The following is a 47,690-nucleotide window of genomic DNA, read 5'->3' as shown; positions in this document are numbered from 1 at the left end:
AAACATCAAAAAAATGGCCTTGCTCCTCTCGAAGAGAGGAAAAGGCTTTGTGATCCGCCTAATTTACCAAATCTAATTTCCTTTATCTGTTTATTTCCCATAAACATGCAACCCCTGGCGCTTTTCTTGCGAAAAGAGCCAGGGGGTTTGTCATCAATCTCAGACCGGGAATTTACTCCCGGTCTTATTCTTGATTGTGGTCTTCTTCCTTTGTGTTGATCATGTGGCGGGCGGCGATCACCAGCCGTCCCCACATTTTCTCCCGCGCCGGTCCGGTGATGCCCACCTCGTAGGGCCTCACCATGCAGGAGAGACAGGCCCGGGAGGGGCTGATCGGAACGGGGAGGTGGCGGGTAAGGCAAAGGGATTTGTTTTCCGTAGGAATTATGTATGAAATGATCATCCTAACGTTTGAAATATATTAAATCATCTGTTGCATTATAATAACCCGTATGTTAGTATAATTATAACACTATTGTTTTAATATTTCTTCCTAAATTTCACTGTGAAAGGAGGAACAACGATGAAAATGAAATGGAGAAAAACCTTGGCGTTTGTTTCCTGTGTTCTTGTGATCGCCTTGATTGGCGCGACGGTTTTGCCTGATTATGCACAGGCGTATGCTGCCAAACAAACGCTGAAGAAAAGAGAATTGACCGAATTAAGGACAGAGAATTCAAAAACATACTACGATCCGGACAAAAAGAAGTACATTATGGAGGAATACCTTGAGCCAATTCACTACAAAAAAAATGGCGTATGGGTGGAAATCGACAATACGGTTCGTTCAGCAAAAGCAAAAGAAACCTTAGACGCTGACCTGCCCTATATCAATGGAGGAAACAAGTATCGAGTCGGTTTTGCCAAAACCAGCAGAGCAAAGAAGCTGGTCCGTTTCCAATTGGGGCGGGCTCGTGTCGATTTCGGTCTGGTGGATGGAGAGGATGTTCGCGCGGTTATCAAGGATAACAAGGTGGTCTATCCCGGCGTCCATCCCGATACGGACCTGGTTTATTACACGGACCATTCCGGAATCAAGGAAGAGTGGATGCTGAAAAAGTACAATGGACAAACGCGGTTCTCCATGACTTTGAACACGCAAAATGTGGAGGCGAAACCGCAAAAGGATGGGTCAATTCGCTTTGTGGACAAGCAGGGGAAGGAACTGTTTGTCATGCCCCGTCCGTTCATGGAGGATGCCGCCCTTCATTCGACGAATCAGGTGAGATTTGAACTTCGAGAAGAGGGCAACCGTACCTACCTGGATCTGATCCTGGATGAGGAATGGTTGAAAGATCCGGAGCGTGTCTATCCGGTCAGGGTGGATCCTTCACTGGTGGTTCAGGGAACCTATGACACCTTTGACAGTTTTGTCAGTGAATCACAGCCGAAGGCCAATTTCGGAGGTTATATTTATCTCATCACCGGAACCCATCCGGACTACGGCAAAACCCGCTCCTACATAAAGTTCAGTCTGAAGCCGCTGTTGAGTGGGGCCAAGATCACTTCGGCCAAATTGACCCTGAACCAATACCTTACCACCACGGCCACCCGGCAGGTGAACGTGTATCCGGTTACGTCCGATTGGGATTCAAAAACCATTACGTGGAACAATCAGCCAACCACCGGTTCGATGCTTTCCAGCACATCGGTTTCCGGACCGGGGGCGTACGACTTCGATCTCACCTCGTTGGTCCGGAAATGGTACAGCGGAACAACGAAAAATCACGGTGTCATGCTCCGCCTCAACACCGAGACGGAAGACCGCAAATCCTATCGTTCCAGTGACTATGCCGTCGATCCCTCCCACAAACCCAAACTGACCATCGAATACACCATCGAACCCATTGGCGTGGAGAGTTTCTGGACCTCCACCGTGGCCGATGTGAACACGTACAACGGGAACTTCTTCCTTCAAGAAACAGACGTCAATATTCCCGGACGGGGCATCCCGGTATCGGTGGAGCGGGCCTACAACAGCCGATCCACCAGCAACGGCATTTTCGGTTACGGATGGACATCCAATCTGGAACAGAACCTGGTGGATAGCGGGGACGGTCCCATCTTATACACGGATGAGGACGGAACGCCGCACACCTTTACCCCCAACGGGGACGGAACGTACGAAGCTCCTGGTGGCGTCTATTTGGAGCTGGAGAAAAAGTCCGACGGAACGTATGTGTTGACGGACAAAGAGCAAACTCAATTCCGTTTCAACACGTCCGGTCGACTGACCAGCATTGTTGACGCAAACGGAAATACCACAACAATCAGTTATACCGGCTCCAATCCCACGCGCATCACCGACGCTTCCGGACGCACCGTCATTCTGACGTACGATTCCAACAACCTGGTGACAAAAGTGACCGATCCCGCCAACCGGACGGTGGAATACGATTATGACGCGGCGGGCAATCTCACGAAGGTGACCCGGAAGGATGCCGCGGGAACGGTGATGGCCTCGGTTTCCTACGAGTACGACGCCAACCACAACATGACGGCGATCACCGATCCCAACGGAAACCGCCGGACGGTGACGTACGACGCCCAGGACCGAGTAGCGTCCATCTCCTATCCGATCACGGTGAACGGAAAGGTTCAGACGGCCACCACCACCTTTGCCTATGATACAACCAACAAGCTGACCACCGTGACCGACCCCAAGGGAACCAAGACCCTCTACACACACAATGCTTACGGAAACGTGGTCCAGATTACCGAGGATCCAACCGGCTTCAACTACAAACATACTTTCCAATATGACGACAAAAACCAACTGATCAGTCAGAAGGATGCCAACGCCAACGCGTCGGGAAGCTCGGCAACGTACAATTACACGTACGACGAAAACGGCAATCTCATCAGTGTCACCAACCCGTTGAATGAGACGTCAACCACTCAATACGATGAAAATAACAACCCGATCAAAGAAACCGACCCGGAAGGAAACACGACGGAAAACGAGTTCGACGACCAGGGCAACCAAACCTCCACCACCGACCCCGCGGAAAAGTCGTCGGCCATGAAACATGACGCCTACGGGAATGTCATCGAAGAGACGACACCCATGAGCCCGGGGAACAACCTGGCATTCAACGGAAACGCCGAGATCGACAATAACAGCAACAACTGGCCGGACAACTGGTACCAATGGACCGAAAGTGGAAGCCAGCCGGTGACTTGGGCCGACGGCGGACTGACGGTGGAGGGGATCACCCTTGGCAATAAAAGCATGAAAGTCACCAATCCCGGGGAAGACACCATCATTGGTATCAACAAAAACATTCCCTATGACCCGAACAAAACCTATTTCGCCAGCGGGTACGTGAAAGTGGATAACGCGAAGGGGATTGCCGGGATCCAGGCGACGGGATATGATGCCAACGGCAATATCACCAAACGGATCAAGTCCAAAGAGATCAGTGGGACCCAAGGACCGATTCGGTTGCATGCCGTAGTGGAACCGGGGGCATTTCCTTCCAACACCACAAGTTTTCGCATCCGCGCTTATGTGTTCGATAAGAACGGTCAAACCGACGGAACCTATTGGTTCGACGGCCTGCAGGTGGAAGAGGAGTTCTACGGTGGGTTCAACTTGGTGGAAAACAGCAGCTTCGAGCGGGACGATAATTCGGATAAGGTTCCCGACCACTGGAAGATGTCTTCCACCAAGGAGTCGGTCGACGGGGTGACCACCGACGAGAAACACACCGGCAACCGATCCGTCAAGTGGGTGGGACGGTCCGACCGATGGAAGTCCTACTTTCAGGACATTCCGGTGAGCGGCAATGCGGGAGCCGTCTTCACCGTCTCCAGTTTCTCCAAGGTGCAGGACCCGAATCCCAACGGGGGAATCTACGGATACATCATCCGAACCTACCAGGGATCGACGCTTCAGGAGACCTTCACTTTCCACTTCAGTAAAAAGAAGTCCCACGATTGGGAGCACAAGGCGGCGGAAATCCGGACGACCAAACCCTTCGACCGGATCCGGGTCTTCTTGGATTACAGCGAACAGACGGGAACCGCCTGGTTCGACACGGTCAAGGTAATCCCGGGATCGATCACGACGAGGCACCAATACGATGCCAACGGAAACTACCGGACGAAGACCACTGATCCCGCGGGCCGGGTCGTCGAAAACACCTATGACACCGTCGGCAACGTAACCAGCGAGAAAAAGGCGACGGACACCACCTCCTTCGCCTACGACGGGTTGGATCGCCTCACCCAGGTGACCGACGCGAAGAACGGTGTCACCAAGTACGAGTACGATGCCAACGGCAACAAGACGAAGGTGATCAACGCCAAAAACAAGGCGACCGTCTACACCTACAACGAACTGAACCAAGTGAAAAGCGTCACCGACCCGTTGAACAAAACCACCCGATTCGATTACGATATCAATGGGAACCAGACGAAGGTGACCTATCCCAACGGAAACACGGTGGAAACCGGCTACAACGCCGTCAACCGCGAGACCTCCGTCTCCCACAATGGCACCAAACGGTATTCCTTCGAATACGATCCCAATGGGAACGTGACGAAGGAGACGGACCACGCGAACAATGAAGTCACCACCTATGCCTACGACGCCGACAACAAGCTGAAAACCGTCAGCGAACCGAACAGCAACCGGACGGATTACACCTACGACAAAAACGGCAACGTCACCGAGCGGAAGGTCACGGCAGGCACCGCGACGGTCACCCACGGCTTCACCTACAACCGGCTCGACCAGCTGGTCCGGATTACGGAAAACGGCGCGAACCGTGCCTGGTTCACCTATGACGAAGGGGACCGGATCGCCGGCCGGAAGAACGGCGACGGCAGCGTCAGCCTCTTCCGTTACAACGGAGCCGGGGATCTGATCGAGCAGGTGAATCTGGACAAGAACGGAGTGATCTTGGACAGCTTCACGTACGCATACGACGCCAAGGGGAACATCACGTCGGTCACCTCTTCAGCGGGAACAACGACCTACGCCTACGACGCCTTGGAGCAACTGGTCAAGGAAACCCGGCCCGACGGAACGGTGATCGAGTACACCTACGATGCCGTCGGCAACCGGCTGACGAAGAAAGTGACGAAAGATGGAAACTCCACCACCACGACCTACACCTACGACGACGCGGACCAGTTGACAGAAGTCAACGGGACGAGTTACACGTACGACGCCAACGGTAACCTGACGAATGACGGAAACCGGACCTACGTCTACGATGCCGAGAACCGGCTGATTGCGGTCAAGGACAGCGGCGGCAACACCATCGCCTCCTTCACCTACCGGGCCGACGGCATGCGGAAGACGATGACGACGGCCGCGGGGACGATCACGTTCCATTATGACGAGAACAACAACGTGGTGTACGAGACGGATGAGAGCAACCAGATCGTCGCCAGCTACACCTACGGCCCGAACAACGAACCCGTCAGCATGGCCCGGGGCGGGAAGACGTACTACTACCAGACCAACTACCGCGGAGATGTGTTGGCGCTGACCGACTCCTCGGGGAACGTGGTGGCCACGTATGAGTACGACGCCTTCGGGAGGCTGCTGAAGGAGACGGGAACGGTCGAGAACCCTTACCGTTACGCGGGGTACCGGTATGACAAGGAGACGGGGTTGTACTACCTGCAGAGCCGGTACTATAACCCGGAGACGGGACGGTTCTTGACGAGGGATGTGTTTGAGGGAGTAAACGATGAACCACTTACAATAAACAAATATATTTACACTGTTAACAATCCTGTCTTGAATGTAGACCCAGACGGATTCCATGGCTACAAACGTTGGAAAACTAAGAAATACGAGTACTATCAGAGGTCCTATAAGTATGGTTGGTTTCAGTGGTTATCAGCACATATATTAAATTTCTATATATCACAGGTTCTTTCAAGATTGGTAAAACCGTTAAGAGGAATTTGCAAAAAGTGTGCTGATGCTGCATCATATGTTTTGGCAAGATTTATAGCCAGAGTACCTCCTAGAAATTCGAGAATAACGGTAACTTACAGAAGAAAATTGGGCACTTCAAAATGGTATGTAAGGTATAGAGTGGTGAGGCCAAACGGAAGGGTATTTGATGATACAGGTTACAGAAGAATAAGGTAGGTATGGATAATTCCTTGGTACCCCTTCTGTGGGTAATGGAAGGGGTACCTGATATTTCATAGGGAGGATAATGACATGAAAACCGCAATAAAATTTTCTAAAATCTTATTATCTTTCATTCTAATTTTTTCTTTTCTACTTATTCTGTTCCGCGATAGCAAAGATATTGTAAAGTCATTATTTTTGATAGCTATAATATTAGTTATAGAAATTATTAGTTCAAAAAAAATTCTTGTTCATTTGCTAGGAAAAAGGGAGATAACGTATATATATATATCTATTATAGGAGATATTGTTTCGATACTGATATGCTTTTATATCATCAAAGACATTTTTGATGTTGATTCAGCTCTTATTTTTTCATTGTTAATTTCTCCAGTATGGCTATATCCTAAGATTAAATTCTTGATAAAATTGAAAAGGCAATAGAGCGAATTCATTTAGGTTTTCTACATAAGGATTGGAACGGTTCGAGCTAAAATTTATGGAACGAACTACTTGCTGCGAAAAATGGGACTCTCCTTGAGTTAATCAGATCCTCTGGCTAAATGATCCGAAAACAGGGTGTGTTGATGTTGCAAGATAAACAGTTATATTTCAGATGATCATATTAGTGCTCTTACCTTTGCAGACGACTTTGACTTCCCGGGCGTGGGGCAATTGACGGACTCCCACGATCCGGGCACCCATCGCGCACAGTTGGTCTCTGGCCCGTGCGGCTTCTTTCTGAACACGGGGGAGTATGTCCTTCATCATCTTGGCTAAAGCGTTGCCCATCTTCAGATCTATGGCCGGCAATTCTGAGAGTCCAATATTAACACCTTCTCCAGCACATTGAGAAGCACCACACACCACACGACCTCGTGTAGCTCGGGGAAACGATCTGTGACTTCCTTCTGATGCCGGGTGTAGGCATGGATCCCGAATACCGTGGACAAGATCAGCCGGAAGCCGTCCATCTTGGGCTCGGCCAAGTACGCCGGATCGTCAAAGGGCTTTTCGGCTTTGTGCGCTAGCATGGGTGCAATGAACATCATGTTTCACCAATTGCATGATAGCGAAAACTATTTCAGGATGATATGGAATATCGAGGGAATATGGACAAAAACAAAGAGACCGGGAGGGGTTCCCGGTCTTACTCCTGATTACGGGCTTCTTCCTGTGTGTTGATCATGTGGTGGGCGGTGATTACCAATCGCCCCCACATTTCCTCCCGTTCCGGTCCGGTGATTCCCACCTCGTCCATGGCTTCCGCCATGCAGGAGAGCCAGGCCTGGGCCCGGGAGGGGGTGATCGGAAAGGGGAGGTGGCGGGCCCGAAGCATGGGATGACCGTGTTTTTGGCTGTACAGGGGCGGGCCGCCGAGAAATTGGGTGAGAAAGAGGCGCTGCTTCTCCATGACCGGGGTGATGTCCTCGGGGAACAGCGGAGCGAGCAGCGGATGAGCCTGCACCCGCGGGTAGAAGGCGGCCACCAGGCGGGCGATCGTGTCGGCGCCGCCGATCCGTTCGTACAGGCTTTTGGGCTCCGTCATGCGCCCGTCACCCCTTCCCGCTTCATCTCCCGGAAGGCCCGCTCCACCGCTTCAACGGTCCGGTCGATGTCCTCGTCGGAGTGGGCGGTGGTCAAAAACCAGGCCTCGTATTTCGAAGCGGGGAGATACACCCCGTTTTCCAGCATCAGATGGAAGAAGCGGGCGAAGGCTTCGCCGTCCGCCGCTTTGGCCCCGTCGTAATCCGTCACCGGCCGGTCGGTGAAGTAGACGGTGAAGGCGCCTCCCTTTCGGTTGATCTGTACGGGGATTTGGTGCCGGGAAGCGAGATCGGCGATGGCACCGGCCAGCCGCGCTCCCGCCTGCTCCAGCCGGTCGTAGGTACCCGGCCGGGCAAGGGTTTCCAGGCAGGCGATTCCCGCGGCGACGGAGAGGGGGTTTCCGGCCATCGTTCCGGCCTGGTACATGGGGCCGACCGGCGCCACCAGCTCCATGATCTCCCGGCGACCGCCGTAGGCCCCGATGGGCAGGCCGCCGCCGATGATTTTGCCCAGGGCGGTCAGGTCGGGTTCCACCCCGTACAGCGTCTGGACGCCGCCGTAATGGAAGCGGAAGGCGGTGATCACCTCGTCATAAATCACCAGCGCGCCGGCGGCGTGGGCCAGGCGATTCACCCCTTCGAGGAAGCCGGGGGCGGGGGGGACGATTCCGAAGTTGCCGACCAGGGGTTCCACCAGGACGGCCGCGGTCTGATCTCCCCACTGGTCCAAGGCTTCTTCCAGCGTGTCCAGCCGGTTGAAGGGAACGGTGATCACCTCCCGGGCGATGCTTTGCGGAACGCCCGCGCTGTCGGGCATGCCCAGGGTGGACGGGCCCGAGCCGGCGGCGACCAGGACCAGATCGGAATGGCCGTGGTAGCAGCCGGCGAACTTGATGATCTTGTCCCGTCCGGTGTACGCCCGGGCCAGGCGGATGGTGGACATGACCGCCTCGGTTCCGCTGTTGACCAGCCGCAGCAGTTCGCAGGAAGGAATGGCTTCCCGGAGCATCCGGCAAAAGCGAATCTCCTTTTCCGTCGGGGTGCCGTAGAGGGTGCCCTCCGCGGCGGTTTTGACAATGGCTTCCGTGACGGCCGGATGGGCGTGGCCGAGGATGATCGGACCGAAGGCACCGAGATAGTCGATGTATCGGTTGCCGTCTTCATCCCAGAAATAGGCGCCCCGGGCCCGCTTCATGAAGACCGGGGCGCCGCCTCCCACGGCCCGGAAGGAGCGGGAAGGGCTGTTGACTCCTCCGACGATGACGTCCAGGGCTTGCTCGTATAGTGCTTCAGAACGCTCCCGTTCCAAGTGAAGGCCTCCTTTGGCATTCGTTCTCGTCCTATTGTAACACGACTTTCACGGGAAGGGAGCGGGAGCGGATCAGCCTTCGGCTTGAGGCACGGGCCCTTCCACTTTGGTCTCCCTTTCATCGCTGCGGTTGGACTGCCTGAGGGGAATCTCCCGCAGGAAAAAGGTGAGGATGAAGGCCAGCAACACGACGAGCGCTCCGGTGAGGAATACGTGTTCGATCGCCAGGCTGAAGCTTTCTTTTATCAGCTTGAGCAGGGATTCAAACAGCGGGACGGCCTCCCCCGGCAGAGCGCTCCGGATGCGCTCGAGACGCTCGGGATCCATCAAAATCTGGGGATCCTTGAAGGCGCTCCACAAATTGGCGCTGCCTCCCGCATCCGGAACCGGCGACGCGTCCGCCACCAGCCGTTTCGTTTCGATTTCCATTCGGTGGGTGAAGATCGTTCCCATGACCGAAACGCCGATGGTCCCCCCCATTTGACGGAACAGCTGGTTGGAGGCGGTGGCCACGCCGAGTCGGGAGTGTTCCACGGCATTTTGGACCGTCAGGGTGAAGATCGGGAAGGAGATGCCCAACCCGGCTCCCACGAGGATGATGTTGATGACCGTGGTGTACAAATGGGTGTCGACATCCATTCGGGACATCGAGAAAAGGCCGGCGGCCATGACCGCGAGGCCGAACAGACCCAGTTTCTTGTAGCGGCCGGTCCGGCTGATGATCTGCCCGCTGACGGTGCTGGCGATGACCATGCTGAGGGTCATCGGCATCATGACGAAGCCCGAGGAGGTGGCGGAGACGCCCTGCACTCCCTGGACGTAGAAGGGTGTGTACATGATGGTTCCGAACATGCCCATACCCGTCAGAAACCCGACGATGTTGGAAAGGGTGAAAATCGAGTTTCGGAACAGATCCAGGGGCAACACGGGACTTGAAGCCCGGACTTCAATCCACAAAAAAACGGCCAGGGCGATCAGTGTGAATCCGAACAGCCCGAGGATTTCATAGGAAAGCCATTCGTAGCGGTTGCCGGCCCAGGAGAAGGCCAACAGCATCGGAACGATCGTCAAGGTCAGAAACAGGGAGCCCAGATAGTCCACCTTTTCCCGTCTCCGTTCGGTGGCGGAGGGGAACAGGCGCATGATCAGCACCAGGGCGACCAGGCCGAAGGGGAGAAAGACCCAAAACACCCAGTGCCAGTCCCAATGATCGACGATATATCCGCCCAGGGTCGGACCGAAGACGCTGGCCAACCCGAAGGAGGCGCTCATCAACCCCTGCCAGCGACCCCGCTCCCGCGGGGGGAACAGATCTCCGACGGAGGTGAAGGCCGTCGACATGATCATCCCTCCGCCGAAGCCCTGGAGCCCGCGGTAAAGGATCAGCTGGATGATGGTGTCGGCGGTTCCGCACAAGAAGGAGCCGGTGATGAAGAGGATGAGCCCGGCAAGCACAAAGGGCTTTCGCCCGTAGAGGTCCGACAGCCTCCCCACCAGGATCGCGGTGACGCTGGAGGTCAGCATGAAGATGGTAAACACCCAGTTGAACAGGTCCATTCCGCCCAGATCGGCAACGATCCGGGGAAGTGCCGTTCCGACGATGGTTTGGTTTAAGGAGACGAACAACAGGGATACCATGATGGCGATCAAGATGGTGATTTTTTTTCTTCTACTCAAGTGTTCCATCCGATCCCCTCCATTTTTTGAGTTCAAATCAGTTGTTTCAACAGATCGATCAGGGTGTGAATTGATTCCGTCGGCAGGGAGGAAAGCTTATTCCGGTAATATTGCTCCTTCTTCCGCTGTAATTCTTCCATCCTTTTCCGCGCCGAATCCGTGATGTGCAATTCGACGGCCCGCCGGTCCTGCTCGGACCGCCTCCGGACGACCCACCCCTTGGTTTCCAGTCGATCGGTCACATTGGTGACATGGCTCATGGAAACGCCCAGATCCTGGGCCAGATCGGAAATCCGCCGGGATCCGTCCCGGTGCAGGATCCTGAGCAGATGATATTCGGCCAACGTCATCTGATCGCCGATCAGGGCGTTGAGTTCCCCGCGGAAGGACTGGAAAACCGCGCGAAGGGTGGACTCCAGTTCCTGAATTGCGGCCAGACGGCTGTCCATTATTTCCTCCCCCGAAATATTAACTAACTTAATTATCAATGATGTAAATTATATGGGGATGGCGAAAAAGTGTCAAACGGGATTTTCTGTAAACATGCGGCAAAAGACGCGGAAAAGCGCCAAAAGTGAAATTGTAGCGGGGGGGTATCTGTGTTATGCTGATGACAGCGAATTTTGTCATCGGGAAATGGTGTTCAGCTTGACGAGGAGGCGGAGGAAGTGTCGTCGTTTTTTACGGTGGGTGAGCGGTATCGGGACCGTTATGTGATCGAAAGCGTCGAAGCCTTTCTGGACGGGGAACTGGCAGTTGCCCGCACGGATGAAAACGAGCGGTACTATCTGCAGTTGACCAAACTCAAGAGGGGGACCCAGTCCCGGGTGATCCAGCAGTACCGTTCCCTCAATCATCCGATGGTTCTCCCCTTTGCCGAGGTGTACACCGAAGAGCGTTCCATCGTATTTATCCGTCCGTACACGGAGCTTACGCCCTTGGACGAGATCCTGAGGATGCGGCCTTGGGACGAGGAGGAGACCATCCGTCTGACCAGGGATCTGCTCCAGCTGGAGAAGATGTTGAACGGCCGCCCTCTTCCCATGTACCTTCTTCTGGATCCGCGGAACATGGGCCTCACCGGAGACGGAGAGCTGAAGGTCTTTTTTTGCGGCGTGAGGAATTATACGGCCCTGGAGCCGGCGATCGACTGGGGAACCTGGATGTACATGTGCATGACCGGGCAGCTCCTCGAGGAATCCCTGACCAAGCTGCCCTCCGATCGCCCGTTCTCGGGGCCCGTTGTCCGGCTGGTTGAGCGGAGTCTGAAAAAGGCTTCCGCCGACCAGGTCCTTTCCCAGATCGAAGCGTACGAAAAAAAGAAGAACTCTCCCGGATTGTTGAGCCGCTTGTTCGGAGGGGACAATCGCCGCCCCCGAGAAGAGAAGCGGGAGGAGAGCCTGCGCCTCCCGCCGAGAAAATCTGTCCGCCCGGATGTTTCGGAAGGAAAGGGAAAACCCGTTTTGGGGGAAAGAATAAAGACGAAGAAACCTTCCGGATTCTCCGAGGCGCCGTCGGTGGCTTCCGAGGTGCGCAAGGGGACGGCTCCCTCGGACAACCGTTTGCTTTCTCCGGGGGATAATAGGACGTTTTCCCCGGCCAAGCGTCCGGAGCGGTTGGAAGAGCCGAAGGTATCGCCCCTCAATAAAGGACAGGAGACCGCGGAGAGAATCGGCCCGGATCAAACCGTTTCTCCGCACGCGGAAACGAAGGAGGAGGCAGTGCCTCGGCCGGAGCCGGAGGTTCCGAAAGCGGAAGTCGCCCCTCCCTCCGCAGAGATCGACCGGAAGGATGGATCTTTGCCGGATGAGGCGGCGGAAGCGCCGGCGGAAGCAGCTCCGCGGGATTTAGACGTGCAAGCGCCTGAGCCGGAAGAGGCGCCGGAACAAGAGGAAGAAACCCCGAGCATGCCGGAACGATCTCCGATCCGGGAGGAGGAGTCTTCAAGGGCGGCGGCTCCTCAACCGCCGGAGGTTTTCCAGCCTTCGGAGGCATCCCGGCCTCAGGCAGCGGAGGTTCCTCTCCCGCCGGACCGGTCGCAGCGCGTAGCGCCGTCTGACGATCGGGAGCGGCAGAAACAGGAGAAGGAACAGATGGATCATCTGATCCGGGAACGCTTGATCCGCGAGCGAAGGGAACATGACCGCCTGGCCCGCCAATTCCGGGAATACGCCGAGATGATTCAAAGCGGAGGAGGGAATCCGTAGACGAACGGGGTGACGAAATGAAAAAATACAGGTTGCACCGGGATTCCCTGGGGGAGGTGCTGGTTCCCGCCGACAAGTATTACGGTGCGCAAACCCAGCGGGCCGTTGAGAATTTTCCCATCAGCGGATTGAGGCTGCCCCGCCGTTTCATCCGTGCCCAGGGCATCATCAAGGCGGCAGCGGCCCGGGCGAACCGCGAGTGCGGGGAACTGCCCCCCGACCTGGCCGATGCGATCATCGCTGCGGCGGAAGAAGTGATCCAGGGGAAATGGGATGACCATTTCGTCGTTGATGTGTATCAGGCGGGGGCCGGGACATCTCAAAACATGAACGCCAACGAAGTGATCGCCGGACGGGCCGCCGAGCTTCTCGGAGGGGAGCCCGGGGACATGTCCCTGGTTCATCCCAACGACCATGTCAACCGGGGTCAGTCGACCAACGATACGATTCATGTGGCGATCAACATCGCCGCCGCCGAAGGGTTGGTCCATGAATGCATTCCGGCCGCCGGCGCCCTGGCCGGTGCCTTGTGGAAAAAGGCGGAGTCATTTCACTCCGTCATCAAGTCGGGGCGGACCCACCTGCAGGATGCCGTGCCGATGCGGCTGGGCCAGGAGTTCGAGGGATATGCGGCCTCCCTGGAGGAGTCGGTGGAAGACCTGAAGAAGGTGTTGCCCGATCTTTACCGGATCGGTCTCGGCGGCAATGCCGTGGGAACCGGAATCAACACCCACCCCGATTACGCCCGCCTCGCCATCGAAGACATCGCAAGGCGGACCGGACTGCCCTTCGTCCCGGCGCGGAATCGGTTCGCCTTCATGCAGAACACCGGGGCGGCCTTTAAAACCAGCGCGGCGTTGAAGGGATTGGCCATCCGCCTGAGCAAGCTGGCCAGCGACCTGCGTCTCCTCTCCTCGGGCCCGCGGACCGGCTTGGCGGAGATCCGGCTGCCGGCAGTGCAGCCGGGTTCTTCGATCATGCCCGGAAAGGTGAACCCGGTGATGGCCGAGATGATGAACATGGTGTGCTGTCAAGTGATCGGAAACGACGCGGCCATCACCTCCGCCGGGGAGATGGCTCAATTGGAGATCAACGTGATGATGCCGGTGATCGCCCACAACCTGCTTCAATCGATTCATATCCTGACCACCGGCATGAACGCGTTCCGGGAGCGCCTGGTGGAAGGGATTGAAGCGGATTCGGATCGATGCCGGGAATGGATGGAGCAATCCCTCGCCCTCGCCACCGCCCTCAATCCGGTGATCGGTTACGACCGGGCGGCGGAGGTGGCCAAGAAGGCGCACCGGGAGGGGAAAACGATCCGGCAGGTGGTCGTGGAGGAAGGGCTGCTGCCGGAAGAGGAAGCCGACCGGGTGCTGGATGTCCGGCGGATGGTTCCCTGATTACATTTTTCAAGCAGCGACGGAGTAGGGAACGGGAGTGATACTGTGCGACTGAAAAACAAGGTGGCGATCGTGACGGGCACCAGCCGCGGAATCGGCAGGGCCGTGGCTCTCGCCTTCGCCCGGGAAGGGGTGGACCTGCTGCTGGTGGGTCGGTCGGAGGCGGATCTGAACCGGGTGGCGGAGGAGGTGCGCTCCGAGGGTCGAAAATGCCTGGTTGCCGTCGCCGACGTTTCCAAGGAAGACGATGTAAAGCGGGCGGTGGATGCGGCCCGGGAGGAATTCGGCAAGATCGACATTCTGGTCAACAATGCCGGCATCGGCCTGTTTAAACCGATTCTGGAAACGACGCCGGAGGAGTGGAGGAGAATTCTGGACACCAACCTGACCGGGGCGTTTCTCTTCACCCGCGCGGTGCTGGAGGATATGGTCGCCCGGGGTCAGGGGCACATCATCAACATTTCCTCCGACGTCGGCACCCGAACCATTCCGAAGGCTTCCGCTTATTGCGCCAGCAAATTCGGCCTGGAGGGCTTTACGGGCGTCCTCGCCAAGGAGGTGCGCAAACTGGGGATCCGCGTCGGAGTGGTTCGTCCGGGAATGACCGATACGTGCTTCAACGACACGGAACAGGGAGCCCCGGAAAAGGAGGGGTGGCTCCAGGCGGAGGACGTGGCCGAAGCGGTCCTTTACATGGTTCTGGCGCCCCGCCATGCCGTGGTGGACGAAGTTATGATCCATCCGGTGATTCAGGAATATTAATAGCTTCACCGCTTTTTTCCGCCGGGCTATCATCCCGGATGGAGATGGGGTGTCCTTCCTTTTCGGGAGGACTCCCCTTTTTCTTTTTCTTTTCCTGGACCTTTTCAAGGATCCGCTCGATGCTTTCTCCGTCCCCGGTAGCGGACAGCCCCACGTTCAGGGTCCCGCTCAAGGTCTCGATGGACAGCTCCTGGATTTTGTATTCGATGCGTTCGATGGTGATCGGTTGGAGGGAGGCCAGCTTTTTTTTCAAGGCTTCATTCTCTTTTCGCAGGATGGCGATTTCCCGCTCCAGGTGTCGGAGCCGGTCCCAAAGGTATGGGTACAAGGAGGACACCTCCCGGAATTCCTCTCTAAAATATATGGAACGTCTCCGTCCGGAAGCACCGCGAGCGGATGGTGACGGAAGGAGTGCCGGCTGAATACAATACGGGTGGGCACGTGCCCGGTCGCGCTGAAGGGGGGGAAGACGATGGAATCCGGCTCCCAATGGAAGAAATGGGCTCAATTGGCCAGCTGGTTTTTGGGGGAGGATTTCTGGTCCGACATGGAGGAGGAAGCACCCGAATACGTTCCGAAGGCGGACGTGTACCATACCCAAAGCGAAGTGATCGTATTGGTGGATTTGCCGGGGGTGGAGGATATAAATCAACTGCAGCTGAGGACCGACGGCCAACATCTTATGATCAGGGGGAAGATCCCTTCCCGCTACGATCAGCTGGATGTGTCCGTGTCGGAACGGCCCAAGGGAGAGTTTCAGCGCTCCATTCCCCTGGGAGCATGGGTGACAAGGCGCCAGGCGAGCGCCCGGTACCGGCGGGGGGTTTTGGAGGTCCGGCTTCCCAAGGTGCCCGAGCCGAAAACGGCAAAAATCCGGGTGAGGGACGGCTAATCCGGGCACATCCCCCCATCGGTTCACATAGCATAGCATGAGACCAAGCGGGGGGTTTCAGGGATGGGCACCGTGAACAACATTTTCAATGTCAAAATCAACAACGTGACCAGCACCGGATCGGTCAACTTCGGAAACACGATTCACATCGGACATGAAGCAAACAGCAAGGCGGTGGGTGGGGCCTACCAGTACGGTGATTTGGGCAAGATGCTGAGCGCCAGCACCAACAAGTCGATAGATCCGGACATTATCGACCAACCCTGACTTCCGGGGGGAGATTCATGATTCAGATCGACATCGGCGCCGTCAAAATCATCACGGTATCCGGATCGGTCAATTTCGGCAACACGTTGCACGCGGTAAATCCTCCTTCCGGCCGCGACGGAAGTCCGGAGGGCGGGAAGGCGAAGACGGGGCGTGTAAAAAAGCGGAGTTCCCGCAGGAGGAGAGGTTGCGCCGATTTTCCTCCGCCGATGCCGTATCCCCCTGGGATGTGGCTTCCCTCTTACCCGTTTTTCGGATGGATGTGGCTTCCTTTTTTCGGCCGGTGACCGCCTCCGGAGGAGGAAGTGTGATTCGGACGGAGAAGAATTGGAGGAGAGAAGGGGAAGAGGGGTGTGGAGGTTGAGACCTGTGGCAGCCGGCTTACTGCTCTTTTTGCTCCTCGCCGGGTGTTCCGAGGAAAATCGCCGGTTGGATCCGCTGATCCTCAAGGGGTCAGCGGATGTGTTGCACATTCCCGCAGAGGATGAATATGCGGAGTTGGCCGATTTCATGAGAGCGGCGCTGCGGGAGACCGACCTCCGCGAATGCACGCTAAAGCGCATAGATGCGGAGAAAAGGGAGAGGAAGGTCGTTAAAGAGGTCCCTCCCCGCCGGGGAAAGGATCCTGTGGCATGGCCGCTCTCCTTCTGCGAGGAGGGCGAAAAAAGCGCCTATACGGGTTATATTTCTCCCGCCGCCAAGAAGAAGGCCGATCAGTGGTTCCGAAAGCACCTTGATACATATCCGGATGGAACAAAAATCGAATTTTACGATGTTGACGACGCAAGCTGGGTCGGAAGAATGGGATCCGGGGACGGCCCCGGTGCTGTGGTCGTTACGGTCGGAGAGCCCCCCGAATTGAAAAAAAGGGTTGTGGAGAAAGCCGCGGAGAAAAAACAGCCCTGATGCTCTTTCGTCAGGAAATGGCAAAAGAATCCGGGCGTTCACTCCGATTCTCTTTTCCGAAACGCCCTCACACGCATGCGCCTCAGGTGTTTTCCGGAGGAGCCCGTGGTACAATAGTAGCGACGATGGGATGGAAGCATTCTCCTGTTTCAAGGAAGCCGAACTTTCGCGTTTCTTCGGCGAAGGGATCGCCCCGGCAGGGATCTTTTCGCCAGACACCGGAAGATATCGAGGATGCAAAACCACTGGAGGTGTATGAACATGCTTAATGAAGGGGATATGGCACCCGATTTCACTTTGCCCGCCAGCAATGGTGAACAGGTCTCCCTGTCGGATTTTCGGGGGAAAAAGAATGTGGTTCTCTATTTTTATCCGAAGGACAACACACCGGGCTGCACCGCGGAGGCCTGCGATTTCCGCGACATGTCCGGGGAATTCTCCGAGCTGGACACGGTGATTCTCGGCGTCAGCCTGGATGATCTAAATTCCCACGAAAAATTCATCCGCAAATACGACCTGCCCTTTTTGCTCCTCGCCGACACCGAGGCGGAGGTGTCGAAGAAATACGGAGTGTACAAGGAGAAGAACATGTTTGGCAAAAAGAAGTGGGGAATTGAGCGCTCCACCTTCATCATCGACAAGGAGGGGCGTCTGGCCAAGATTTACCGCAAGGTCAAAGTGGACGGCCACGTGAAGGAAGCGCTGGAGTTTGTGAAGGAGCATCTCTCCTGATCCGAACGGGAGGGGGAGCCTTTGAACGAAGTCAGCGCCTATTCCCTTCCGGAGCATTATGATTGGATCTCCACCGGCCTGGACGGGGACATCGCCTATTATGTGGGACTGGCCCAAAAAAGCGGAGGACCGGTGCTGGAGCTGGGATGCGGGACGGGTCGATGCAGTTTGGCCATCGCCCGGACCGGCATCGAGGTGACGGGTCTGGACCTTTCCCCGGAGATGTTGCATCGGGCCCGGAAAAAAGCGGCCGAGATGGGGGTTTCAGACCGGATTCGCTGGGTGGAAGGAAATATGAGCCACTTCGATCTGGGGGAGCGTTTCCGGCTGATCATCATCCCTTATCGCTCCTTTCTTCACCTGATGACGGTGAGGGAACAACTGGCCGCTTTGGCTGCGATTCGCCGGCATCTGGAGGAGGACGGGCTGTTCGCCTTCAACATCTTCGTTCCGAAGGTATCCGATTTGGCCGACCAGGACCGGCGGATGGCGTACCGGGGCTCCTTTCCCGTGCCGGGGACCGATCACTTGGTGGAAGTTCACGACTGGACGGAGTTTGATCACTTCCTTCAGCGTGCCCGCGTGATCCGCTACCTGGAGCGTTTTGACGGAGAGGGCCGGTCCTTGGAACGCCTGCGCACCGTCTTCTGGTTTCGGTACGTTTATCCGACGGAGCTTTTTCATCTCCTGCGGGTGGCCGGCTTTCAGGTGGTAAACCGCTACGGCGATTTCAAGGGCCGTCCCTTCGATCGCCAAAGCAGCGAATTGGTCGTGGAGGCCAAAAAGATTTAGTCCTGGTCAGGGAGAAAGAGCTTCAAACCCGTGAATCCAAAGGACGGAGCGGCGGGGAAATGACGCGAAAGCGTTTGAAACGTCAGCTTACGGCATTGTCCCCTCGCCGGCCTTCGCTCCACAGCCCGTCTACGGGCTTTTTTCGTGGGAGGTTGGGGATTCGCATCATGGTTGCCTTGTCGAAACGAACGAAGCGCCCCCAATTCCTCCCGCACACAGGACATCGTTCCCGATTTCCTCCTGTGGCCTTGATCCGGCACAAATTGAACAAAAAGGCGGGACGGGACCGCGATTTTTGGTACAATGGACCTGAAATGTTTCAAGAAGCAAGCTCCCGGGGGAGGAGGAGGCCCTTGACCCAAAAAAAGAGCGGACGGGTTCCGACCCGGAAGATCATGGATACGTTGGCGGCCATGTACCCGGATGCCCATTGCGAACTTCACTTTCGCAATCCCTTTGAATTGCTGATCGCGACCATCCTGTCCGCCCAATCCACCGACCGACAGGTGAACAAGGTGACGGAGCGGCTGTTTGCCAAGTATCCCGCTCCCGAGGATTTTCTGTCGCTTTCGGAGGAGGAGCTGGCGGAAGAGATCCGCGGGTTGGGTCTGTATCGAAACAAAAGCAAAAATATCCTGCAAACCTGTCGCATTCTCGTGGAACAATACCAGGGAGAAGTGCCGGCGGAGCGGGAGGCCCTGGAGAAATTGCCCGGCGTGGGGCGAAAAACGGCCAACGTGGTGTTGAGCAATGCTTTCGGCGTTCCCGCGCTGGCGGTGGATACGCATGTGCAGCGCGTTTCCAACCGGCTGGGTCTTGCCGACAGCGATAATCCGTTGGAGACCGAGAAGCAACTGACCCGGAGGATTCCGCGAGAGGAATGGTCGATCGCCCACCACCGCCTGATCTGGCACGGGCGGCGCATCTGCAGCGCGCGGAATCCCAAATGCGGGATCTGCGATTTGGCTCCCTACTGCCGGTTCGCCAAAAATCAAGGCTGAGGGGATGTTCCATTGACAAGACAAGCCCCTTCGACGTAGACTAATTATAGATATTATTAAGTGGAAATGAGTGTTTTTAAGGCGGGAAAGCGAGGTGGATGGCTATGGCAATGGCGCCGGATCGCTTGAGAGAAGCGGTGGAAAGGTTGAAGGCGACAGGCGTCCGCATGACGCCCCAGCGTCATGCGATACTGGAATACCTCCTGTCATCGATGAGCCATCCGACCGCCGATGAGATTTACAAGGCGCTCGAGAAGGATTTTCCCAACATGAGCGTGGCTACGATCTACAACAATCTGCGATTGTTTAAAGAGGCCGGTCTGGTGAGGGAATTGACGTACGGCGATGCCTCAAGCCGTTTTGATGCCAATATGAGCGATCATTACCACGTCATTTGCCGCCGGTGTGGAAAAATCACGGACTTCAAATATCCGCCCCTCATCGAGGTGGAGGAAGAGGCGGCCAAAAAGACCGGCTTTCAGGTCGATTCTCATCGGATGGAAGTGTATGGCTTGTGTGCCGACTGCCAATAATGAAAACCAAAGAACGGGCTTGAGAGCCCTTGATCGGTAACACCCATCCTTTCAAATCTTCCCTTGCACGATGTGCAGGGGATTTTTCATGAAAAAACCGGGAATCCGCCGGCTGATGCGGTTCCCGGTTATCCTTTTCCTACTAAAGGAAAACGCTGATGGCGATGATCAAGACGTAGGCCACCGAGACGGCGGTCAATCCGGCCAGCCATTTGAAGACGGGCCTTTCCCGGATGATGGCGTAGATCGCCAGTCCGGTAAAGACGAGGATGGCAACGATGGTCATAAGGTACAGCAGACTGTAAAACATGATCGTTCCCCTCCAATGTTACGGAACCGGAATTTTGCCGAGAAAGGCGAATTTGCGGTTGAGCTTCGCCACCTCTTGAATGGTGGCGCCGGTCATATCGTACAAGTCTTCGATCAGGCCGTATTCGCTCTGGGCTTGCTTTGCCGTCCGGGTGGCGGGGGCCAGCAACTGTTCGTTAATGCGCGAGATGTTCCCCAGCTGGTTCATCACCATGGCCGTGTTTTTGTTCAGCCGGTCCAATCCCAGGACGATCTTCTGCTCGCTCGCCTGCACGTTGGCCAGGCTGTTGTTCATGCGGCTAAGGAGGTTGACGGTGTTGTCCAGTTTGATGTTCATCTCTTCCACAACCGCCGCCGTCTCCCGCAGAGGTTTCAATTGCTCATTGGTTACGACCGTCAGCTGATGGGCCTGGCGGATGTTTTCGTGGACGTCGGCCATCACCCGGTTGGTTTCCTGCTGCGTCGTGATCTGCTGGAAGGTGCCCCAGCCCAACAGCCCAAGAAGCCCGAGATTGATCAAGATCACGATGGAGCGTACGAGCATGGGAACTCTCCTTTCGTCAGGGCAGAAGCGGATCCAGCAGACGTTTCAATAATCCGCCCTCTGATTTTTTCTCTTCCTGTTCTTCCTTCGGGGATTGACCCGCAGGCTTTTCTTGCGGCGTTTCCTCTGAAGACCCGGATTGTTTCTCGGGGAGGGGAAGGATTCTGCCCACGGTATTTTTCAGGGTTTCATCCAATATGTTTTTCACGGTCTCCAGACCGCCCTTGATTCTGGCGAGAAGACGGAAGTTGTGCACGGAGGTATCCAGCTCCGCCAGCAGCATGTCCATGCGGTTGTTCATCTTGGCCGTGGCGTTCGCCACTTCACCGGTGTATTCGGCCACCGTGCCGAGCTGCCCCGCGGTGGCGATCATCTGGTCTTTCACCTGGTTCGCTCTGTCGGCTGTCTGCTCGGTCAACTTGGCCGTCTGTTTCTCCCGCTTGAGGATTTCTTCCATCAGATCGCGGGCGCCGATGTTGCCCGCCAGCTGGTTGTCCAGCTCTTTTTTGATGTTCTCGTTCGTCCGGATCTGCTCGCTGAGCACTTCGTTCTGATGCTTCAGCCCTTCAAGGGCCTCTTCCGCCTTGGTCACTTCCCCTTCCAACTTTTTGGTGTCCTCCAACATCCCGCTGGTTCGATCCACCAGATCGCTGGTCAGGCCGAAGATGTTGTACTGGGCCAGTCCCGGGAGGACGGCGGTGTCACTCCACTTGGCGAGGGTCGGGGTGGCGGCGACAAAAAAGGCAAAGAATCCGACGAGGAGTGCCACTTTCCACTTGGGGCCGCCGAAATTCCAATGGTTGAAGTTCACGGGGCGTCACCTCCTCACCGTGGTCTCCGGAAGGAATTTGGTCTTCTCGTTCATTTGCCGGAGGTTGGCGTTGATTTCCGCCTGAAGGGACTTCATGTTGTTCAGGGTCTGGACCACCTGCTTGTTGGAGGCTTCCAGGGATTGGAGGGTTTGAATGCTGGAGCGGACGGACGTTTCAATCTGCTTCAGATCCTGGTAGGTGAGCCCCGTGTTCTCTCCGATGGCGTTTACCCGCTGGGAGATGGCGGCGACGATTCGGTCCAGCTCCTGAAGCTCCTTGTCCAAACCGGCGGTGTTGCTTTCAACCCGGGTCACCTTTTTGCTCAGGGATTGGCTTTTCTTTTTCAGCTCGGCGATGGCGTCCAGCTGTTCGTTCATTTTTTTGGATTTATCGGCCGAGAGGGCCAGTTGCTTTTCCAATTCCCGGGACAGAGACACCATGTCTTTTTGCATATAGAGCTGCAGCCAGGTGTTCCCGGCGTTGACCGCGAGCAGCACCGTGATCAGCAGAGTGGTGATTTTGAGCATATTCATCGGGTATTCACCCCGGGCAATTTGCTGTTCATATGGCGGGTCGAATTGAGGATGTCCTTCAGGTATTTCTCGTCATCCTTGGCGGTGGCCGCCAGGTTTTTCAACATCTCATCCATCTGTTTCATGTAGGGATCGAGCTCCGCGAGGCTTTGGCTGATGGATTGAATGTCCCGCTTCGAGTTGGAGGAATATTTGAGCATCTGGTCGTTGAGGCGAAGCGTGTCGGCGTTGTAGTCCACCACCTTTGACAGAAGGACCAGCAGTTGATCCGTCTTTCCGATGGCATCGTCCAACCCCTTGTCAGCCCGGTCCATGGTGGAGAGCATCCTGCTCAGCTCTCCGTTTTTGTCGATGATGGAAGACTGGACCTGGTTCAGGGTTTTCACCGATTCCACATTGGATTCCAATCCGGCATGGAGGCGCTTTAAATTTTGCGTCATGGTGATGCCGTTGATCAAAAAGCCGCTCAGGAGAAGAAGGGCGATGATGGACAAGGTTTTTCGAATCATGAAATCTCCCCTTTACGGCAAAGAGTTGGCGGCTTGCTGGCTTTTCGCCGCTGCCGATTTCAGTTTGCTGTTGAGCACCTGATTCTGCTCCAGCGCCTTTTCCAGCTTGGCTTTGGTGTCCAGGGTGATGGCCCTGAGCCGGTTTGCCTGGTCGACCTGGACCTTCGCGGAAGAGGCGATCAGGGCCATCTTGCCGTTGAGAAAGGAGCTGAGATCGTTCAGGTTTTGGCTCAGGTTGACCTGCTGTCCGGTCACCGATTCCAGATCGCCCAGGGTGAAGGACTGATCTTTGAGCCCTTCGTTGACCATTCGCAGTTTTTCGTGGACCTCTGCCGTCTGTCCCGACTTTTTGTCGATGGAGGACAAACCGCCCAGGATGTTTTCATTGACTGCGCCCAACTGCTGGTTGTTTTGCCCGATTCGATCCAGCATGCCGTTGAGATCCACCTGTTTGTGCAGTCCTTCCAGGGCGCTTACTTCCTCCCGATCCGCTGAAAAGGGAAAAGGATTGTCCCCTTCTCCGGACTTGTCGGCGAACAGCATGGGGAGGGAGACCGTCAGGCCGAAGGCGATGATGAAAGCGATGATGGCGGGGAGGTACCGCATCTTCCAACCTCCTTTGGTTCAGAATAGCACATGCACCATGATCCCGGCGAGAATACCGGTGAGAATGCCAATAACTACTTGGCGACTCAAAACCGCCCGTTTCCAGCGGATGCTCCGTTTGGGAGATTCGGACGCTTCGCCTTGGTCCGACGGTTGAAAAAGCGGGACGACGGTGGGGCCTTCCGGCGCTTTCGACGGGTCCGTCTCCTTGCCGGTTGCGGGAATGATCTCTTCCGGCTTCTCATCCGAATAGAGGGCATCGATGACTTCCCCATACTTTTTCTCTGCAACGCCGGTCCGAACCTTCAGCGTCGGGGTCAGCTCCCCCTTTTCGAGGGTGAAGGGCTCCATCAGCACGGAAAACTTCTTGGGCCGCTCAAAGGGGGCGAATTCGGCGGTCAAGCGGTCGATTTCCCCCTGCAGCAGCTGGCGGGACAGCCGCGCCAGCTCCTCCTGGGTCTTGAAGGTCCATCCATTCTTTTGAGCGTGCCGGGTGAGTGTTTCGAAGTCCGGTACGATCAGGGCGCAGACGTAGGGGCGGTTGTTTCCGACGAGAACCGCCTGTTGGATGAACCGGCTGGAGGCCAAGGCGCTTTCCACCGGTTGCGGGGCGACGTTTTTCCCCGTTGACAGGACAATGAGGTTTTTCTTCCGGTCCACGATCCGCAGATACCCGTCTCCGTCGATCTGGGCGATGTCGCCGGTGTGAAGCCAGCCGTTCACCACCGTTCTCACGGTTTCTTCGGGCTGTTTATAGTAACCCATCATGACGCTGGGGCCTTTCACCAGGAGTTCCCCGTCGTCGGTCAGCTTCACTTCCGTGCCGGGGAGCGGACGACCCACCGTGCCCGGTTTGATGTAATGGACCGGATTGCAGGCGATGACCGGAGAACATTCGGTCATGCCGTATCCCTCCAGGACGGGAAGGCCGATGGTGAAAAAGAACCGGCTGACATCCGGATGAAGGGGTGCTCCGCCGGAAATCATCAGCCGCAGGTTCCCCCCGGTTTTCTCGTGGATCTTGGAAAAGACGAGCTGTTTGGCCCGGAGGTATTTTTTCTCGAGCTCTAGGGGAACGGGCCAACCGGAGCCCTGGTTGATGTGGCGGAGCCGATCCTCTCCCACCTTGATGGCCCACCGGAAGAGCCGCTTTTTCAGCGGGGAGCTCTGCTCGATGGATTCCATCACCTGAGCGTACATTTTTTCAAACAGCCGGGGAACGCCGGTGATGAGGGTGGGCCGGATTTCCAACAGGTTTTGGGCCACGGTGTCGGGGCTTTCCGCATAGGCGATGGTTCCGCCGGCGGACATGGGCACGAATTGACCGGCCGTTCGTTCGAAGATGTGGGACAGGGGAAGGAAAGAAAGGGATGTGTCGCGATGGGAGATCGGAACGAAGTGCTGGACATTTTCCACGTTGGCCAGGATGTTTCCGTGGGAGAGCATCACTCCCTTGGGTTCGCCCGTCGTTCCGGAGGTGTACACGATGGTGGCCAGATCGTTCCGGCCCAGGGTCTGCCATCCCCAACGGTCGATGATCGGGCTGGCCTTCCCCTGATCCATCGCCTTTCTGAAGGAGATCACCAGGGGGTGGTCGAAGACGGCTTGTTCGATCAGGATCACCTTTTTGATCCGTTCCGGCCAGTTTTTCACGCGTTCCGCGGTCTCCGGGTTTTGCACGATGGCCACTTCCGCGTCGGCGTTCTGCAGGATCGTGCGGATCTGTTTTCCGGTCAGGGACGGGTAGATCGGAACGGTGACCGCGCCGAGGCTGAGGACGGCGAAATCGCTGATCAGCCAGTGGGGACCGTTTTCGGAGATGATGGCCACCTTGGTGTTTCGCTGTACGCCCATTTGACGAAGGGCGAAGGCGAATTGACGGATGAGGTCCCAGAGTTCGAAGTAGCTAACACTGCGATATCGGCCGTCTTCCTTCCATAAGACGGCTTTTTTGTTGGGATGGCGCTTGACGGTGAAATGCAGCATTTCCAGGAGGTTTTGAGGTTTCTGCTGCATAAAAGCCCCCCTTGCTGAAGTGAGGTGGTTGAGGCGTCCGGGCAGGGGTGTTTGTATAAAAAAGAAAATTGGCTGAATTGACAGAAGTATGAGGGCGGGTCGATAGATATAATATCTGAAAGAATTCGAGAGTGAAGCGGTCGTCGTAAGCTGCCGCAAAAATTGTCATCAGCCGCGGCTTTTCCCGGACGGACGCGCTTTTGCGCGAAGAATGTCACCTCTTGGAGTACGCCTACGTATCATTATACAGTTGAAATTCCCATAAAAGAATGACTTTCGGGAAAATACGTCTTTGGTAATAACATCTTCTCAAACCAAAAATCCCCCTTGATACGGGGGTTTTAGAGAGCCCAATGCGGGCGCACGCTATCTGTTTTTGGAAAGCGCGATCCGCTCACTCGGCGGACGGGGGCTGGGCCGTGTCCTTCGGCGCGTGCTTGGGATCGAGGGAAAGATAGACCTTGCAGTAGGCGCATTGGTCCATTTTACCTAAAATCTTGGTGGTTCTTCCGCACTTGGGACACTCGATTTGGACGGCCTGCATGGATAGGATGCCGGTCCAGAAGTAGATGCCCACGCCGCCGAGGATGACGATCAGTCCCAGGAGGAAAAAGAGGCTGTGCAGGGACGGCCACAGGAAACCGAGATACATGGCGGCGAAGCCCAAAAAGATGAACAACAGGCCGAAGGTGCGGAACTTGTTGATTTTATTGGCGAACAGCATGGCTTTTTGCTCCCTTTCAACGAAAGTGGGGCCGGTTCGACCGCACCCCGGTGTTGAATCTCTTTCAGTATACCATTTTGCAGGCCTTCGGGCCAACCGCCGAGGACGGAGGAGCGAAAGAGGAACTGGAGAGGGAAAACGGGAAATGATTCTGTGGGAGATTTGATCTCCGGCGGGAGATCCCCCGGGCTTCATGAGAAAACGCGAACTGTGAAAAGGGGTGTCGGGATGAGCAGAGCGAGATCCGGAACTTGGGAAGTCATGGTGCAACGGGATGTCCGGGTGCCGATGCGGGACGGCATCACCCTTTCCGCAGACGTGTACCGCCCCCGTTCACAGGAGGAGGTTCCGGCCATCGTGGTCCGGACGCCGTACGGGAAGACCGGCGATGAGATTGACGCTACGGCCCGTTTCTTCGCTTCCCACGGTTACGGCGTGGTGTACATGGATGTTCGCGGTCGGGGCGATTCCGAAGGGGAATTCGTCCCATACCGGAACGAGGGGCGCGACGGGTACGACAGCATCGAGTGGGCGGCGGCCCAACCCTGGTGCAGCGGGGCCGTCGGTACCATGGGCGCGTCTTACCTGGCGCGGGTTCAGTGGTTGGCCGCCTTGCACCATCCACCTCACTTGAAGACGATGATCAGCATCGTGACGCCGTCGGATCCCTTTGTGGAATGGCCGACGGGGGTGCCCACGCCCCACCACCTGTGCTGGCTCTACATGACCAGCGGACGGGTGATGCAGAATGTGGACGTGATCGACTGGGAGCGGATCTATTGGCATCTCCCCCTGGAGACCATGGACGAGCTGACGGGAAAGCATCTTCCCCATTGGCGGGAGGAGATTCGCCATCCGCAGTTGGACGAGTGGTGGAAGGAAATCAGCTATCAAAACCGTTTCCACGAACTGGACTTGCCGGTGCTTCACATTTCCGGCTGGTACGACGACGAGCAGGTGGGCACGCCCCTCAACTACATGGGAATGGTCCGCCATGCCGCCACGGAGCGGGCCCGGCGCAGCCAGAAGCTGATCATGGGTCCCTGGCCGCACCGGATCAATCGCTCCACCCGTCTGGGGGAGATCGATTTCGGGCCGGAGTCCGTCATCGACCTGCTGGGATACCAGCTTCGGTGGTTCGACCATTGGTTGAAGGGGGAAGAAAACGGGATCATGGACGAGCCCCCGGTCCGCATCTTCGTCATGGGGGAGAACCGGTGGCGGGAGGAAGAGGATTGGCCCCTTCCCGACACCCGGTGGACCCGGTATTACCTTCACAGCGGAGGTCGGGCCAACAGCCGCTTCGGCGACGGACGCCTGTCCGTCGATCCCCCGGAGGAGGGAGAGGCACCCTTTGACCGGTATCGGTACGATCCCGCGAATCCCGTCCCCTACATCACCGACATGACCTCCGCCCAGATCGGCGGTCCCGATGATTATTCCGCAGTGGAGCGGAGAGATGACGTGCTGGTATACACCACGCCTCCGCTGGAAGAGGATCTGGAGGTGACCGGACCGGTCCGGATGGAACTGTTTGCCTCCACCAGCGCAAGGGATACGGATTTTATGGCAAAACTGCTGGATGTGTGGCCGAACGGATTCGCCCAACGGCTGACGGACGGCATGGTGCGGGGGCGCTTTCTGAAGGGGATGGACCGGCCGGAGTTGCTCGAGCCGGGGCGCATTTACCGGTTTGAGATCGACTTGTGGAACACATCCCACGTGTTCAAGAAGGGACATCGCATCCGCGTGGAGATCGCCTCCAGCGCCTTTCCCAAGTATGACCGCAATTTGAATACCGGAGCGCCGCTGGGGCGGAGTACCGACATGGAAGTGGCGGAACAGACGGTCTACCACAGCAAACCGCATCCTTCCACCATCCTTCTGCCGGTGATTTCAAGGTAATAAAATTTTTGGATCCCCCCGTATATATATAATCGGATCCAACAACCGGGCGAAGGGCCCGGATCAATCGTGGGAGGGGGAGATCCGATGTTTCGGAAGAGACGCTGGCTGATTGTTTCCTTTCTGACCCTTTTTATTCTGAGCATCTCTTTTGGAGTGTTCGGGTCCGGGGCGGAGGCGAAGGATTCGTTCTTAAACATCGCCCACCGGGGCGCCTCGGGCCATGCTCCGGAAAACACGATGGCGGCCTTTGACAAGGCCGTGGAAATGAAGGCGGATTTCTTCGAGTTGGACGTGCAGATGAGCAAGGACGGACATCTGGTGATCATGCACGACGTCACCGTTGACCGAACCACCGACGGTACGGGGCGGGTCGGGGATCTCACCCTGGAGGAGCTGAAAAAGCTGGATGCGGGAAGCTGGTTCGGGCCGGAGTTTGCCGGCGAAAGGATTCCCACCCTGGGGGAAGTGCTCGATCGGTACCGGGGCAAGATCGGCATCCTGATCGAGATCAAAAGCCCCGAACTTTATCCCGGAATTGAGGAAAAGGTGGCCAATGCCCTGAAAAAGCGGAACATGCACCGGCCCAAAAACGGAAAAGTGATCGTCCAATCCTTCGGGCACGAATCGATGAAGAAATTCCATCGCCTTTTGCCTTCGGTGCCGGTGGGGGTTCTCCTCAGCCAAGCCGACTACCAGGACGGGGTAAGCGATGAGGATCTGGCCGCCTTCGCCCGCTATGCGGATTATGTGAATCCCAGCCAGTCGCTGGTGGATGAGGACCTGGTCCGGCGCGTCCACGATCTGGGCATGAAGATCACCCCGTACACCATTCGGACAAAGGAAGAGGCGGAACGCATGATCGCCCTCGGTGTGGACGGGATCGTTACCGATTTTCCCGAATTGGGCCGTTTGAAGTAGGTAATGTTCCCCGTCCGGAAAAGACCGATATCGATTTTGACATAAGGGTGCTTTGACCCAGGGTTGGAGGGATTGCACATGTCCGCGACGAAGCCGAATCGCCTGTCGTCCCGCTTTCGGATCACCCGAGTGTACATGTTGACCGGAGCCGGGTTCCTCGGCGTCTGCTGGTTTTTCATGATCCTGGCGGCGGAGTCGCTCTCCCGGGGCAGGTGGATCGATTCTTATCTCCTGGCGGCGGTTCATCTGTTTGTGATCGGGTATGCGATGGTCGTGGTGCACGGGGCGATGCTGCAAATCGTGCCCGTCGCCTTTCAGGGCCGTCTGTACTCGATTCGCCTCGGATATGTTCAGTATGCCTTGATCGTGCTCGGCGCCGTCGCCCTCCCCCTGGGGTTTCTTGTCCACATGTGGCGCATCACCGCGGTCGGCGGGCTGCTTTTGATCCTGTCGACCGGTTTTCTATTGTGGAATCTTGGACAAACCCTGCGGACGCTGAAAAAAAAGGCTGAGGCGCTGCTGATCGCGGCCGCCTTTCCCTTTTTCTTTATTAACGTGCTGCTGGGCGTCGCCATGTCCCTCGGCCGGTTTCCCGCCGGAGGGAACACCCTGCCTTTGCACATGATGTCGGGGATCGTCGGCTGGTTTACCACCTTGATCATCCTGATCAGTCCCCGCCTGATGAGCTTTTTTGTCTCTTCCCGGTACAAGGGATTGCGCAAAAGCGGGCCGGGGATTCTGGTGCTTGCCGGAATGGCGGCGGTACTTGCGGGAGAAGCCCTGGAGGCAGGCGCAGGGTCCGCGGCCTCCGAGGGGATATCGGCAGCCGGGTGGATCCTCTACCTGGTCGGCTATGCTTGGGTGCTGGTCGATTTGTATCGCCATTTTCGCCATCGACGCCGTCGGGAAGTGGAGTGGGTGCTGAAATGGATCCTCGGCGGGCTGTACGGTGGATGGCCGGTGATGGCGGCGTGGGCGATAGCCTCCTCCGGCAGTCTCCAGGAGAATTGGGCGGCTTCCGGCCTCCTGCTGTCCCTGTTCGGATTTCTGCAATGGAACATCAGCGCCTACATGGCCAAGATCCTTCCTTTTTTGCGCTGGATGGGGCGTTACGGCCATCATGCGGCGAAGGATCCTTCGGAGCAAGCTCCCGCTTTGCACGAAATGATGCCCCGGAAGATGACGATTGCCGCCTTGACGGGGTCTGCCGCGGCCGCAGTGCTTCTGGCCCTCGGAACCGGTTTGGGTCGGGGGGCCTTGACGGTTTCGGGGGCGGCTATGGGGACGGCCGCGTGGGCTCTTTACGGGCTTGCGCTGACGATCATGTACCGAAGGTGACATATTTCACGCGAAGGAAATCCATCAAGCATGATCGAAAAAGAGAATCAAAGGAAAGCGATGTTTCCCGGGACGGAGCGTGATGCGGAAATCGCTTCCCGACTCCCGGTCCCGGAGACCGGTCAGCATGCCCTGGGCAATCTGACGTCCGAAAGTTCACAGGGGAGGCGCCCGGCGGGCATGTGTGAAGGATGCCCTGCGGCGATTTTACACAGCCATGGGGGAGCGCGGAGATGCACTTGGGTGATCAGAAAATCGTACCGGCGGCGAGGAGCGTCAAGGACTTCGAGCGGATGCTGAAGTCTCCGTACGAATACGTAATCCTGCTGGATTGCCACGCGGCGCAACTCCAGTCTCTGGTATCGATGGCGAAGAAGCGGAACAAGAAGGTGCTATTGCATGTGGATTTGATCAAGGGGTTGAGAAACGACGAGCATGCGGCGGAATTTTTGTGTCAACAAATTCGCCCCGCCGGCCTGATTTCCACCCGCACCCAGGTGGTCCAGGTGGCAAAAAAACGGTCGCTGATGGCGGTTCAGCGGATCTTCCTGCTGGATTCCCATGCCATGGAGACCAGCTACCGGCTGCTGGATTCCTTTCGTCCGGATTACATCGAAGTGTTGCCCGGCATCATTCCCCACATCATTCAGGAGGTTCGGCAGCGGATTGACATCCCCATTCTGGCCGGAGGTTTGATCCGGAGCCGGGAGGAAGTGTGCGCCGCCCTCGAGGCGGGGGCGGTGGCGGTGACCACCTCGCGCCGGGAAATATGGGAACGGATGTGAGGTTTTGCATTTCCGGGTTTATCGTTGGGAGAAAAGGGAACAGGAATAATGAGGCAGCGAGCGTTTCCTTCGTCGAAAACGGGATTCGGGAAAAGTTAATATCCGGGTGAGACGGGAGAAGGCCACAATACTTCGTACGGATGTACGTACGGAGGATTGTGGTTTTTTCCATGAAAGGGGTGGATTTCTTGAAACAGCCGTTTTCCGGTCTGAGGCGGTCGGACCATCTGCGGACGATGGCGGAAGAAAAGCTGGATCTGCTCGTCATCGGAGGGGGGATCACCGGGGCGGGAATCGCCCTGGATGCCCGGACGAGGGGGCTTTCCGTCGGGCTTGTCGAAATGCAGGATTTTGCGGCGGGCACGTCGAGCCGCTCGACCAAGCTGGTTCACGGCGGGCTCCGGTATCTGAAACAGCTGGAAATCGGACTGGTCGCCGAGGTGGGAAAAGAGCGGGCGATCGTCTATGAAAACGGTCCCCATGTGACGACACCGGAATGGATGCTGTTGCCGGTCGTCGAAGGGGGGACCTTCAGCAAGGCGGGCATTTCGCTCGGATTGTTCGTGTACGACCGTTTGGCCGGGGTGAAAAAGGAAGAACGGAGGAGGATGCTGAATCCGACGGACACGCTGGAGCGGGAGCCGCTGTTGAGGAAGGAGGGATTGAAGGGAGCCGGACTCTATGTGGAATATCGGACCGACGATGCCCGGTTGACGCTGGAAGTGCTGAAGGAAGCGGTGGAGCGGGGCGCTCTTGCCTCCAATTACGCCAAGGCGGAAAACCTGCTTTATCGGGACGGAAAAGTGATCGGGGCCGAGGTGATCGACACCTTGACCGGCGATTCCTACCGGATTCACGCCAAGAAAGTGGTCAACGCCACGGGTCCCTGGGTGGACTTTCTGCGCGAAAAAGACGGGTCGAAAACGGGGAAGACCATTCAATGGAGCAAGGGGATCCACATCGTGACCGACCAGAAACATTTCCCACTCCGTCACGCCGTCTATTTCGACGCGCCGGACGGCCGGATGGTGTTCGCCATCCCTCGGGACGGAAAGACCTACATCGGAACGACGGACACCGAATATCGCGGGGATCCGGCCCGTCCGCACATGAGCGGGGAGGATCGCGATTACCTCCTGGAGGCGGTCAACGGGATGTTTCCCTCCGTTCGGCTCACGGCGGATCAGATCGAATCGGGCTGGGCCGGAATCCGTCCCCTCATCCGCGAGGAAGGAAAGCCGACGACGGAAATTTCCCGGAAGGATGAGATCTTTCTTTCCGAGACCGGACTGATCACCATTGCGGGGGGAAAATTGACCGGTTACCGCAAAATGGCGCAGCGGGTGGTTGATCGGGTGTGCGCCGGACTGGCCGAGGAGGGGGCGGGTCCCTTCGGGCCATGCGTGACGGAGCGGATTCCCCTCTCCGGCGGCGATGTCGGCGGGTCCGACCGCTTCCCCGCCTTCGTCGAGGAAAAGGTGCGGGAGGGGACGGAGCTGGGATTGGACGAACAGGAGTCGCAGCGGCTTGTCCGGCGCTATGGGACCAACATCGACAAGGTGTTCGGGCGGATCGCCTCGCAAGGGAAAGAAGCGGAAGCTTACGGATTGCCTCCTTCCCTGTACGCCGTTCTGCTCTACGCCGTGGAAGAGGAAATGGCCGCAACCCCCGCCGATTTCTGGGTTCGCCGCACCGGGGATCTGTTTTTCGACATCCACCGGGTGAAGCGGTGGAAAGATCCCGTGCTGGACTGCATGCGGGATGTGTGCGGCTGGGATGAGGAGACCTGCTCCCGCCGCCGGGCGGATCTGGACCTGTGCATCCGAGAGGCGACGGAGTTTGTGTAAAGAAGGGGAACAAACGAATCGCGGGATTCCCCTCCGCAAGGCAAGAGGGGAATCCCGCCATTTTTCTTCTCATCCCTTGTGGGCCGAGCCGGGTTGGGACAGACCCGGAGGGTTTTTTCCGAAGCGGGCCAGGAGAATGGCGAAACCGGCGACGGTTCCGAGGACGATCACCGTTCCGATGTTCCATCCGAAGCCGTGCAGGATCGTGTAACCCAGCGCGCCGCCGAAGAGGACGTAATACAGGGTGGGCAGGAGCGTCTTGCGGATGATGGCTCCTTCCTTATTGATCAGCCCGACGGTGGCGGAAGCGGCCACCACGTTGTGGACGCAGATCATGTTTCCCGCGGCTCCGCCGATGGCCTGCAGAGCGACGATCCAGGAGGGATCCGCCCCGATCCGCGTTCCCACTCCGAACTGGAACAGGGAGAACATCATGTTGGAGACGGTGTTGCTGCCCGCGATGAAGGCTCCCAGGGCGCCGATGGACGGGGCGAAGATGGGCCAGACGGCCCCCACCGTGTCGGCCACGCCCTTGGCCAGTTCAATGGGCATGCTGTCGTAACCGGCGGCTCCCCCGGAAGAACCGATGAACACTTTCACCATCGGAACCGCAAAGAGAAGGGCGACCGAGGCCAGCCCCGTCGTTTTGAAGGTGCTTGTCCAGGCCCTCCGGAAGGAGGCGTTGTCCATCCGATGGATCAAACCGGTGAGGAGAACCACCGCGATGAAGATGGTTCCCGGGAGATAGAGGGGGCTCACGCTGACGGACATGCCGGACCCGAACAAATTCTCAAGGTCTATGGTTACACCGTTGAGCCACCCTTTGACGGGGAGAGAGTCCATCCGGGTGAGGACCAGAAACAATCCCACCAAGAGATAAGGAGTCCACGCTTTCCAGGAGGGCATGTTGACGGAGAGGGATGCCGGGTCGTTCAGGCGAAGGTTGCCCACCCATTCCCGATCCCATTTTTCTGGAGCGTCGAAATCCCATATGCCGTCTTTCGGATGAAACCATCCCTTCCGTGCCGCCCACACCACCACCGCCAGTCCGATCAATCCGCCGAAGAGGGAGGGGAATTCGGGGCCGAGGGTGACGGCCGTAAGAATATAGGGGATCGTCATCGCCAAGGCTCCGAAAAAGGCAAACCTCCACGCTCTGAGCCCCTCCCGGAATGAGCGGTTTTTACCGAAGAAGCGGGTCAGGATGCTGACCATCAGCAGAGGGATGAAAAATCCTGCAGCGAAGTGCAGAACCGCCACCTTCGCGCCGATGGAGGAGAGGACCGATTCCCAATCGGAACCCACCACCTTCGTCACTTCGCTCAGCTTGCCTTCTCCCAATCCCGAACTGACTCCCACCAGAATCGGCGTTCCCAGGGCGCCGAAGGAGACCGGAGTGCTCTGGATGATCAAGGCGCACACCACCGCCGCCATCGCCGGAAAGCCCAATCCGACCAACAGCGGAGCGGCCACGGCGGCGGGGGTGCCAAAACCGGCGGCCCCCTCGATGAAGGAGCCGAACAGCCAGGCAATGATCACCGCCTGGACCCGCCGGTCCGGGGAGATGTTTGACAGCCCTTTTCGGATTGTGATCAGGGCGCCGCTCTCACTCAACGTGTTCAGCATCAGGATGGCTCCGAAGATGATGTAGAGAAGGGTCAGCGCCGTGATCAAACCGTCGACCGTGGCCGCGAGGACCTGATTGAAGGAAACCTCCCACACCCACAGGGCCAGCCCCACCGTGACGACAAAGGCGAGGGGCATGGCCGTTTTCGCCGGCCACTTGAAAGCCACCAGGAACAAAAAAACCGTCAGCACGGGAAGCAAGGCCAACAAGGAAAGCATGTCCAATCCCCCCAACCGGATGGAGATGTTTGCACCTACGGACCGATCCGACCTTTACCGCCTGGACAAAAACAGCTGTTTTTGCGGGATACATCCTCCCGATTCCATATTTATCAATAGTCGGTCGTGTTTTCAATACTCCTTTTATTCCGAATTAAACGCCTCTTTTGTCGGGGCGGGGCATAAAAAGGACCTTTATGGGACAGACTGCCTGCCGTACGGAACTTTTTGCGCCCCGCGGTTTGCAGGGGGAAAATCTGGGGATGATTTTCCTCTTGACACGGGGAATCTTCCCGATATAGAATAATGAATGTCACGGCTAAGAAATTTCGTGGAGAGGTGTCCGAGCTGGCCGAAGGAGCACGACTGGAAATCGTGTAGACGGGTAAAAACCCGTCTCGAGGGTTCGAATCCCTCCCTCTCCGCCAGTTTATTTGAGCAGACTTCTGAAAGTCTCAGGAGTCTTTTTTTCACCGATCGAACCGGTTTCCGGTTCGTCGGGCGATTGGTTCGGTAGCTCAGTCGGTAGAGCAGAGGACTGAAAATCCTCGTGTCGGCGGTTCGATTCCGCCCCGAACCACCACATGCCGGATTAGCTCAGCTGGTAGAGCACTCGCCTTGTAAGCGAGGTGTCGTGGGTTCGAGTCCTACATCCGGCACCATGCACTTAGGGGCGTAGTTTAATGGTAGAACAGAGGTCTCCAAAACCTCCGGTGCGGGTTCGATTCCTGCCGCCCCTGCCAATTTTCTTTTCAGTGGATCAGCGGTTCAAGTCCCCGTTCCAATTCGTTTAAAGCGGACTTGGCCCTTTCCACCCACACGGTTTCAACGGCATCGTCCTTGTCGGCGGGTTCGGTGAACTGGTTGACAAGCCCGCTGAATACGCCGGTGGTGACGCGATCGTCCGGTCCCGTTTTGAACTCGTGTTTGAGCACGAAGGGTTTGCCCAAACGGACCGTGGCGCTGTCATCTTCGATGTTTCCTTCGACGGCGAAAACGGGGACGCGCAGATAGGCGCGGTGCGCCTGGTCGCTTTCCGGGTCGAGGGGTTTGTCGAAATAACCGTGGTCGTATTCGTACCCCCCTCCCAGGGTAAAGCCCTGCTGTTCAAAGACGGCTTTCAACTCGCCGTAGCCGGCGCGAAGGTTTTCGATGCGCGATTCCAAAGGAATCATCGGCCCATCTCCTTTCAGGTTATGTCCTTATTGTTTCAGAGCGGGGCCGACTCCATACGGAACATGGCGGCATAGCCAAGTGGTAAGGCAGAGGACTGCAAATCCTTTATCCCCGGTTCGAATCCGGGTGCCGCCTCCAACAAATAACAATCAAAACAATGAAATTTCCTGTTGACTTTCTGAGAAGCATGTGATACATTAACTAATGTCGCCGTAAGGCAAAGGATTTCAGCTCACAACGTGCGGACGTGGCGGAATTGGCAGACGCGCTAGATTCAGGATCTAGTGGTCTTACGACCGTGGGGGTTCAAGTCCCTTCGTCCGCACCAGATCTTGTGCCCTTAGCTCAGTTGGATAGAGCGTCTGACTACGAATCAGAAGGTCGGGGGTTCAAATCCTCCAGGGCACGCCACCAACAAGCCGCGTAAAATCGCGGCTTTTTCGTTTTTCTATGCCAGATTTCAATTTGTTTCCGACCCAAATTGCAAACGGATTGCAAACGTGCTTCAAACGTCAGGCTTATTTTTTGCATAAATCCTCTGCTTCGGCAGGGGGTTTTTTCGTTGGAGGGAAAAAAGTGAAGGGCGTTCCTTTTTGCCGCCTTCAAGCGATATTACGTTCAAAGGGCTTGTGAGAAGCGGGGGTGATAACGGCGTGTTGGAGGAACGAGACCGGATCTCGGCGGATCAGGAGGAACGGGAGTTGGTGGAGCGGGCCAAACGCGATCCGGAGGAGTTTGGACGCCTCTACGACTTTTATGTAACCCCCGTGTACCGATATGTTTACGGGCGGGTGGGGGATCGCGCCCATGCGGAGGATGTGACTGCGGATGTATTTCGCCGCGCGTTGGAATCCATCGGTCGCTTTCAGTGGGATGAAAAGCCCTTTTCGGCTTGGTTGTTCGGCATTGCCCGCCGGGCGGTGGCCGATCATTACCGCCGGGCCGGGCGGGAGGTGGCCGGCGGTCCGCTTTTCGTGGATCTTCCGGAAAAGGACATCGGAGAACCCTTTCGCGATCTGGATTTGTGGCGGGCAGTGGACGATTTGCCCGAGGAACAGAGGCAGGCAGTCATTCTCCGGTTTTGCGGAGACCTTTCTTTTCGACAAATCGGTCGTATATTGGGAAAAAGCGAGGATGCGGCCAAAATGATGCTGTATCGGGCGCTCAAAACCTTGCGAAAGGCGGTGAGGGGAGATGACGGAACGGGAGAAGGCTGAACGGCTGGCCCGATGCCTGAAGTGCCCGGAGAGTTGTCCGGATGGGGAGATGGCCGGGCTTGTAGAGGTGGCGAACCAACTGTCCGCGCCGGAAAGGCCGGATCCGGATTTTGTCGCTTCCCTGCGCGCCGAACTGCTTCAAAGTGCCCGGCCTTCGGATGTCGACGGATCCAGAGTTCGGATGAAAGGCAGCGATCGGAGGGAGGGAAAGCTGCGTCGGATTCGAAGGTCCCTCGCATGGATGGCTGCCGTCATCGCCTTGTTGCTGGTCGGGATCGGCACATTTTTTCAACCGGTCCCCGATGTGGATGCCCGGGAAGTGGTCGCCAAAATGAAACAAACAGACCGGTCGATGCGGGTGGACCGTTATCGGGCGACGATGGTCCACTGGGGAGTGGGGGAGGACGGTACCCGCTATCGGTCCGTATCCGAGCGTTGGTATGAGGATCCGGGACGTTTCCGGCAGGAGACCACCTATTCCCTTCCCCGTTCGTTTCGGCGGACGGTCGTGATGGCGGGCGGACGTTTTTGGTCCTCCGATTCCCGGGATACCGTGGTGTGGATCGATTCCGTTTCCCAGACCGCCGTTTCGAACCTGGCGGGCCCCTATATGGGGGCGGAACAATTGGAAGATCTTCTTCGGCTGCCTTCCGATCAGTACGATGTGGAACTCACCGGATCGGACCGGGTGGCCGGCAGGCATTGCTACATGCTGGAACTTTCTGTGCGGGATCGACGCATTGCCGAGGAGATCACCCGCATGCGCCTCTGGGTGGATCGGGAGACCTTCTATGCCCTGAGGATGGAAGCCTTTGATTCCCAAAACCGCCTCCGCTTCGGACAGGAGGTGAGGGAGATCGCGTACAATCCCCCCATGGACTCGGCACTCTTCCAGCCGGATCATCCCGATGCCCCTGCCTTTGAAGCGAAAGAGGAGACTGCTCTGAAAAAGGGTTCGCTCCGGATCCGCTTCGCTTCCACCGGCGTTGAATACCGGAGGGGCGAGAGGGTGTCCTTCCGTCTCACTTTGGAGAATGCCGGGGAGAGTCCGATTCGGTTGGATGACCGAGGATCCCGCTTGTCCGTCGGGAATTTGAAGGAGGAGCAGGGAGTGTGGGAACAGGAGTTGGATGCGTTGTCCGGTTTCATCATCCCGCCGGGAAAGTCCGTCCGAGCAACAGCCACGTGGCGGGTGGATGTTCCCCCGGGGAAATATATGGTCTTTTTGAAGGGACTGACCTTTTCCGTGGACGGCAAACAAAAGTCGCAGGATGTGGGTCTCGGATTGTTCTTTGTTCCTTGAACCGATGGAGGAGGGTTGGTGCATGACCCCTTTTTGGCGAAGGATTGGATGGTTGGTGATGGCCCTTCTGTTTGCCTCCGGCTGTGCTTCCCCTTCCCGGGCGAATGCACCGTCCGCCGGGGAGGATTCAACGGCGGTGCAGAAGGTGATCCTGGCACAACCGGCCGGAGAAGAGGAGTTGAAGCTAAAGCCGGTTGATCCGATGACCCAAAGGGGCGGTCTGGTCATTATCGACGCGGAGCGGATCCGGGTGCTGGACAGATTGGGATCGGGCGCCAACTTTGAACCGGTCGGTTTTTCTTCCGACGGCCGGCACACTTATGTGATGACGGAGAAAACCGTCAAGGTCCTCGATCTGGAAACCCGCCGCTTTCTTTCGGAGAGGGACGGTGTGGAACTGCTGATCATCAAGCAAAGGCGCGAATCGTCTACCGAGGGTCCCCGTTTTCCTTTGACTCGGGCCCGGGAATCGGGAGAGGATTTTCGCATCGACTCCGCGCAATAGGAGTCGCCCGGAGAAAAATGCTCCCTCTATCAATCAGGTCCCCGCTTCGATTCTGAAGCGGGGACCTTCTTACGGGAGTCAAGAGGCGCATCGCCCGTTCAGCCCAGTTTGGCGGCGCCCGCCTCCCGCTTGACTCCATTCGATGGTGCCCTTTCCGCCGGATGATTGGATGTTTCAGCTCCTTTCAAGATCCAAAGCTGAATTCCGATGTCGGGATGACGTTCCAACAGGTGCGGGATGAATGTCTGCGCTTGATCCGGGTTGACGCCGGTACTCCTCTTCGGATCGGTTTTTTGGCTCGGCCCTTTGTTCTCCCGGACGGGGAAGACGAAGGTCACCTTTTCCCTGGGCACAAGCCGGAGGAGCTGATCGATCGATTCCGGGGCAGCTTTGCCCTCGGGCTGTCTTTCGCCGGAGAGATAGGGGTAGATTTTCAATCGGTCGACGGCCTGTCCCCAGCGCTTCCATTCCGCGCGGGTAACGGCCGCGGTGTTGAGGACGTGGAGCCCGAGCCGCTTACCCTTCCCGCGCAGCTTTTCCGCCAGTTCCTCGATGAACGGGGTGAGATGCTCCCGCCCCGACGGGGCGATGGGACCGAGCAGCAAGTCCATCCCGTCGAAGTTCCGTTCGGCCGCCCATTTCACCAGCCGGTCCGCCGTCCGGGACCGCTGCTCTTGGGAAGCGAGGAGGTTTTGCAGGAGATCCGGATCGGCGACGGCGACGGTGGGAACCAGCGGCGCCCCCGACCGGCGGGCAGAGCGGATGGTCCGCACATCCTCTCTCTTTCCCGATTCCGTCACGGTGTTCACCGTTCCGTCAGACAGCAATTGATACCCGAAAAGGGTGACTTCCTCGGGGATCACGTCTCCGGACGGGGATTTTCCCGCCTGTGATGCCATCCAAAAGGGATAGCCGACCGCCACCCGAATATCGGGAACCGGATGTTTCAAGGACTCCTCTCCGGATGCGGAAGAATCGGTCGGGGATGGGGGATTACGGCCTTCTTCCGGTTCTCTGCGAGGAGGGAATCCGCCGGCGGAAGAGCGATTCCCGCCCGGGATGCGATTTTGCGTTTTGCGGTCGAAGGAGCGGGTGTCCGGAGGGCGTTGCCGCGGTTTTTGCACATCGGGTGATTTGTCCGTGTGGCGGGGGAGGCTGGGGGTCTCCGGTGAATCCTCCCAGACCGGCGGCGTGTCTTCCGCATCTTCTCCGTTTGTGGAGCCGGCAAATCCGTCCCTCTTTTCATCGGCGAGGCCGACGGCCGCCGCGTCGGACTTCGGGCCGGAAGGAGGAGGGGTGAAGGCGGCGATGGCGTAGACGGCGGTACCGGTTCCAAGGAGAAGGGATGAAATGAAGACGGTGGTCCACAAGGGAAATCGACGCCTCCTGAGACCGAGGGCCTCCGCCTTCGCCTCCGTCGCCGACCGCCGGACCGGATTTGTGCGCCGGCGGCCCAGATCGTAATGATTTCTCACAAATATCCACCTCCTCTGGAAAGGGTTGTGTGTACAACATCTTAGCGGAGCCGAAGAAAGAAGCAAGAGGAAAATGGACTAAATCTTGTAAGAAGATTGGAGGATTTGTCGAAAAAAGAGAAATCCTCCGAAGGGAGGATTTCAGCCTGATTGACAAGGTATCAGGAGTGAGCGGTTTTTCGCCTCGGCTCCATGCGGCAGGGTCGCCGAGGCGAAAAATCGGCTCCCGACTCCCGGGCTTTGAGGTTTTTGCGGTGTCGAAAGGGACGATGCCCCCGGATTCGGAGCGGACCATCGACTTCAGGGACGGGTCTGCTTCAAAAGGGCCCTCCACAGATCTCTAGCCCGATCCCACAGGGAGGTCTCCTTCTCCATCCTGCCGTAACGGACTCGCTCAAACAGACGGGTGATTTCCCGCATCTCGGAGGTGGGGGCGGAGAAAATCCATTCTCCCCCGGAGATGTACTCCCTCGCTGTTTGGTGGGGTTTTCTCGGTCCCCTTTTCCAGGCGAGCAGGCGCAGGAGATGGCGGAAGGACTGAATCAGCATGGAACGGTTTCCCTTCTCGATCCGAGGGTACCGGTGGAGCCACCACCAAAACAGACGGCGGCGGAAGGTCCAAACCGCCCATCCCGTCAGAAGAAGGAGGCCGGACGTCCACCATGCCCAATGGTTTCCGGCATCGGAGGTTTGCGCATCCTTTTCTTCGGAAGGGGTGGAAGCGGAGGGGTCTCTCGCTTCCGGATTGCGCCGACCGCCCGGGGAGGGAAGGGGCGCCGAGGAGGCGTCCTCCCCGGAATCTTCCTGGGTTTCCTCCCGAACAACGGGGGTTGGGTTGGTGAATCCGGGAGTCGGTTCAAAGGGGATCCACCCGACATCATTGAAGTACACTTCCACCCAGGAGTGGGCATCGGCGTTGCGCACCGTCACATGGTACCGGTCGTCCAATTCCGCTTCGCCGGGGGCAAACCCCTTCACCCACCGCGCCGGAACATCGGCGGCACGGAGCAGGACGACCATGGCGGAGGAGAAATGGTTGCAATATCCCTGTTTCGTATCGAACAGGAACTGATCGACGAAGTCTTCGTTTTCCTTCGGCACCGGAACATCCCGGGTTTCATAGCGGAAGCCGCCGCCGGTCTGGAGAAACTGTTCCACCGCCCGGGCCTTGTCATAGGGATTGTCGGCGTCGGCGGTGATCTTCCGCGCCAATTTTTTCACCCGATCCGGCAGATTGTCGGGCAGTTGCTGATACGTCCGGCGGATCTCTTCCGGATACTCTTCATCGCTTTGCCGCAGTTTTTCCTCATCGATCCGCGGGATCTCCGCCGTCACGCTGTAGCGGCCGGGAGGGTCGTAAGGGAAGAAGAAGCCCCGGTGGTCCCACTCCGCGATGAGCGGCTGCCCCGGATCCGCCCGGCGCAGCCCGCCCGGCGCGAAGAGGACGTGGTATCGGGACTGGTTCCAGGTGATCGTCGCCCGGTTGTCCTCGGTCTCCAAATTTCGGAACAATAAAATGGGATCGGGGGCTTGGACGGTTGGATCGGGATATAAATGGATGGGCACCGGCATCCCTTTCGTTTCCTTTTCCCACCCGTGGCCGGTATAAATGTCCAGGGCCTCCCCCCGCCAGTAATAGGGCCGGTCCGCCGTCGCCCGGAAGGCGATTCGGCGATCCTGGATGAAGGGGCCTCCCAGACGGCTGTCATCGGTGGAATAGCCGATGAACCGGTGATTGGTCTTGTTTCCCGCCCGCTCATCCAGGCTGGTGACCCAGGAAAGCGGATCGGGCCAACTGGCGTCCGCCTTGGGCGCCAGCCATCCGATTCCTACCGCCAGGGCGATCAGAGACCAGGTGGCGGCGTACCACCCTCGAACGGAGGATGGGGTTCGGTCATCCCTGTGAAGTCGGTTCAACCGGAACCAGGCCAGGCAAAAGAGACCGTACAACATGCTTCGGATGACGGCCCCCTTTCCGTCAAAGAGGGTGAAGGAATCCAGGATGGAGAGATAGGCGACGGTCAGCAGAAGGGGGAACAGCATTCGCCTTTTCCACACCATCTGACGGACGAGAAAGGCGGCGGCCGCCCACAGGAGGAGGAAAAAGGCGACGGTGCGGCCGGGAGGTCCGGTGAAGTAGGACCAAAAGGGCGGTTCCTCATGCCACCGCATCGCTTCATCCAGGAGGATGGCCCGCCATTCTCCAGGCTGGGGCAGGGGGCTGAAATAGAACCCGATCAAGAGAACGAGGATGGCCGTCATTTTGACGGGGATGCTGATCTTCTTGGAAACCCGGAACGTATCCAGGGATAAAAAGAGCAGAAAGGCGACGGCAAACCAACCGATTTTTCGCGTGTCGGTCACCTGAGGGAGGGGCCAAAGCCATTCCCAACCCAACAGCGCGGCGAAGACCAGGGCTCCCAGCCGCTTTTCCCAATCCCATTCTTCAAGCGGTGGGGATACCATCGGAAATCCCTCCCCGGAGAGCTTCATCGAAGTTGTCGTCGGTGATCCGCGTCGTTTGGACGCCGAGGGATGCAAGGGTTCCCAGCCATCGGCCGTCGGTTTTGGGGCGATCTTCCGGATCTGCGATCCAAAACAGCTCCACCTTTATTTTCCGGTAAGCCAATTGGATGACGGCCTGAACCAGGGGATCGTCCAACAGCGGTGTCACGATCACCAGGGTCGCTCCCGCGGGCAGGTATACGGCTTCCCGCAGCACCGTCTGGCTGAGGGGCTCCTTTCCGTCCGGTTCCACCGTGGCCAGATGCTCGAAAAGGCGAAGCATATGATCCTGGGAGCGGCCCAGGGGAAGCACGGCGTGCTTTTTGCCGCAGGAAACCAGCCCGGCGCTGAAGCGGCGGTCGATGGCGTAGGCGATCAAGGAGGCGATCAAACTGACGGCCCGTTCAAAGAGCTCCCGCTTGTCGCCGTAGGACCATTCGCGCCGGTCCAACACAAACAAAAAATCGTTGGTCGTCCGGTGTTCAAATTCCTTCACCTTCAACCCCTGCCCCCGCGCCGTCGCTTTCCAGTGGATCCGGTTCAGACGGTCGCCGGGGACATAGTCCCTTACCCCCACCACGGAGGTGACATTTTCACTGATCCGGTTCAGGGAAAAACTGTGGCCCGCGTTCCGGTCGTTCGTCGTCAGCCACAGGCGGATCGGCCTCACTCGGGGATAGACCAGCACCTCTTCCCGTCCGCCTGCGGTCATCTGTTTTTTGACAAAGCCGAAGAGATCCCCCGATGTCACCCGGATGCCTTCAAAGACATGCCTTCCCCGGGGCATCCGGGGAATGGAGTATGTGACTTCACCGGCTTTTTGCAATCCGAAGATCAGATTGCCTTGCCCGGGGTGCTTCACGTCGCTCTCTTCCCGGAAATACAGCCAGGAAAGGGGGAAGTGGGATCGAATCCGGTACCGGATCATCACCCGGAGGTCTTCCCCCGCCGTGAGCCGCTTCGAGGAGAGCTCCCTTGTCACATCCACGTTTCGAAGGGCACCCAGGGCGACGGCGCCGGCGTACAGGGTGAGGGAGAGGGTGACGTAAAAGAGGAACCAGGGGACAAATCCACCCTGAAACTTGCCGAAGGCGAAGGTGGCGGCCAGCAGAACCAGGAGGAGGTGGAGTCCCCGCAGGTCCCTCTTCATCGGGGTTTCCTTCCTTCCTCCGGCAAGACCGGGACGGGGATCTTGTACAGGATGTCCCGGAGCACCCGGTCGATTGTGAGTCCGCTCAAGCGGGCCTCCGAGGTCAACATCATCCGGTGGCTCAAGGTGGAGGGGACCAGCTCCTTCACGTCGTCCGGAATCACGTAGGAGCGACCGCGGATAAAGGCCAGCGCCTGGGCGGTGCGGAAGAGGGCGATGGACCCCCGGGGGCTTGCGCCCAGGTAGATGCCGGGAGCCGAGCGGGTGGCTGCCACGATATCCACGATATAGCGGACGATGTCGGGGTCGACATATACCTGACGAACCGCCTTCTGGAGCGAAAGGAGCGTTTCCCGGGACATCACCGTTTCGATCGTTTCGATGGGGTGCCGGTCTTTGATGCGTTCCAGCATCTCCGCTTCCTGGGACGGGTCCGGATAACCCAGGTGCAACTGGAGCAGGAAGCGGTCCAGCTGGGCCTCCGGCAGGGGAAAGGTACCTTCGTACTCGATCGGGTTTTGCGTCGCCATCACGAAGAAGGGGGGCTCGATGGGAATCGTCGTCCCGTCCACGGTGATGTTTCCCTCTTCCAGGGCTTCGAGCAGAGCGGCTTGGGTTTTGGGGGAAGTGCGGTTGATTTCGTCCGCCAGCACCACATGGGACATGATCGGCCCCGGCCGAAATTCGAATTCCATCGTCTTCTGGTTGTAAACGGAGACGCCGGTCACGTCGGAGGGAAGAAGATCCGGCGTGAACTGAATTCTCCGGAAATTGAGGTCCAGAGATTTGGCGATCGCCTTTACGAGCATGGTTTTGCCCACGCCGGGCACGTCCTCCAGGAGCACGTGACCCCCGCAGAGCAGGGCCACCAGGCTCAGCTGGATCGTTTTTCTTTTTCCGACAATGACCCGTTCCACGTTTTCGATCACTTGCATGATTTGACGCTGTTCCCGGTCCCACTCGGTCACGAGATCGGTTTGGCTCATAGAATCCGGTCCTTTCTCAAACTGTTTCGACTTGTTTTTTAACACAAATGGAAGAAATGAGGACACACCTTTTTATTCATTCGCGATGGAGGGGATCTTCTCCTTTTATCCGGCCGGCACCGTTCGGGAACAATCGACAAGGTGTTTTCACTCACCCGGGGTTGAGCTGCGATCCAGTTTGTGAGCGGAGGACCGGCCGGCCCGGACACCGGTGTGTATGGGTGAAAGGAGACCCCAGCTTTGGGCCGACCGAGGGAAGTCCATGTTCAGCCGCCTTGTTTGGGCGCCGGTGGGATTGTTCCTTACCTTCGTTGACCAGAGCGCGACCGATTGTTCCATCCCGTTGTTGCCGGGGTGGTGGCCCGTTCACCGAAGCGGCAAAAAAAGGAAGCCCCCCGCCGGGGGCTTTTCGCTTGAGGTCATCGCGATTTCGCCCTTTCGGCGATGAGACAGACCGCCGGTGCCGCACGGAACGGTTTGGTTTCCCGCCGGATCCGAACAAAACCGGCCTGTTTCATTTCATCGGTCAGCTGTTCGCAAGTTGCGTCCAGATCGGGGGCATCCTTTCCCAGCGGTTGAAAGGCGACGGCCATCAAGCCCCCGGGTTCCAGCCAACCGTGCAGTTTTTGGAACACGCGGATCCGGTCGGTCCAAAAGGGCGCGGAGTTGACGGAGAAGATCCGGGTGAAGGAATGGTCGAAGCCGGGCCAATCTTCGATGTTTCCGGTGAAAAGGCGCACCTTCTTCTCCCGTATGGCCCGGCGGTTGCGCCGTTCCGCCTGTTTTCGCATCGCTTCGGAAGGATCGATGCCCACCACGATTCCTTCCCGGACCTTCTGGCTTGCGAGGAGGATCCCCACTCCGGGACCGTAGCCGATTTCCAGAATCCGATCGTCCGGCCGGATCTTGAGCAGGGACAAGGTCCACTCGTTGCGGCCGCCGGTGGTGGCCGCCATCAGCTGACCGGCGGCGTGGCCCAAAAAGCTGTCTTCCGGTCTCTGAAACTGCCGAAAAAATCGGTCGATCAACCCCAAAAAAGCTCCCTCCTCGATTCCTGGCTTCCTACATCCTCGGGCCGGATCGGGCGGTCCGGCATTCCTTTTCGTACTCCTTCACGTTTTCGACTATCCGCTCCAGTTCTCCGGCGAGCGTTTGTCTCTCCCGATCGGAAAACCCGGAAAGCAGCCGGTCCTCCAACCGGCGGACGGCCGGATGGATCCTGTACCGGAGAAACTTCTTTCCCTGATCGGTTAGATAGATCAGCTTGGCCCGGGCATCCCGCGAATCGATTTCCCGCCGGATCAGCCCTTTCTCCTCCAGGGGTTTGAGCATGGCGGTTAGCGAGGGCGAAGTGATTTCCAGATGTTCCGCCAATTCCTTCTGGGTCCGGCCCGTATTCCGGGAGAGACAGCGGAGGATGAAAAACTGGGCGACCGTCAGCCCCAGGGGTTCTAGTTCGGTTTGCAGGGCCTTGACGGAGGAGCGGGCAATCCGGTGGATCAAAGCGCCGATGCTGTCTTGCTGGGGCAAAAGAACCCTCCTCTAATTAGTTAGTCTAACTAATTAAATGGTAAAGGCGGAAACGGAGCTTGTCAACGGTTGAAAGGAAGGGGGACGATATAGATTTTCCCTGAGGCAGGGCTCCGGGCGGCCATCGGAACAAGATGGGCGTCGGTCGCATCGACCGATCGGGTAACTTATCAACGGCCGAATCGCATGAATCCCCCATCGGATTCAGGATGGCGGCGGGACGTAACCCCGTAAATAGACGCACACCGTCGGGTCAAAAACCGGGGAGCAGCGGAAAAAGGAGGCCGCCTTGCTGCCTTCCGTTCGGGCATCGGGGGAAGCCAATCCGGGCCACATAAACCCGGAAGAAGCATTCATATAGTGGAACAATCCCGGGGTTTTCCGCGGTGTTTCGGTAAGCCTTCGTCCCGGAGGAGGACTTGTGGACCATTTTCTTTTTTTCTCTTTGTGGGCATTTTACGGCTTGTTGATCGGATGGGTGTTGCTGCTGCTGTTTCAATCGGGCTCGCAGATCGGGGATATGGCCGGCATGACGGCGGCCATGTCCGTGGGGATGACAGCGGGGTTGGTCACGGGGCTGTTGTTGCCGATGGTGTTTCATCTCCCTTTTTTCGTGTCCACAGCGGCCGGCATGGGGATCGGGGGAGGTGTCGGCTGGATCGCCGGCTGGCGGGGAGGACCGGCAGGCATCCTGCAGGGGTGGCTCGCCGGACTGATGGGAGGGATGATGGGGGCGATGCTGGGTGTGATGGTTCCGCCTGCATATCACTCCTCCCTTTTTCGACTGATGAACGTGTTGTTTGCCGGCGTTCTGCTTCTCGTCTTTCAGTTGATCCGGGGGTGCGCGGAAAAAGATCGGCGGGGAAGTCCCATTGTCTTTTTCCTGGTCGTCGGTCTTTTTTTGGCGATCAGCCATTTCTTTCCCGTGGGGGTTGATCGTCCCGAGGGTCTGCACGGTCAGAATTCCGTGTTCAAATTCTCGTTGGTTGACCGGTTGATACCATACAGGGGTATAGTAATA

43 protein-coding genes and 7 tRNA genes (1 of these 50 cut by a window edge) are annotated in these 47,690 nt (G+C 57.5%); 28 read left to right on the top strand and 22 right to left on the bottom strand.

Annotated elements, in window-relative coordinates:
* The first annotated feature begins 523 nt into the window (after positions 1 to 523).
* Positions 524 to 6,115 carry a DNRLRE domain-containing protein gene (locus CLV97_RS08715; RefSeq protein WP_106345131.1) on the top strand — a complete coding sequence of 1,864 codons (5,592 nt, stop codon included), beginning with the start codon at positions 524 to 526 and terminating at the stop codon, positions 6,113 to 6,115.
* Positions 6,116 to 6,900: 785 nt separating this feature from the next.
* Here the strand turns inward: CLV97_RS08715 and CLV97_RS08700 are convergent.
* The 5 genes from CLV97_RS08700 to CLV97_RS08680 form a co-directional block, all read right to left on the bottom strand.
* Positions 6,901 to 7,149 carry a hypothetical protein gene (locus CLV97_RS08700; RefSeq protein WP_106345128.1) on the bottom strand — a complete coding sequence of 83 codons (249 nt, stop codon included), beginning with the start codon at positions 7,147 to 7,149 and terminating at the stop codon, positions 6,901 to 6,903.
* 101 nt (positions 7,150 to 7,250) lie between these two features.
* Complete coding sequence (locus CLV97_RS08695) at positions 7,251 to 7,649, bottom strand: globin domain-containing protein (protein ID WP_106345127.1); 399 nt, start codon at positions 7,647 to 7,649, stop codon at positions 7,251 to 7,253.
* Entirely contained in the window at positions 7,646 to 8,956 is a 1,311-nt protein-coding gene (locus tag CLV97_RS08690) for a glutamate-1-semialdehyde 2,1-aminomutase (protein ID WP_106345126.1), read from the bottom strand. The genes CLV97_RS08695 and CLV97_RS08690 overlap by 4 nt, the downstream gene beginning before the upstream one ends.
* Before the next feature lie 72 nt (positions 8,957 to 9,028).
* Entirely contained in the window at positions 9,029 to 10,642 is a 1,614-nt protein-coding gene (locus CLV97_RS08685; protein WP_106345125.1) for an MDR family MFS transporter, read from the bottom strand.
* A 23-nt stretch (positions 10,643 to 10,665) separates the two neighbouring features.
* Complete coding sequence (locus CLV97_RS08680; protein WP_106345124.1) at positions 10,666 to 11,082, bottom strand: MarR family winged helix-turn-helix transcriptional regulator; 417 nt, start codon at positions 11,080 to 11,082, stop codon at positions 10,666 to 10,668.
* A 219-nt stretch (positions 11,083 to 11,301) separates the two neighbouring features.
* On the opposite strand from CLV97_RS08680, the gene CLV97_RS08675 reads away from it, so the two are divergent.
* The 3 genes from CLV97_RS08675 to CLV97_RS08665 are packed head-to-tail and all read left to right on the top strand — an operon-like array spanning position 11,302 to position 15,005.
* Positions 11,302 to 12,840, top strand: coding sequence for a hypothetical protein (locus CLV97_RS08675; RefSeq protein ID WP_106345123.1), 1,539 nt, complete (start codon positions 11,302 to 11,304; stop codon positions 12,838 to 12,840).
* A gap of 17 nt (positions 12,841 to 12,857) precedes the next feature.
* Positions 12,858 to 14,243, top strand: a complete 1,386-nt coding sequence (locus CLV97_RS08670) for a class II fumarate hydratase (RefSeq protein ID WP_106345122.1) — start codon at positions 12,858 to 12,860, stop codon at positions 14,241 to 14,243.
* A 45-nt stretch (positions 14,244 to 14,288) separates the two neighbouring features.
* A complete protein-coding gene (locus CLV97_RS08665; RefSeq protein ID WP_245891440.1) occupies positions 14,289 to 15,005 on the top strand; it encodes an SDR family oxidoreductase in 717 nt (238 codons plus the stop codon).
* Here the strand turns inward: CLV97_RS08665 and gerPC are convergent.
* Positions 14,974 to 15,333, bottom strand: a complete 360-nt coding sequence (gene gerPC / locus CLV97_RS18105) for a spore germination protein GerPC (RefSeq protein ID WP_170070423.1) — start codon at positions 15,331 to 15,333, stop codon at positions 14,974 to 14,976. The genes CLV97_RS08665 and gerPC overlap by 32 nt on opposite strands.
* Before the next feature lie 144 nt (positions 15,334 to 15,477).
* Between gerPC and CLV97_RS08655 the strand changes: the two genes are divergently transcribed.
* The 8 genes from CLV97_RS08655 (at position 15,478) to perR (ending at position 20,128) form a co-directional block, all read left to right on the top strand.
* Positions 15,478 to 15,897: an Hsp20/alpha crystallin family protein gene (locus CLV97_RS08655; RefSeq protein ID WP_106345121.1), complete on the top strand. Its 420-nt coding sequence runs from the start codon at positions 15,478 to 15,480 to the stop codon at positions 15,895 to 15,897.
* A gap of 63 nt (positions 15,898 to 15,960) precedes the next feature.
* Positions 15,961 to 16,164 (top strand): spore germination protein, encoded by a 204-nt coding sequence (locus CLV97_RS08650; protein WP_106345120.1) that lies wholly within the window; start codon positions 15,961 to 15,963, stop codon positions 16,162 to 16,164.
* Positions 16,165 to 16,181: 17 nt separating this feature from the next.
* Complete coding sequence (locus CLV97_RS08645; protein WP_106345119.1) at positions 16,182 to 16,451, top strand: hypothetical protein; 270 nt, start codon at positions 16,182 to 16,184, stop codon at positions 16,449 to 16,451.
* A gap of 82 nt (positions 16,452 to 16,533) precedes the next feature.
* A complete protein-coding gene (locus CLV97_RS08640) occupies positions 16,534 to 17,070 on the top strand; it encodes a hypothetical protein (protein WP_106345118.1) in 537 nt (178 codons plus the stop codon).
* Positions 17,071 to 17,331: 261 nt separating this feature from the next.
* Entirely contained in the window at positions 17,332 to 17,802 is a 471-nt protein-coding gene (gene bcp / locus CLV97_RS08635) for a thioredoxin-dependent thiol peroxidase (protein ID WP_170070422.1), read from the top strand.
* A gap of 21 nt (positions 17,803 to 17,823) precedes the next feature.
* Positions 17,824 to 18,594: a class I SAM-dependent methyltransferase gene (locus tag CLV97_RS08630; RefSeq protein ID WP_106345116.1), complete on the top strand. Its 771-nt coding sequence runs from the start codon at positions 17,824 to 17,826 to the stop codon at positions 18,592 to 18,594.
* Positions 18,595 to 18,989: 395 nt separating this feature from the next.
* Complete coding sequence (gene nth / locus CLV97_RS08625) at positions 18,990 to 19,595, top strand: endonuclease III (RefSeq protein WP_245891443.1); 606 nt, start codon at positions 18,990 to 18,992, stop codon at positions 19,593 to 19,595.
* A 104-nt stretch (positions 19,596 to 19,699) separates the two neighbouring features.
* Entirely contained in the window at positions 19,700 to 20,128 is a 429-nt protein-coding gene (gene perR, locus CLV97_RS08620) for a peroxide-responsive transcriptional repressor PerR (RefSeq protein ID WP_106345115.1), read from the top strand.
* A 142-nt stretch (positions 20,129 to 20,270) separates the two neighbouring features.
* Here the strand turns inward: perR and CLV97_RS18100 are convergent, their stop codons facing one another.
* The 8 genes from CLV97_RS18100 to CLV97_RS08585 all read right to left on the bottom strand — a co-directional run bounded on the left by CLV97_RS18100 (position 20,271) and on the right by CLV97_RS08585 (position 26,181).
* Positions 20,271 to 20,438 (bottom strand): hypothetical protein, encoded by a 168-nt coding sequence (locus tag CLV97_RS18100; protein WP_170070421.1) that lies wholly within the window; start codon positions 20,436 to 20,438, stop codon positions 20,271 to 20,273.
* Positions 20,439 to 20,456: 18 nt separating this feature from the next.
* Positions 20,457 to 20,981 carry a hypothetical protein gene (locus CLV97_RS08615; protein ID WP_106345114.1) on the bottom strand — a complete coding sequence of 175 codons (525 nt, stop codon included), beginning with the start codon at positions 20,979 to 20,981 and terminating at the stop codon, positions 20,457 to 20,459.
* Positions 20,982 to 20,997: 16 nt separating this feature from the next.
* Complete coding sequence (locus tag CLV97_RS08610; protein WP_106345113.1) at positions 20,998 to 21,792, bottom strand: hypothetical protein; 795 nt, start codon at positions 21,790 to 21,792, stop codon at positions 20,998 to 21,000.
* A 6-nt stretch (positions 21,793 to 21,798) separates the two neighbouring features.
* On the bottom strand, positions 21,799 to 22,326 hold the full coding sequence (locus CLV97_RS08605; protein WP_106345112.1) for a hypothetical protein: 528 nt from the start codon (positions 22,324 to 22,326) through the stop codon (positions 21,799 to 21,801).
* Positions 22,323 to 22,835 (bottom strand): hypothetical protein, encoded by a 513-nt coding sequence (locus CLV97_RS08600; protein WP_106345111.1) that lies wholly within the window; start codon positions 22,833 to 22,835, stop codon positions 22,323 to 22,325. The genes CLV97_RS08605 and CLV97_RS08600 overlap by 4 nt, the downstream gene beginning before the upstream one ends.
* Before the next feature lie 12 nt (positions 22,836 to 22,847).
* Positions 22,848 to 23,441, bottom strand: coding sequence for a hypothetical protein (locus tag CLV97_RS08595; protein WP_106345110.1), 594 nt, complete (start codon positions 23,439 to 23,441; stop codon positions 22,848 to 22,850).
* A gap of 18 nt (positions 23,442 to 23,459) precedes the next feature.
* A complete protein-coding gene (locus tag CLV97_RS08590; RefSeq protein WP_106345109.1) occupies positions 23,460 to 25,457 on the bottom strand; it encodes an AMP-dependent synthetase/ligase in 1,998 nt (665 codons plus the stop codon).
* A 394-nt stretch (positions 25,458 to 25,851) separates the two neighbouring features.
* Positions 25,852 to 26,181 carry a DUF2614 family zinc ribbon-containing protein gene (locus CLV97_RS08585; protein WP_106345108.1) on the bottom strand — a complete coding sequence of 110 codons (330 nt, stop codon included), beginning with the start codon at positions 26,179 to 26,181 and terminating at the stop codon, positions 25,852 to 25,854.
* Between the two features lie 228 nt (positions 26,182 to 26,409).
* On the opposite strand from CLV97_RS08585, the gene CLV97_RS08580 reads away from it, so the two are divergent.
* The 5 genes from CLV97_RS08580 to CLV97_RS08560 all read left to right on the top strand — a co-directional run bounded on the left by CLV97_RS08580 (position 26,410) and on the right by CLV97_RS08560 (position 32,977).
* Positions 26,410 to 28,086 carry a CocE/NonD family hydrolase gene (locus tag CLV97_RS08580; RefSeq protein ID WP_106345107.1) on the top strand — a complete coding sequence of 559 codons (1,677 nt, stop codon included), beginning with the start codon at positions 26,410 to 26,412 and terminating at the stop codon, positions 28,084 to 28,086.
* An 87-nt stretch (positions 28,087 to 28,173) separates the two neighbouring features.
* Complete coding sequence (locus CLV97_RS08575; protein WP_106345106.1) at positions 28,174 to 29,007, top strand: glycerophosphodiester phosphodiesterase; 834 nt, start codon at positions 28,174 to 28,176, stop codon at positions 29,005 to 29,007.
* A 78-nt stretch (positions 29,008 to 29,085) separates the two neighbouring features.
* Positions 29,086 to 30,345 (top strand): hypothetical protein, encoded by a 1,260-nt coding sequence (locus CLV97_RS08570; RefSeq protein ID WP_106345105.1) that lies wholly within the window; start codon positions 29,086 to 29,088, stop codon positions 30,343 to 30,345.
* Between the two features lie 233 nt (positions 30,346 to 30,578).
* Positions 30,579 to 31,130, top strand: coding sequence for a glycerol-3-phosphate responsive antiterminator (locus tag CLV97_RS08565; protein ID WP_106345104.1), 552 nt, complete (start codon positions 30,579 to 30,581; stop codon positions 31,128 to 31,130).
* Between the two features lie 170 nt (positions 31,131 to 31,300).
* Positions 31,301 to 32,977: a glycerol-3-phosphate dehydrogenase/oxidase gene (locus CLV97_RS08560; RefSeq protein WP_106345139.1), complete on the top strand. Its 1,677-nt coding sequence runs from the start codon at positions 31,301 to 31,303 to the stop codon at positions 32,975 to 32,977.
* A 69-nt stretch (positions 32,978 to 33,046) separates the two neighbouring features.
* Here CLV97_RS08560 and CLV97_RS08555 read toward each other — a convergent pair whose 3' ends face one another.
* Positions 33,047 to 34,822 (bottom strand): L-lactate permease, encoded by a 1,776-nt coding sequence (locus CLV97_RS08555; RefSeq protein WP_106345103.1) that lies wholly within the window; start codon positions 34,820 to 34,822, stop codon positions 33,047 to 33,049.
* Positions 34,823 to 35,155: 333 nt separating this feature from the next.
* Between CLV97_RS08555 and CLV97_RS08550 the strand changes: the two genes are divergently transcribed.
* The 4 genes from CLV97_RS08550 (at position 35,156) to CLV97_RS08535 (ending at position 35,565) form a co-directional block, all read left to right on the top strand.
* Positions 35,156 to 35,250 (top strand) — tRNA-Ser (locus CLV97_RS08550).
* A gap of 79 nt (positions 35,251 to 35,329) precedes the next feature.
* Positions 35,330 to 35,405, top strand: a tRNA-Phe gene (locus CLV97_RS08545).
* A 3-nt stretch (positions 35,406 to 35,408) separates the two neighbouring features.
* Positions 35,409 to 35,484: transfer RNA gene (locus CLV97_RS08540), tRNA-Thr, on the top strand.
* A 7-nt stretch (positions 35,485 to 35,491) separates the two neighbouring features.
* A tRNA-Trp gene (locus CLV97_RS08535) sits at positions 35,492 to 35,565 on the top strand.
* A gap of 9 nt (positions 35,566 to 35,574) precedes the next feature.
* On the opposite strand, the gene CLV97_RS08530 is transcribed toward CLV97_RS08535, so the two are convergent.
* The gene (locus tag CLV97_RS08530; protein ID WP_106345102.1) at positions 35,575 to 35,997 is read right to left on the bottom strand and encodes a YugN family protein; all 423 of its coding nucleotides are present in this window, start codon (positions 35,995 to 35,997) and stop codon (positions 35,575 to 35,577) included.
* A gap of 65 nt (positions 35,998 to 36,062) precedes the next feature.
* On the opposite strand from CLV97_RS08530, the gene CLV97_RS08525 reads away from it, so the two are divergent.
* The 6 genes from CLV97_RS08525 to CLV97_RS08500 all read left to right on the top strand — a co-directional run bounded on the left by CLV97_RS08525 (position 36,063) and on the right by CLV97_RS08500 (position 39,023).
* Positions 36,063 to 36,136 (top strand) — tRNA-Cys (locus CLV97_RS08525).
* Positions 36,137 to 36,239: 103 nt separating this feature from the next.
* Positions 36,240 to 36,326, top strand: a tRNA-Leu gene (locus CLV97_RS08520).
* Positions 36,327 to 36,332: 6 nt separating this feature from the next.
* Positions 36,333 to 36,409: transfer RNA gene (locus CLV97_RS08515), tRNA-Arg, on the top strand.
* A gap of 242 nt (positions 36,410 to 36,651) precedes the next feature.
* Positions 36,652 to 37,215, top strand: coding sequence for a sigma-70 family RNA polymerase sigma factor (locus tag CLV97_RS08510; protein WP_170070420.1), 564 nt, complete (start codon positions 36,652 to 36,654; stop codon positions 37,213 to 37,215).
* On the top strand, positions 37,193 to 38,518 hold the full coding sequence (locus CLV97_RS08505) for an outer membrane lipoprotein-sorting protein (protein WP_106345100.1): 1,326 nt from the start codon (positions 37,193 to 37,195) through the stop codon (positions 38,516 to 38,518). Before CLV97_RS08510 ends, CLV97_RS08505 begins: the two co-directional genes overlap by 23 nt.
* A 22-nt stretch (positions 38,519 to 38,540) precedes the next feature.
* The gene (locus CLV97_RS08500; RefSeq protein WP_106345099.1) at positions 38,541 to 39,023 is read left to right on the top strand and encodes a hypothetical protein; all 483 of its coding nucleotides are present in this window, start codon (positions 38,541 to 38,543) and stop codon (positions 39,021 to 39,023) included.
* A 98-nt stretch (positions 39,024 to 39,121) separates the two neighbouring features.
* Here the strand turns inward: CLV97_RS08500 and CLV97_RS08495 are convergent, their stop codons facing one another.
* The 6 genes from CLV97_RS08495 to CLV97_RS08470 all read right to left on the bottom strand — a co-directional run bounded on the left by CLV97_RS08495 (position 39,122) and on the right by CLV97_RS08470 (position 46,669).
* Positions 39,122 to 40,498, bottom strand: coding sequence for a glycoside hydrolase family 18 protein (locus CLV97_RS08495; protein ID WP_106345098.1), 1,377 nt, complete (start codon positions 40,496 to 40,498; stop codon positions 39,122 to 39,124).
* A gap of 300 nt (positions 40,499 to 40,798) precedes the next feature.
* Positions 40,799 to 42,964: a transglutaminase TgpA family protein gene (locus tag CLV97_RS08490; RefSeq protein ID WP_170070419.1), complete on the bottom strand. Its 2,166-nt coding sequence runs from the start codon at positions 42,962 to 42,964 to the stop codon at positions 40,799 to 40,801.
* Positions 42,945 to 44,153: a DUF58 domain-containing protein gene (locus CLV97_RS08485; protein WP_106345096.1), complete on the bottom strand. Its 1,209-nt coding sequence runs from the start codon at positions 44,151 to 44,153 to the stop codon at positions 42,945 to 42,947. Before CLV97_RS08485 ends, CLV97_RS08490 begins: the two co-directional genes overlap by 20 nt.
* Positions 44,150 to 45,139, bottom strand: coding sequence for an AAA family ATPase (locus CLV97_RS08480; RefSeq protein WP_106345095.1), 990 nt, complete (start codon positions 45,137 to 45,139; stop codon positions 44,150 to 44,152). The genes CLV97_RS08485 and CLV97_RS08480 overlap by 4 nt, the downstream gene beginning before the upstream one ends.
* A gap of 419 nt (positions 45,140 to 45,558) precedes the next feature.
* Complete coding sequence (locus CLV97_RS08475; RefSeq protein ID WP_106345094.1) at positions 45,559 to 46,173, bottom strand: class I SAM-dependent methyltransferase; 615 nt, start codon at positions 46,171 to 46,173, stop codon at positions 45,559 to 45,561.
* Positions 46,174 to 46,201: 28 nt separating this feature from the next.
* Complete coding sequence (locus CLV97_RS08470; RefSeq protein ID WP_106345093.1) at positions 46,202 to 46,669, bottom strand: MarR family winged helix-turn-helix transcriptional regulator; 468 nt, start codon at positions 46,667 to 46,669, stop codon at positions 46,202 to 46,204.
* A gap of 421 nt (positions 46,670 to 47,090) precedes the next feature.
* Between CLV97_RS08470 and CLV97_RS08465 the strand changes: the two genes are divergently transcribed.
* Positions 47,091 to 47,690 carry the 5' portion of a hypothetical protein gene (locus CLV97_RS08465; RefSeq protein ID WP_106345092.1) on the top strand. The gene runs 30 nt beyond the window's last position, so the window shows 600 of its 630 coding nt (coding positions 1-600); its start codon is at positions 47,091 to 47,093; the stop codon falls past the right edge of the window.

This window comes from Planifilum fimeticola, assembly GCF_003001905.1.
In the GTDB taxonomy this organism is placed as follows: Bacteria; Bacillota; Bacilli; order Thermoactinomycetales; family DSM-44946; genus Planifilum; species Planifilum fimeticola.
The sequence above is the reverse complement of the archived record's forward strand: the minus strand, read 5'-3'. Positions and strand labels throughout refer to the sequence as shown.

Bases quoted from the DNA above. Each gene is read 5' to 3' on its own strand.
- CLV97_RS08715 (WP_106345131.1), top strand. From the start codon at position 524: ATGAAAATGAAATGGAGAAAAACCTTGGCGTTTGTTTCCTGTGTTCTT.
- CLV97_RS08700 (WP_106345128.1), bottom strand. From the start codon at position 7,149: ATGTTCATTGCACCCATGCTAGCGCACAAAGCCGAAAAGCCCTTTGAC.
- CLV97_RS08695 (WP_106345127.1), bottom strand. From the start codon at position 7,649: ATGACGGAGCCCAAAAGCCTGTACGAACGGATCGGCGGCGCCGACACG.
- CLV97_RS08685 (WP_106345125.1), bottom strand. From the start codon at position 10,642: ATGGAACACTTGAGTAGAAGAAAAAAAATCACCATCTTGATCGCCATC.
- CLV97_RS08680 (WP_106345124.1), bottom strand. From the start codon at position 11,082: ATGGACAGCCGTCTGGCCGCAATTCAGGAACTGGAGTCCACCCTTCGC.
- CLV97_RS08670 (WP_106345122.1), top strand. From the start codon at position 12,858: ATGAAAAAATACAGGTTGCACCGGGATTCCCTGGGGGAGGTGCTGGTT.
- CLV97_RS08655 (WP_106345121.1), top strand. From the start codon at position 15,478: ATGGAATCCGGCTCCCAATGGAAGAAATGGGCTCAATTGGCCAGCTGG.
- CLV97_RS08650 (WP_106345120.1), top strand. From the start codon at position 15,961: ATGGGCACCGTGAACAACATTTTCAATGTCAAAATCAACAACGTGACC.
- CLV97_RS08645 (WP_106345119.1), top strand. From the start codon at position 16,182: ATGATTCAGATCGACATCGGCGCCGTCAAAATCATCACGGTATCCGGA.
- bcp (WP_170070422.1), top strand. From the start codon at position 17,332: ATGCTTAATGAAGGGGATATGGCACCCGATTTCACTTTGCCCGCCAGC.
- nth (WP_245891443.1), top strand. From the start codon at position 18,990: ATGGATACGTTGGCGGCCATGTACCCGGATGCCCATTGCGAACTTCAC.
- perR (WP_106345115.1), top strand. From the start codon at position 19,700: ATGGCAATGGCGCCGGATCGCTTGAGAGAAGCGGTGGAAAGGTTGAAG.
- CLV97_RS18100 (WP_170070421.1), bottom strand. From the start codon at position 20,438: ATGTTTTACAGTCTGCTGTACCTTATGACCATCGTTGCCATCCTCGTC.
- CLV97_RS08615 (WP_106345114.1), bottom strand. From the start codon at position 20,981: ATGCTCGTACGCTCCATCGTGATCTTGATCAATCTCGGGCTTCTTGGG.
- CLV97_RS08605 (WP_106345112.1), bottom strand. From the start codon at position 22,326: ATGAATATGCTCAAAATCACCACTCTGCTGATCACGGTGCTGCTCGCG.
- CLV97_RS08600 (WP_106345111.1), bottom strand. From the start codon at position 22,835: ATGATTCGAAAAACCTTGTCCATCATCGCCCTTCTTCTCCTGAGCGGC.
- CLV97_RS08595 (WP_106345110.1), bottom strand. From the start codon at position 23,441: ATGCGGTACCTCCCCGCCATCATCGCTTTCATCATCGCCTTCGGCCTG.
- CLV97_RS08590 (WP_106345109.1), bottom strand. From the start codon at position 25,457: ATGCAGCAGAAACCTCAAAACCTCCTGGAAATGCTGCATTTCACCGTC.
- CLV97_RS08585 (WP_106345108.1), bottom strand. From the start codon at position 26,181: ATGCTGTTCGCCAATAAAATCAACAAGTTCCGCACCTTCGGCCTGTTG.
- CLV97_RS08580 (WP_106345107.1), top strand. From the start codon at position 26,410: ATGAGCAGAGCGAGATCCGGAACTTGGGAAGTCATGGTGCAACGGGAT.
- CLV97_RS08575 (WP_106345106.1), top strand. From the start codon at position 28,174: ATGTTTCGGAAGAGACGCTGGCTGATTGTTTCCTTTCTGACCCTTTTT.
- CLV97_RS08570 (WP_106345105.1), top strand. From the start codon at position 29,086: ATGTCCGCGACGAAGCCGAATCGCCTGTCGTCCCGCTTTCGGATCACC.
- CLV97_RS08565 (WP_106345104.1), top strand. From the start codon at position 30,579: ATGCACTTGGGTGATCAGAAAATCGTACCGGCGGCGAGGAGCGTCAAG.
- CLV97_RS08560 (WP_106345139.1), top strand. From the start codon at position 31,301: ATGAAAGGGGTGGATTTCTTGAAACAGCCGTTTTCCGGTCTGAGGCGG.
- CLV97_RS08555 (WP_106345103.1), bottom strand. From the start codon at position 34,822: ATGCTTTCCTTGTTGGCCTTGCTTCCCGTGCTGACGGTTTTTTTGTTC.
- CLV97_RS08530 (WP_106345102.1), bottom strand. From the start codon at position 35,997: ATGATTCCTTTGGAATCGCGCATCGAAAACCTTCGCGCCGGCTACGGC.
- CLV97_RS08505 (WP_106345100.1), top strand. From the start codon at position 37,193: ATGACGGAACGGGAGAAGGCTGAACGGCTGGCCCGATGCCTGAAGTGC.
- CLV97_RS08500 (WP_106345099.1), top strand. From the start codon at position 38,541: ATGACCCCTTTTTGGCGAAGGATTGGATGGTTGGTGATGGCCCTTCTG.
- CLV97_RS08490 (WP_170070419.1), bottom strand. From the start codon at position 42,964: ATGGTATCCCCACCGCTTGAAGAATGGGATTGGGAAAAGCGGCTGGGA.
- CLV97_RS08485 (WP_106345096.1), bottom strand. From the start codon at position 44,153: ATGAAGAGGGACCTGCGGGGACTCCACCTCCTCCTGGTTCTGCTGGCC.
- CLV97_RS08480 (WP_106345095.1), bottom strand. From the start codon at position 45,139: ATGAGCCAAACCGATCTCGTGACCGAGTGGGACCGGGAACAGCGTCAA.